Source organism: Desulfovibrio mangrovi (assembly GCF_026230175.1).
Taxonomy (GTDB): Bacteria; Desulfobacterota; Desulfovibrionia; order Desulfovibrionales; family Desulfovibrionaceae; genus Halodesulfovibrio; species Halodesulfovibrio mangrovi.
The window spans coordinates 1,951,112-2,008,782 of record NZ_CP104208.1; the positions used below are offsets into that span (position 1 = coordinate 1,951,112).

Annotated in this window: 47 protein-coding genes and 1 tRNA gene (2 of these 48 running past the window's edge); 31 read left to right on the forward strand and 17 right to left on the reverse strand. The window is 58.6% G+C overall.

The window, feature by feature from the left end; all coding sequences use genetic code 11:
- On the forward strand, nucleotides 1–70 hold the 3' end of the coding sequence (locus N1030_RS09055; protein WP_265828981.1) for a biotin transporter BioY. The gene continues 476 nt to the left of window position 1, outside the view; the window shows 70 of its 546 coding nt (coding positions 477–546); its start codon lies beyond the left edge, outside the window; the stop codon is at nucleotides 68–70.
- Nucleotides 67–801 carry an energy-coupling factor ABC transporter ATP-binding protein gene (locus tag N1030_RS09060; RefSeq protein WP_265828982.1) on the forward strand — a complete coding sequence of 245 codons (735 nt, stop codon included), beginning with the start codon at nucleotides 67–69 and terminating at the stop codon, nucleotides 799–801. Before N1030_RS09055 ends, N1030_RS09060 begins: the two co-directional genes overlap by 4 nt.
- Nucleotides 802–882: 81 nt before the next feature.
- On the opposite strand, the gene N1030_RS09065 is transcribed toward N1030_RS09060, so the two are convergent.
- The 4 genes from N1030_RS09065 to N1030_RS09080 form a co-directional block, all read right to left on the reverse strand.
- Complete coding sequence (locus N1030_RS09065) at nucleotides 883–2,067, reverse strand: iron-containing alcohol dehydrogenase (protein ID WP_265828984.1); 1,185 nt, start codon at nucleotides 2,065–2,067, stop codon at nucleotides 883–885.
- A gap of 133 nt (nucleotides 2,068–2,200) precedes the next feature.
- Nucleotides 2,201–3,592, reverse strand: coding sequence for an aminopeptidase (locus N1030_RS09070; RefSeq protein ID WP_265828985.1), 1,392 nt, complete (start codon nucleotides 3,590–3,592; stop codon nucleotides 2,201–2,203).
- 92 nt (nucleotides 3,593–3,684) lie between these two features.
- A complete protein-coding gene (selA, locus tag N1030_RS09075) occupies nucleotides 3,685–5,121 on the reverse strand; it encodes an L-seryl-tRNA(Sec) selenium transferase (RefSeq protein WP_265828987.1) in 1,437 nt (478 codons plus the stop codon).
- 47 nt (nucleotides 5,122–5,168) lie between these two features.
- A complete protein-coding gene (locus N1030_RS09080) occupies nucleotides 5,169–6,437 on the reverse strand; it encodes a bifunctional folylpolyglutamate synthase/dihydrofolate synthase (RefSeq protein WP_265828989.1) in 1,269 nt (422 codons plus the stop codon).
- Nucleotides 6,438–6,708: 271 nt separating this feature from the next.
- On the opposite strand from N1030_RS09080, the gene N1030_RS09085 reads away from it, so the two are divergent.
- Together N1030_RS09085 and N1030_RS09090 are read left to right on the forward strand one after the other, a co-directional pair.
- A tRNA-Arg gene (locus N1030_RS09085) sits at nucleotides 6,709–6,785 on the forward strand.
- Nucleotides 6,786–6,939: 154 nt separating this feature from the next.
- Nucleotides 6,940–7,887, forward strand: a complete 948-nt coding sequence (locus N1030_RS09090) for an AEC family transporter (protein WP_265828990.1) — start codon at nucleotides 6,940–6,942, stop codon at nucleotides 7,885–7,887.
- Nucleotides 7,888–7,971: 84 nt separating this feature from the next.
- Here N1030_RS09090 and N1030_RS09095 read toward each other — a convergent pair whose 3' ends face one another.
- The 3 genes from N1030_RS09095 to N1030_RS09105 form a co-directional block, all read right to left on the reverse strand.
- Nucleotides 7,972–9,753 carry a methyl-accepting chemotaxis protein gene (locus N1030_RS09095; RefSeq protein WP_265828991.1) on the reverse strand — a complete coding sequence of 594 codons (1,782 nt, stop codon included), beginning with the start codon at nucleotides 9,751–9,753 and terminating at the stop codon, nucleotides 7,972–7,974.
- Between the two features lie 54 nt (nucleotides 9,754–9,807).
- Nucleotides 9,808–10,254, reverse strand: a complete 447-nt coding sequence (locus N1030_RS09100; protein WP_265828992.1) for a cache domain-containing protein — start codon at nucleotides 10,252–10,254, stop codon at nucleotides 9,808–9,810.
- A gap of 156 nt (nucleotides 10,255–10,410) precedes the next feature.
- Nucleotides 10,411–12,888 (reverse strand): glycogen/starch/alpha-glucan phosphorylase, encoded by a 2,478-nt coding sequence (locus N1030_RS09105; RefSeq protein WP_338033333.1) that lies wholly within the window; start codon nucleotides 12,886–12,888, stop codon nucleotides 10,411–10,413.
- Nucleotides 12,889–13,341: 453 nt separating this feature from the next.
- On the opposite strand from N1030_RS09105, the gene N1030_RS17670 reads away from it, so the two are divergent.
- The 6 genes from N1030_RS17670 (at nucleotide 13,342) to N1030_RS09135 (ending at nucleotide 21,722) form a co-directional block, all read left to right on the forward strand.
- Nucleotides 13,342–15,657 (forward strand): DEAD/DEAH box helicase, encoded by a 2,316-nt coding sequence (locus tag N1030_RS17670; protein WP_338033334.1) that lies wholly within the window; start codon nucleotides 13,342–13,344, stop codon nucleotides 15,655–15,657.
- A 108-nt stretch (nucleotides 15,658–15,765) separates the two neighbouring features.
- Nucleotides 15,766–16,455 carry an Mpv17/PMP22 family protein gene (locus tag N1030_RS09115; RefSeq protein WP_265828993.1) on the forward strand — a complete coding sequence of 230 codons (690 nt, stop codon included), beginning with the start codon at nucleotides 15,766–15,768 and terminating at the stop codon, nucleotides 16,453–16,455.
- Nucleotides 16,456–16,678: 223 nt separating this feature from the next.
- Nucleotides 16,679–17,908 carry an amidohydrolase family protein gene (locus N1030_RS09120; RefSeq protein WP_265828995.1) on the forward strand — a complete coding sequence of 410 codons (1,230 nt, stop codon included), beginning with the start codon at nucleotides 16,679–16,681 and terminating at the stop codon, nucleotides 17,906–17,908.
- Between the two features lie 32 nt (nucleotides 17,909–17,940).
- Nucleotides 17,941–18,897, forward strand: a complete 957-nt coding sequence (locus N1030_RS09125) for an aspartate carbamoyltransferase catalytic subunit (RefSeq protein WP_265828996.1) — start codon at nucleotides 17,941–17,943, stop codon at nucleotides 18,895–18,897.
- Complete coding sequence (locus N1030_RS09130) at nucleotides 18,894–20,156, forward strand: dihydroorotase (RefSeq protein ID WP_265828998.1); 1,263 nt, start codon at nucleotides 18,894–18,896, stop codon at nucleotides 20,154–20,156. Before N1030_RS09125 ends, N1030_RS09130 begins: the two co-directional genes overlap by 4 nt.
- A 252-nt stretch (nucleotides 20,157–20,408) precedes the next feature.
- A complete protein-coding gene (locus N1030_RS09135; RefSeq protein WP_265828999.1) occupies nucleotides 20,409–21,722 on the forward strand; it encodes an HD domain-containing protein in 1,314 nt (437 codons plus the stop codon).
- A gap of 73 nt (nucleotides 21,723–21,795) precedes the next feature.
- On the opposite strand, the gene N1030_RS09140 is transcribed toward N1030_RS09135, so the two are convergent.
- A complete protein-coding gene (locus tag N1030_RS09140) occupies nucleotides 21,796–22,125 on the reverse strand; it encodes a YegP family protein (RefSeq protein WP_265829000.1) in 330 nt (109 codons plus the stop codon).
- 168 nt (nucleotides 22,126–22,293) lie between these two features.
- On the opposite strand from N1030_RS09140, the gene N1030_RS09145 reads away from it, so the two are divergent.
- From N1030_RS09145 to argC, 7 genes are all read left to right on the forward strand, one after another.
- On the forward strand, nucleotides 22,294–23,271 hold the full coding sequence (locus tag N1030_RS09145; RefSeq protein ID WP_265829001.1) for a glycosyltransferase: 978 nt from the start codon (nucleotides 22,294–22,296) through the stop codon (nucleotides 23,269–23,271).
- A gap of 194 nt (nucleotides 23,272–23,465) precedes the next feature.
- A complete protein-coding gene (rlmN, locus tag N1030_RS09150) occupies nucleotides 23,466–24,530 on the forward strand; it encodes a dual-specificity RNA methyltransferase RlmN (RefSeq protein WP_265825138.1) in 1,065 nt (354 codons plus the stop codon).
- A gap of 683 nt (nucleotides 24,531–25,213) precedes the next feature.
- Nucleotides 25,214–27,976, forward strand: a complete 2,763-nt coding sequence (polA, locus tag N1030_RS09155; RefSeq protein ID WP_265825140.1) for a DNA polymerase I — start codon at nucleotides 25,214–25,216, stop codon at nucleotides 27,974–27,976.
- A gap of 262 nt (nucleotides 27,977–28,238) precedes the next feature.
- Nucleotides 28,239–29,435 carry a class I SAM-dependent rRNA methyltransferase gene (locus N1030_RS09160; RefSeq protein WP_265825142.1) on the forward strand — a complete coding sequence of 399 codons (1,197 nt, stop codon included), beginning with the start codon at nucleotides 28,239–28,241 and terminating at the stop codon, nucleotides 29,433–29,435.
- 361 nt (nucleotides 29,436–29,796) lie between these two features.
- Nucleotides 29,797–30,963, forward strand: a complete 1,167-nt coding sequence (locus N1030_RS09165; protein WP_265825144.1) for a pyridoxal-phosphate-dependent aminotransferase family protein — start codon at nucleotides 29,797–29,799, stop codon at nucleotides 30,961–30,963.
- A 32-nt stretch (nucleotides 30,964–30,995) separates the two neighbouring features.
- On the forward strand, nucleotides 30,996–31,301 hold the full coding sequence (locus N1030_RS09170; protein WP_265825145.1) for a DUF1844 domain-containing protein: 306 nt from the start codon (nucleotides 30,996–30,998) through the stop codon (nucleotides 31,299–31,301).
- 6 nt (nucleotides 31,302–31,307) lie between these two features.
- On the forward strand, nucleotides 31,308–32,360 hold the full coding sequence (gene argC / locus N1030_RS09175; protein WP_265825146.1) for an N-acetyl-gamma-glutamyl-phosphate reductase: 1,053 nt from the start codon (nucleotides 31,308–31,310) through the stop codon (nucleotides 32,358–32,360).
- A 90-nt stretch (nucleotides 32,361–32,450) separates the two neighbouring features.
- On the opposite strand, the gene N1030_RS09180 is transcribed toward argC, so the two are convergent.
- The 5 genes from N1030_RS09180 to N1030_RS09200 all read right to left on the reverse strand — a co-directional run bounded on the left by N1030_RS09180 (nucleotide 32,451) and on the right by N1030_RS09200 (nucleotide 37,016).
- The gene (locus N1030_RS09180) at nucleotides 32,451–33,830 is read right to left on the reverse strand and encodes an FAD-binding oxidoreductase (protein ID WP_265825147.1); all 1,380 of its coding nucleotides are present in this window, start codon (nucleotides 33,828–33,830) and stop codon (nucleotides 32,451–32,453) included.
- Nucleotides 33,831–33,955: 125 nt separating this feature from the next.
- On the reverse strand, nucleotides 33,956–34,624 hold the full coding sequence (locus tag N1030_RS09185; protein WP_265829047.1) for an amino acid ABC transporter permease: 669 nt from the start codon (nucleotides 34,622–34,624) through the stop codon (nucleotides 33,956–33,958).
- Nucleotides 34,624–35,415, reverse strand: coding sequence for an amino acid ABC transporter ATP-binding protein (locus N1030_RS09190; protein WP_265825148.1), 792 nt, complete (start codon nucleotides 35,413–35,415; stop codon nucleotides 34,624–34,626). The genes N1030_RS09185 and N1030_RS09190 overlap by 1 nt, the downstream gene beginning before the upstream one ends.
- 11 nt (nucleotides 35,416–35,426) lie before the next feature.
- Nucleotides 35,427–36,095, reverse strand: a complete 669-nt coding sequence (locus N1030_RS09195) for an amino acid ABC transporter permease (RefSeq protein ID WP_265825149.1) — start codon at nucleotides 36,093–36,095, stop codon at nucleotides 35,427–35,429.
- 162 nt (nucleotides 36,096–36,257) lie between these two features.
- Nucleotides 36,258–37,016 carry an ABC transporter substrate-binding protein gene (locus tag N1030_RS09200; protein ID WP_265825150.1) on the reverse strand — a complete coding sequence of 253 codons (759 nt, stop codon included), beginning with the start codon at nucleotides 37,014–37,016 and terminating at the stop codon, nucleotides 36,258–36,260.
- Nucleotides 37,017–37,447: 431 nt separating this feature from the next.
- Here N1030_RS09200 and N1030_RS09205 point away from each other — a divergent pair, with 431 nt between their 5' ends.
- On the forward strand, nucleotides 37,448–38,020 hold the full coding sequence (locus N1030_RS09205) for a flavin reductase family protein (RefSeq protein ID WP_265825151.1): 573 nt from the start codon (nucleotides 37,448–37,450) through the stop codon (nucleotides 38,018–38,020).
- A 121-nt stretch (nucleotides 38,021–38,141) separates the two neighbouring features.
- The gene (locus tag N1030_RS09210) at nucleotides 38,142–38,969 is read left to right on the forward strand and encodes a mechanosensitive ion channel family protein (RefSeq protein WP_265825152.1); all 828 of its coding nucleotides are present in this window, start codon (nucleotides 38,142–38,144) and stop codon (nucleotides 38,967–38,969) included.
- 58 nt (nucleotides 38,970–39,027) lie between these two features.
- On the opposite strand, the gene N1030_RS09215 is transcribed toward N1030_RS09210, so the two are convergent.
- Nucleotides 39,028–40,023: an ABC transporter substrate-binding protein gene (locus tag N1030_RS09215; protein WP_265825153.1), complete on the reverse strand. Its 996-nt coding sequence runs from the start codon at nucleotides 40,021–40,023 to the stop codon at nucleotides 39,028–39,030.
- Nucleotides 40,024–40,192: 169 nt separating this feature from the next.
- Here N1030_RS09215 and N1030_RS09220 point away from each other — a divergent pair, with 169 nt between their 5' ends.
- A complete protein-coding gene (locus N1030_RS09220; protein ID WP_265825155.1) occupies nucleotides 40,193–42,466 on the forward strand; it encodes a response regulator in 2,274 nt (757 codons plus the stop codon).
- Nucleotides 42,467–42,533: 67 nt separating this feature from the next.
- Here N1030_RS09220 and N1030_RS09225 read toward each other — a convergent pair whose 3' ends face one another.
- Complete coding sequence (locus N1030_RS09225) at nucleotides 42,534–44,552, reverse strand: transporter substrate-binding domain-containing protein (protein ID WP_265825156.1); 2,019 nt, start codon at nucleotides 44,550–44,552, stop codon at nucleotides 42,534–42,536.
- A gap of 365 nt (nucleotides 44,553–44,917) precedes the next feature.
- Here N1030_RS09225 and N1030_RS09230 point away from each other — a divergent pair, with 365 nt between their 5' ends.
- The 6 genes from N1030_RS09230 to N1030_RS09255 all read left to right on the forward strand — a co-directional run bounded on the left by N1030_RS09230 (nucleotide 44,918) and on the right by N1030_RS09255 (nucleotide 50,920).
- Nucleotides 44,918–45,382 carry a hypothetical protein gene (locus tag N1030_RS09230; protein ID WP_265825157.1) on the forward strand — a complete coding sequence of 155 codons (465 nt, stop codon included), beginning with the start codon at nucleotides 44,918–44,920 and terminating at the stop codon, nucleotides 45,380–45,382.
- Between the two features lie 131 nt (nucleotides 45,383–45,513).
- The gene (locus N1030_RS09235) at nucleotides 45,514–47,181 is read left to right on the forward strand and encodes an ATP-binding protein (RefSeq protein WP_265825158.1); all 1,668 of its coding nucleotides are present in this window, start codon (nucleotides 45,514–45,516) and stop codon (nucleotides 47,179–47,181) included.
- The gene (locus N1030_RS09240; RefSeq protein WP_265825159.1) at nucleotides 47,174–47,884 is read left to right on the forward strand and encodes a response regulator; all 711 of its coding nucleotides are present in this window, start codon (nucleotides 47,174–47,176) and stop codon (nucleotides 47,882–47,884) included. Before N1030_RS09235 ends, N1030_RS09240 begins: the two co-directional genes overlap by 8 nt.
- A gap of 180 nt (nucleotides 47,885–48,064) precedes the next feature.
- Nucleotides 48,065–49,042, forward strand: a complete 978-nt coding sequence (locus N1030_RS09245; protein WP_265825160.1) for a TRAP transporter substrate-binding protein — start codon at nucleotides 48,065–48,067, stop codon at nucleotides 49,040–49,042.
- A gap of 57 nt (nucleotides 49,043–49,099) precedes the next feature.
- Nucleotides 49,100–49,636 (forward strand): TRAP transporter small permease, encoded by a 537-nt coding sequence (locus tag N1030_RS09250; protein ID WP_265825162.1) that lies wholly within the window; start codon nucleotides 49,100–49,102, stop codon nucleotides 49,634–49,636.
- Nucleotides 49,637–49,645: 9 nt separating this feature from the next.
- Nucleotides 49,646–50,920 (forward strand): TRAP transporter large permease, encoded by a 1,275-nt coding sequence (locus N1030_RS09255; RefSeq protein ID WP_265825163.1) that lies wholly within the window; start codon nucleotides 49,646–49,648, stop codon nucleotides 50,918–50,920.
- A 72-nt stretch (nucleotides 50,921–50,992) separates the two neighbouring features.
- Here the strand turns inward: N1030_RS09255 and N1030_RS09260 are convergent, their stop codons facing one another.
- Both N1030_RS09260 and N1030_RS09265 read right to left on the reverse strand, forming a co-directional pair.
- Nucleotides 50,993–52,681, reverse strand: coding sequence for an Lcl domain-containing protein (locus N1030_RS09260; RefSeq protein WP_265825165.1), 1,689 nt, complete (start codon nucleotides 52,679–52,681; stop codon nucleotides 50,993–50,995).
- 153 nt (nucleotides 52,682–52,834) lie between these two features.
- Nucleotides 52,835–53,572 carry a substrate-binding periplasmic protein gene (locus tag N1030_RS09265; protein WP_265825167.1) on the reverse strand — a complete coding sequence of 246 codons (738 nt, stop codon included), beginning with the start codon at nucleotides 53,570–53,572 and terminating at the stop codon, nucleotides 52,835–52,837.
- 498 nt (nucleotides 53,573–54,070) lie between these two features.
- On the opposite strand from N1030_RS09265, the gene N1030_RS09270 reads away from it, so the two are divergent.
- The 5 genes from N1030_RS09270 to N1030_RS09290 all read left to right on the forward strand — a co-directional run.
- Entirely contained in the window at nucleotides 54,071–54,463 is a 393-nt protein-coding gene (locus tag N1030_RS09270; RefSeq protein WP_265825168.1) for a YbjN domain-containing protein, read from the forward strand.
- 14 nt (nucleotides 54,464–54,477) lie between these two features.
- On the forward strand, nucleotides 54,478–55,179 hold the full coding sequence (locus tag N1030_RS09275) for a PspA/IM30 family protein (RefSeq protein ID WP_265825169.1): 702 nt from the start codon (nucleotides 54,478–54,480) through the stop codon (nucleotides 55,177–55,179).
- A gap of 107 nt (nucleotides 55,180–55,286) precedes the next feature.
- Nucleotides 55,287–55,859 (forward strand): DUF4178 domain-containing protein, encoded by a 573-nt coding sequence (locus N1030_RS09280; protein WP_265825170.1) that lies wholly within the window; start codon nucleotides 55,287–55,289, stop codon nucleotides 55,857–55,859.
- A gap of 157 nt (nucleotides 55,860–56,016) precedes the next feature.
- The gene (locus N1030_RS09285; RefSeq protein WP_265825171.1) at nucleotides 56,017–56,517 is read left to right on the forward strand and encodes a GNAT family N-acetyltransferase; all 501 of its coding nucleotides are present in this window, start codon (nucleotides 56,017–56,019) and stop codon (nucleotides 56,515–56,517) included.
- A gap of 239 nt (nucleotides 56,518–56,756) precedes the next feature.
- A protein-coding gene (locus N1030_RS09290) for an iron-containing alcohol dehydrogenase (RefSeq protein WP_265825173.1) crosses the window boundary here: on the forward strand, nucleotides 56,757–57,671 show its 5' portion. It continues 288 nt past the right edge of the window; only the first 915 of its 1,203 coding nucleotides appear in the window; it begins with the start codon at nucleotides 56,757–56,759; its stop codon lies beyond the right edge, outside the window.

A 57,671-nucleotide genomic window follows, 5' to 3' on the forward strand; every position in this document is an offset into this window, starting at 1 on the left:
CCTGATCAAGGTTGTCGCCGCCGTTTTCGCATACCGCTACCTCAAAAGCCGGAGACTCCTGCCGTCGTGATCGAACTGAATTCGCTGACCTTTACGTATCCGGGCACATCTTCCCCCGCCTTGCGGAACATTTCCTTCAGCATAGAGGAAGGCACCCTTCTCTGCCTCTGCGGCGTGAACGGCAGCGGCAAATCAACCCTGTTCTCGTTGCTGGCAGGCCTTCATGCGCCAAGCTCAGGCACACTGACGGTGGCCGGAATCAGCTCTCCGGGCAAGGAAGAGAAACTGCGCGGCCTTTCCGCCCTTGTGCTGCAGGATGCAGATCTGCAGATCATCGGCTCAACCGTTGCAGAAGACATGCTGCTCGCCTTTCCGCACGGCCTTGCCGGCGCAGAGGAAACGGCAAAGGACATGGCAGCACGGTTCGGGCTCGCCGCACACTGGAATTCTCCCGTGCACACCCTGTCTTACGGACAGAAGCGCAAGCTCTGTCTGGCCGTGGCCCTGCTGAGCTCCCCGGCCCTGCTGTTGCTTGACGAGCCCTTCTCCGGACTGGACTATCCCGCCATACGCGAGATGCGCAGCATTCTCATGCGCAACAAGGAACAGAAGCTCACGCAGATCATTTCCGTTCACGACCTTGAACCCGTCATCGATCTTGCCGACAGCATGGTAGTGCTGCACATGGGAGAACAGGTTCTTTCCGGCCCCCCTGAGACAGTGCTTGCCAACATTTCGGAATACGGCGTACGCCCGCCCTGTTCATGGCAACGCAGCAAAGGCATTACCGCCTGGGAATAGCGACGATACGCCCACGCCCATGACAACAAAAGCCCCGCAACCTTCCGGCTGCGGGGCTTTTCCCTTCCATTCAACATGAATCTAGCGGTATGCCGCTTCGAAGATTTCCGTCACCACGCGCAGATTCATCTGGGTGGGAGTGAGATTAAAGAGCCCACCCATGGTTTCCTGGGCGTTGGCGGCCAACGTGGGCATCTCGTCCCTGTGCACGCCGTAGTCGGAAAATTTAAGATCGTCCAACCCGATATCCTTGATCAGTTTTTCCAGCGCCCCCACAAAGGCAAAGGGCTGTTCATTGGCCGGAAGTGAATCCACATCCACGCCCATGAAGTAGGCAAGGTCAATCATACGGTCAGGTACATAGCGGGTAAGGTACCTGAAATACGGCACCGAGAGCATCACCAGCCCTGCCCCGTGCGGAATTTCGGGATAATAGGCAGACAGGGCGTGTTCCATGGAGTGATGCGAAATGCAGGAGGAAAGCGATTCACAGACCCCGGCGGCCGTGGAAGCCCACGACAGCATGGTGCGCGCTTCAATGCTGTCTCCGTTCTGCACCACCTGCGGCAGGAACGAGGAAATCAGGCTCACCGCCTGCTGCGCCAGCAGGTCGCTGGTAGGCTGGCGGGCGTGGGAAAGATAGGCTTCAACCGCGTGGAAGAAGGCGTCCATCCCGGTCATTGCCGTAACGCGGGGCGGAACGCTCAGGGTCAGCTTGGGGTCGACGATGGAAAGCACCGGATACGTGGAGTCGTTCCCCCAACCGATTTTCTCGTTGGTCTGTTCGCGGGTAATAACGATCCAGGGATCCGCCTCGGTACCTGTGCCCGCAGTAGTGGGAATGGCCACGATGGGCAGGGCAGGCTTGGCGGGCACCTGTCGCCCTCCGGTTCCGCTGGGCATGTAGTCCCAGTAGCTGCCGCTATTGGTTACCATAAGGGCGATGGCCTTTGCGGCATCTATGGAACTGCCGCCGCCAAGCCCGATCACGAAATCACAGCCTTCGGTACGGGCAAGGGCAGCGCCTTCGGCCACATGCTCAAGCACGGGGTTGGCCTGAATCCTGTCGAACACCACGGATTCCGCACCGTTCTGCGCCAGCAGGGTCTGCACCAGTTGCATGTAGCCGTGCGCCACCATGGAGCCGCCAGCACTTATGACGAGCAAAGCCTTCTTGCCCGGCAGATAAGGCGTCGTGCCAAGCTCCTTGAGCTTGCCGGGGCCGAAGATGATGCGCGTAGGCATATGAAACAGAAAATTAATCATGTGCGTGTCTCCTTATTCTGCACTGAACGTACGCCGGAGCGCACCGAAGGTGAATGATAGGTCGGTGTAGCACCATTATTATATACGCCCCTGAAACGAAAACGGCGGTTCCCGGGAACCGCCGTACAATTCGTTATGCCTGCATGAAAGCCGTATATGCCTTGACCGTGGCGTACAGGTCCGCCTTGCTGGAGAGCTCGAAGGGGCTGTGCATGGCAAGGATGGGGGGACCGAAATCGATGATGTCCATGCCGTAAGCGGCAAGGTACATGGCAACGGTTCCGCCGCCGCCGAGATCCACGCGGCCCAGTTCGGCCATCTGCCACGGCACGCCCGCAGTGTTCAGCACGCCGCGCAGCCAGCCCACGTATTCGGGATGGGCGTCGTTGGCTTCATACTTACCACGGTGGCCCGTGAACTTACAGAAGCAGGGACCATAGCCGATGGTGGCGGAATTGAGCTTCTCGTGCAGATCCTGATAGTCAGGATCCAGCGCGCCATGCACGTCGGCGGAAACGGCCTTGGTGTTCAGCATCACATCGCTGAAACGGGCTGCGGGAGCCCATGCCTGAATCAGGTCTTCCACACAATATTCAAAGAAGCGCGACTTGGCGCCGGTGGAACCTTCGGAGCCGATCTCTTCCTTGTCCCAAAGCAGCACGGTCTGGGTAAATTCGGGCGTATCACCGGTCAGCAGGGCTTCCAACGCCGCAAAACAGCAGATGCGGTCGTCCTGCCCATAGCCGCCGATGATGGCACCATCAAGGCCCACCAGTCGGGCCGGACCGGCAGGAACGGCCTGCAGTTCGGCGGAATACAGGTCTTCTTCGCGGATATCGTACTTGGCGTTCAGCAGTTCCAGAACGCGGCGCTTGATCTTTTCTTTGGGTGCATCCTTGGATTCGCCCTCTTCGCCGTTCTCCACCTCGACGGGACGGTGGCCGAGAATGATGTTCATCTTCTCCGCTTCAAAGGCTTCGGAAAGCACCTGCTTGGCCTGATTCTGGGCCAGATGGGGCAGCAGGTCGGCAATGGCGAACACGGGATCGCCCGGGTCCTCACCGATATTCACCTTCTTCACCTCGCCATCCTGCCGCACGATGACGCCGTGCAGTGCGAGGGGACGGGAAAACCACTGATGCTTGCGGATGCCGCCGTAATAATGGGTCTTGGCCTGTCCCACGCCGCAGGCTTCGTACAGCGGACGCTGCTTAAGGTCCACTCGGGGGGTATCTGCATGGGCTCCCACCAGACGCAGGCCCTGCGACAGGGACCGCTTGCCCTTGCGGGCGATGAAGATGGTCTTGCCCTTGAACACGCGGTACACGAGATCATGACCGAAGTTGGTGGTATATCCCGCGGTGCGCAGGCGTTCCACCACATAGTCTATGGTTTCACGCTCGGTCTTGCAGGTGGAAAGAAAATCAATGTATCGGCCTGCCAGTTCGTCCATGGCGGCAAGGCTGGCCTCGTCACCGTAGATCTCCCAGCAGCTCTTGGGAGAAAGCTCAAGATTGTCGGTCATTATCCAGTCTCCATCCGGCATTGGCGCGTGCCCTGCCGGAATTTGCTTGTATTGTGCTGTTGCCGGAGCACCACGTCCGGCGAAATTTCCGGCTAGTTGCCAGAGTCCGGCAGTGCCTGCCGCAGAGCGTCGCAGACCAATGCAAACTCGGCATCGGTGAGGGTACGCGGATCAAGGCAGAAGGCGTCGCCTTCCAGACGGCCCACAAGGGGCGGGTTTGTATCGAGCAGACGCTGCTTCAGTCCCGTGGCAGTTCCCTTTGCAGGCGCAATGCGCACCAACGTGGTGGGCAGATCACGCTCAGGGAAGGAACCGCCGCCCACGCGGGAAGCTCCTTCCTGCAGCGCCACTGCGCACAGGTCGCCCAGCTCGCGCCGCACCTTGGCGGCCAGCTTGCGGGCCCGCGCCTTCAGTTCGTCCGCCTTGGCGGTGATCATGGCAAGGGTGGGAATCTCGCGGCGGGCCTTTTCCGGGTCCGCGTAGAGACGCAGGGTGGCCTCCAGCGCAGCCAGCGTCATCTTGTCAATGCGCAGCGCACGGTTCATGGGGTTCTTCTTGATGCGGTCAATACACGCCTTGCGACCCACGATGATGCCTGCCTGCGGACCGCCCAGCACCTTGTCGCCGGAGAATGTCACCACGTCCGGTCCTGCGGCCACCACCTGCTGCACGGTGGGCTCATCGCCCATGCCCATGCCGGTGAAATCATGGAAACTGCCGCTGCCGAGATCTTCCAGCACGGGCAGGCCACGCTGTTTACCCAGCGCCACCATCTCCTCCAGCGTCACTTCCTTGTGGAAGCCCACAATGCGGTAGTTGGAAGTATGCACACGCAGCAGCGCCGCGGTCTCTTCGGTAATGGCATTCTCATAATCGCGCAGATGGGTACGGTTGGTGGCTCCCACTTCACGCAGGCGCGCACCGCTCTTTTCCATGACCTCGGGAATGCGGAAACTGCCGCCGATTTCCACCAGCTGCCCGCGGGAAACGATGACCTCGCGTCCCTTGCACAGGGTGTCGAGCACCAGCATGACCGCTGCGGCATTATTGTTGACCACAAGGCCCGCTTCAGCTCCCGTCACCTGACAGAGAATGCGCTCAACGTGGCTGTAGCGGCTGCCGCGTTCACCGGTTTCCAGATCGAATTCAAGGTTGGAATAGTGGGCGCAAGCTTCGCACACCGCCTCCACCGCCGTATCCGCCAGCAGGGAACGCCCAAGGTTGGTATGCACCACCACGCCCGTGCCGTTCAGCACCCGCCTGAAATGGGGGCGCGACTTGGCCCGCACATAGGCTGCCATACGCGGCAGCAGTGCTTCCAGCGAGAGCTGTTCGGGGCTTTCATACACGCCGCCGCGAATCTCCTCGCGGCAGACATCCAGAAACCCGTTCACATGATCACGCAGAATGGCGCGGGGCACGAGTGCGAGAGACTCCCCTCCCTTGTCTGCCGAGGGATTGAGGGGGAGATTGGCAAGGGCATCCAGCGCCCTGTCAACCGAGGGCAATGCGCGGTACAGCTGAGACACGGTGAGGCTCCTTTGGTGTCCGTTGGTTTACGGCAAGGCCTTGGCGGTTAATCCCGCTCCAGACACTTGGGGCGGAGTGTAAAGAACTCGCCCAGTAAATACAAGGAACCACAGAGCAGAACCACCTTATCTTGTGCAACTTTTTTGGAAAGCCGCAATGCCTCGCCCAGAGAAACGCAGATTCTGGCACGCTCGCCAATGATTTCCGCAAGCGCTTCCGGTTCCATGGCGCGTTCATTATCCGCAATGGGCGGCAGGAAAACCGGCCCTTCACTCAAGGCCAGCAGCTGCGGGATAATGTCGTCCAGCGGCTTGTCCTTCATGCAGCCGAAGATGACCGCTGCAGGATGGATATCAAGCACCTTGAGGGACTCCTTCAGCGCCGCGAACGCGTGGCCGTTATGCGCCCCGTCCAGAATAAGCGCGGGATGGTCCGCCTGCGCCTCCACCTCCTGCATGCGTCCTGCGATCCATGCGTCGGCAAAGCCCAGTTCCTTCACATCGTCCCAGTCCATGATGGGCGGAGGAGCCCAGCCGTACTTGTCCACCAGCAGTTTGAAGGCGCCAAGCGCAAGACAGGCGTTATCCTTCTGATGCGGCCCCATGAGTCCGATACGGGGATTCTCCGGCATGGTGATGAGTTCCGCCGCCATATGCAGAGTCGTGCCCTGCTGGGCAGCCACATCGCTCAGCACGGCCAGTGCGGCGTCTTCCTGCACGTTGGTGACCACAGGCACCCCCTTGCGGATGGCTCCGGCCTTGTCGCGGGCAATGTCTTCAAGACGGTTGCCCAACACGTGCTGGTGATCATACGCGATGGGCGCATACACGGTGATATCCGTCTCCAGCGCGTTGGTGGCGTCGTACAGGCCGCCGAGACCGGCCTCCATCACGGCAATATCCACCTCATAGTCGTAGAAGGCGAGCACGGCGAGTACCGTAAGAAATTCAAAATAGGTTAGCGTGTCCCCGCCCGCATCCATGATGTCATTGGCAAGGTCGCACCATTCCTCTTCATCCAGCATATGCCCGTTTATGCGGACCCGCTCGCGCGGCGTGGTGAAGTGCGGCGAGGTGTAAAGACCCGAGTTCAGACCCGTGGACTGCGCCAGCGAAGTAAGGAAGGCAGCCGTGCTGCCTTTGCCGTTGGTGCCCAGCACGTGCGCCACGGCATAGGGCGGACGGCGCAGTTCCAACTCATCCAGCACCTTGGTGATGCGGTCGAGGCTGAGGTCCATATGAAAAAGGCCCAGCTTATCAAGATAGGCCTCAAACGCGTCGTATGTGGGAAAATGATTACGTTCTGTTTCGCTCATGGGTTTGGCGTTAGGGCATGCGGCGGGCGGCGTCAAGAAGCTTTTACGCCAGCGCGGCCATTGGGGCCGTAGGGCTTTGCAACCATCCCCGCTCACCAGCTCCGTACAGCACCGGATATGCGGCGACTGCCGCCGAAATGCGTCCGCACTACCGTCGAATGTGATTTAGCTCGTTTTTCTGCAACCTATGGCTTGACCCCACCCGCAGACCTCGTATAAAAGACTTAGCCTCCCGTACGGGAGAAGGGGTTCATGCCCCGCCATACAATACGCGCCTGTAGCTCAGTCGGATAGAGCATCTGCCTTCTAAGCAGACGGTCGAGGGTTCGAATCCTTCCGGGCGCGCCATGAAAACAAAAGGTCAGGAGTATTCCTGACCTTTTCTGTTTTCCTGCCCGAAATAACTGGCGCGGCGCACAACAAAATCAAAGCACGGCAACACTTTACATCCCACAGCAACACTCCTACAGTGCGGTTTCCTGTCACTGTCGGAGGTGTCGGCATGAACGTGCTTGCGGCCATAGCGCCCATTTTCGCGCTAATTGTCACGGGGTTCTTCCTCAAGCGGATCAGCTTTCCATCGGAAGGTTTCTGGCCGCAGGCAGAACGGCTCACATATTACGTCCTCTTCCCTGCCCTGCTGCTGGACAAACTGGCGAACATCCACCTCGGTGACCAGCCGGTGTGGAGCATGGCCCTTGCCATGGGGCTCGGGGTCTGCATCATGGCGGGCGGCCTGCTTATATTACGCAGCAGGGTACAGACGGACGGACCGGCCTTCACCTCCATCTTTCAAGGGGCCATGCGCCCCAACACCTATGTGGGGCTTTCCGCCGCAAGCGGACTGTTCGGCGATGCGGGCGTATCCCTTTCCGCCGTGGCGCTGATGACGCTCATTCCGCTGGTCAACGTGCTGTGCGTGACCACGCTGGTGCGGCACGGCCGCAACGGGCAGAACGGACACACCTCTGCCAAGCCGGAAAAACAGGCGGGCGGGCTCTTGTTCACCCTGCGCCAGCTAGCCACCAACCCGCTCATTCTCGGCTGCATTGCGGGCTTTGCCCTGAACGGTCTGGAGCTTCAGTTGCCATCCTCAATCGGTGAAGCACTGCGCATACTCGGCAGCGCGTCGCTCCCCATGGGCCTGCTCTCCGTCGGCGCGGGGCTCTCTTTTGCCGCATTGGTCAAGGGCAGCAGGGACGTGCTTGTCAGCTCCGCCTGCAAACTGCTCATCCTGCCTGCCATAACAGGCATACTCTGCCTGCTGCTGGGCATTTCCGGCACAGCGCTGGCCATTTGCCTGATCTTCACAGCCATTCCGGTTTCCGTGTCTTCATACATTCTCGCCCGGGTTCTGGGCGGCGACCATGAACGCATGGCAGCCATCATCACCGCACAAACGCTGCTTTCGGCGCTGACCATGCCGGTGGTGCTCATGCTGGTGATCTGACCAGCACCACATGAATAACGCCGGATAGCCACAGGCCATCCAGCGTTTTGATTGTACAATGCGATAATCGTATCAGGCTATGCTCTACCCAGAGTCACCCTTGCACCGTTCAAGCTCGGCAATGATCTCCTGCAGCTGCTCGGCGAGCGCCGCCACCACATGGATGGCCTCTGATGAACGGGAAATCATGTCGGACGTTTCTGTTGAGAGCCGGTACACATCAGCCGTGGAGCGGTTGATCTCCTCCGCCGATGCCGATTGCTCTTCCGCAGCCGTGGCAATGGAACGCACCTGGTCCGCCGTGGAGTTGATGAGCTCCACAATATGGGCCAACGCATCTTCCGCCTGCCGCGCAAGCACCGCATTCTTGCCCACAGCTTCCGAAGCGCCCTTCATGGAGGCGATGCTTTCGCGCGTGCCCTCCTGAATGCTGCGGATGGCGTCGCCCACTTCCTTGGTGGCATTCATGGTCTTTTCCGCCAGCTTGCGCACTTCATCGGCCACGACGGCAAAGCCACGCCCTGCTTCACCGGCACGCGCAGCCTCAATGGCCGCATTCAGGGCCAGCAGGTTGGTCTGATCCGCGATATCGTTGATCACCTCCATGATCCTGCCAATAGCATCTGCCCTGTGCCCCAGTTCCGCCAGCCCTTCGGACATTTCCTGAGCCTGCGTCTGCACGCTCGCAGTCACCGCCATAACCTGCCCGACGATGCCTGCTCCTTCCATGGCCTTTTCCCGCGCCGCATCTGAACCTTCTGCGGCCTGCGACGCACTCTTGGTCACTTCCAGCACGGTGGCACTCATCTCTTCCATGGATGTGGAAGTTTCCTGCACACGCCCGCGCTGGATATCCGAACTGTTCGAAATTTCCGAAGCCTGTGTGGCCAACTCTTCCGCCGCCGAAGCCAGTTCCGAGGAAATGCTCACGGCCTTCTCCGACACTCCGGACATAACGACAAGCAATCCCTGCACACGCTCCTTTTCCGCCATAGCGCTATCCATGGCCTGCTGCGCCTTGCGAGCCTGTTCAGCTGCCTCCTTACTGCGCTCATCCGCCTCGGCCATCTTGTCTTTCAAATTGCCCACCATGGCTTCGATGGAAGCTCGCAGGTCCGCCATCTCGGCGCTGAAATCTCCTTCGGGTCGCGCATCCAATGTACCTCCGGCTACCTTGCCTGCGTAGTCAATAATCCTTCGGGCTGGCGAGGTGATGGAGCGGGCAATAAGCAGGTTCAGCACCAACCCAACCGTAATGGCAATACAGAACAGGATACCGATGATGAAACGGGCGGAATCCATGGCGACGTGAGCCGCCTCTTCCACTTCCATAGTGCTTTTTTCCTCAAGATCCACCAGCGTTGCAACCTGCTCCTTCAAGGTAGTAAAGGCACGGTCGGCAGACTGCATCATCATGCTGGCCGTTGTGGCGTCAATGGTCGCCATATCAAGCCCCTGCACAAGTTCATCGGCGTACAAGATAACGGATTCGCTGATTGCCACCAGCGCTTCATGCTCGTCGGCAAGGGTCTCATCCTCGCTCATGGCCGCCAGTTCCTTGCGGGTTGATTCCAGCCGATCAACGATATCTTTGACCTGACTTTCCATGCGGTCTTCGGAGAATCCGGAAGAGGCCCACGCAATAATCTGGTAGGACTGGGAATGGATGCTTGCGAGATCATAATTGATGCTCAGCACCTTGCGTTGCACTTCCGTACGGACATCCAGCGTATCCAGCATCTCGCCAAGACTGGTGAAACGCTCAAACGTGATCAGGCCGATGACAAGGAGCAGCAGCAAGACACTGAGCGTGCTTATGGTCAGCTTCCGATTGATGGTGAGAGCATTGCCAAGGGATTGCGCCATGACATCCTCCTCAAAGGATAGCGGACCGGCGACAGACCGCCGGCCCGTCCCTAACTATTTGTAGGCACCGCTGCCGAAGAGAAGCCCGTCCTTCATCATGATCCAGGAAACCTTGTCGCGAATCTTCTTCTGCGTGGGATGGGTCCACTTGTATTCAACCCAACCGCCCGAATCTGGCACCTTGTAGAAATCGCGCATGAACTCCTTGCCGTCGGCATCCTTCATCTTCAGCATGTTCTTGCCCACAAGCTTTGGATTGGCGCCATGCGCCAGCGTGTTGCCTTCCATGTCGAAGACGAACACATAGATGTCTTCCTTTATCAACGAACCTGACGGGTTGTTCACTTCAGCCAGCAGCGCTTCCTTGCCATTGGCCTGATATAACGCAACGGCCTTTTCAACCATGGCCTTTGCATCGTCAGGAGTACCTTCCGCCATGGCCGTGGTGACCATTCCCAGCAGCATTGCCAGCGCCAGCATGGCTAACAGAACCTTCTTCATGTTAACTCCTCTCTCATATTTGACGTTACATGGTGCAAAGGATTCTTTGCATTGTATGACAGTAAGCGATGCAATCTGGGGTGACAGTTATATTCTGTTATCACAGCAAAAAGGCCGCCCCAAGGACGGCCTGTGTCACATATGTATGGTGGAAGCTTACACGCCGGAAACGCCCCATATATCCTTGGCGTACTCATCCACGGCGCGGTCACTGGAGAAGAAGCCCATCCTGGACGTATTCAGCATGGACATGCGTGCCCATGCCGTGGTGTCCATGAATGCGTTAGCCACATCCTGCTGCCGGTAGGCATAGGACCTGAAGTCCGCGAGCACCATGTAACGATCGCCGTGATTCAACAAGCTCTCCACGATATCACGGAAGAGGTGCGGTTCCGCTGGCGAGAAGAAGCCGCCCGCGATCATGTCCAGCACTTCGCGCAGTTCCGAATCGCGCTCATAGAAACTGCGGGGGTTGTATCCCTGCGCCCGCATCTCGTTGACCTCATGAGAAAGCAGCCCGAACAGGAACAGGTTGTCGCTGCCCACATGTTCCATGATCTCAATATTCGCCCCATCATGCGTACCGATGGTGATCGCACCGTTCAGGGCGAACTTCATATTGCCGGTGCCGGAAGCTTCCATGCCCGCCGTGGATATCTGCTCCGAAAGGTCCGTTGCGGGGATGATGCGCTCCGCAAGCGTAACGCAGTAGTTCTGCAGGAACACCACCTTGAGCAGGTCGCCCACTCTGGGGTCAGTGTTTATGGTGTATGCCACTGCATTGATAAGCTGGATGATGTGCTTGGCCATATAGTAGCCGGGCGCAGCCTTGCCACCGAAGATGAAGGTGCGGGGCACGGACATGGACGCCGGATTGCTGCGGATGCGGTTATACAGGGCAATGACGTGCAGCACGTTCAGAAGCTGCCGCTTGTATTCATGGAAGCGCTTGACGTGCACATCGAAGAGGCTCTCCGGCATGACGGTAATACCGTTCTTTTCACGGATATACTCGGCAAGCTTGTGCTTGTTGCGCAGGCGCACTTCCATCCACGCGCGGTGGAACCCTTCGCTGCCCGCATACGGCTCCAGCTTCTTGAGCTGGGCAAGGTCCGTGAGCCATTCGGGACCGATATGCTCGGTGATGAGCCACGCGAGCGTCGGGTTGCACTGACGCAGCCAACGGCGGGGCGTGACGCCATTCGTTTTATTATTGAAGCGCTCGGGGAATATCTTGTAGAAATCGTGGAACACGCTTTCCTTGAGAATCTCCGAGTGGTGGGCTGAAACGCCGTTCACGCTGAAGCTGCCGACAATGGCCAGATGGCTCATGCGCACCCAGCGACTTTCGCCTTCATAGATAAGGGAAACGCGGCCGAGAATATTCGGGTCGTTGGGGAACTGACGACGCACGTCGTGCAGGAAGCGCCGGTTGATCTCGTGAATGATCTGCAGATGACGCGGCAGGAGCTTGCGGAAGAGTTCTTCCGGCCACACTTCCAGCGCCTCGGGCAGTACGGTATGGTTGGTATAGGCGAAGGTACGCACGCAGATGTACCACGCCTCTTCCCAGGTCAGCAGCTCCTCGTCCACCAGAATACGCATCAGTTCGGGGATTGCCACGGCGGGATGCGTTTCATTGAGATGAATGACATTCTTGCGCGGCAGTTGGTCCCATGGACTGCCCTTCTTGCGGAAGCGACGCACGATGTCCTGAATGGTCGCCGAAACAAGAAAGAACTGCTGTTTGAGCCGAAGTTCCTTGCCCTCCGGTGCCTCGTCGTTGGGATAGAGCACCATGGAAATGTTCTCGTCGCGAATTTTCTCTTCCACAGCGCCGATGTAATCGCCCGTATTGAAGAAGGAGAACTCGAATTCCCGGCTGGACCTGGCCGCCCAAAGACGCATGTTCAATACGTAATCATTCCGGCATCCGGGAATGAACATGTCGCAGGCCATGGCCATGACCGTGGTGGCATTTTCCAGAGAATGCCGCAGTCGGCCCTGTTCATCCACCCATTCGCGCACCTGTCCGTAAAAACGAACGGGATGCACGTAATGCGAGCGCTCGAACTCCCAATGCGTTCCGCCGCGCAGCCAGTTATCCGCCCGCTCCACCTGCTTGCCGTCCTTGATAAGCTGATAGAAAATGCCGTAGGCATAGCGGATGCCGTAGCCGTATGCAGGCAAACGTAGCGTCGCCATGGAATCGAGATAGCAGGAAGCCAGCCTGCCGAGGCCGCCGTTGCCAAGGCCCGGTTCGTATTCTTCTTCAGCCACGTCTTCAAGGCTGTATCCGATATCCGACAGCGCTTCCCGCGCTTCGTTCTCAAGTCCGAGAGCTATGAGATTCTCCCGCAGGAACGGGCCGGGAAGAAACTCAAGCGAAAGATAATACACACGCTTGGAGCTGCGGGCATAAATCTCCCGCTGGCTGGCTATCCATTTTTCCACAAGCCTGTCCCGCAGGGACATGGCAAGGGCACGGAACACGGTCTGCTTATCGGGATTCTCCGTGTCGCGGCCCAGACTGTAGAGCACATGACGCAGAACATCCTGCTTCAGTGTTTCCGCCGGTCTGGTGGCAGGAGACGGGCCGGCACCTTTATTATCGGAATTATTGAGTTTCATCATGTTCCTCCGCGGAAGAATGGAAATGGGCCTTACAGGACACCATACACGGCCCGAGGCGAAAGGGGACATGATAACCTGAAAAAAACAGGGCTGATGAACACGTTACGAAACAATGCCCTCCCCACGAAAAAGAATTTTACATTGAGTGAATAAATAACTTTACATTGTCCGGGATTCGCGTAGAGGTATCCGTCTCGCGTGACCGGACTTGAGCCATTTCCCTCCATCGCCCGCCGCATTGCCGCAAAGGACAATACGTAACGAGTCGGGGCGATACTGTTTCGCAACCCATCCGAACCATTAAGACTCCCGTCCAGAGCACAACAAGTCACCACCCGGACCGCCCCGTGGCCCCTGCCCCATCAGAGAATCGGGCACGCCCTGCGGCCGGACGCGCAACCGACAGTCACGCACGGTTGCCCCACTCCTTCCAACATATTTTCAGGAATCCACGTGAGTTTCGAATCCTTTTCTTTCGACCGGCGCATAGTCTCCGGCATCGCTGCGTGCGGGTATGAAACCCCCACCCCCATTCAGGCGGAGACCATTCCCGCCATCCTTCGCGGTCAGGACGTTCTGGGCCTTGCCCAGACCGGCACCGGCAAGACCGCCGCATTCGCCCTGCCCATTCTGCAGCACCTGATCAACTTTGACGCAAACCGTCGCGGTCCCGTGCGCGTGCTGGTGCTCGCCCCCACCCGCGAGCTTGCCCTGCAGATTCAGGAAACCTTCATTGCCCTCGGCAAGCAGACCGGCTACCGTTGCGCCGCCGTATTCGGCGGTGTAGGCATTGTACCCCAGATCAAGGCTATGCGTTCCTCTTCCATGGCCGTGGCTTGCCCCGGTCGCCTGCTCGACCTTGCCAAGCGCGGCGAATGCGACCTCTCGCAGGTGGACATTCTCGTGCTCGACGAAGCAGACCGCATGTTCGACATGGGCTTCCTGCCCGACCTGCGCCGCATTCTCAGCCTGCTGCCCGCCAACCGCCAGAACCTGCTCTTCTCCGCCACCATGCCTAGCGAGATCCGCTCGCTGGCCGAAGAACTGCTGCGCGACCCCGTAACCGTACAGGTGGATCACACCGTACCCAAGGCGTCTATCGAGCATGTGGCCTACAACGTGCCCTCGCGCCAGAAGACCGGTCTGCTGCAGGCGCTGCTCAAGGAGACCGACCACGAGAGCGTGCTCATCTTCACCCGCACCAAGCACCGCGCCAAGAACGTGGCCCGTTTTCTGGGTGAAAAGGGATGGGAAGCAACCGCCCTGCAGGGCAACCTTTCCCAGAACCGCCGTCAGGAGGCGCTGGACGGGTTCCGCGCCGGCAAATACAAGATCATGGTCGCCACGGACATCGCTGCCCGCGGCATCGACTGCTCCAGCATTTCCCACGTTATCAACTACGACGTGCCGGACACCGCCGAGACCTACACCCACCGCATCGGTCGAACCGGCCGCGCGGAACGCACCGGCATGGCCATGACCCTCATTTCCGGTGAAGACAATTCTCTGATGCGCTCCATTGAGCGTACCCTCGGCAACGCCATTCCCCGCACCAAGCTGGAAGGCTTTGTGTGCGATCAGGAAGAAGACGGCGATTTCGGCCGTCCCAACGACCGCTTCCCCAAGCGCGGCGGCAACCGTTCCGGCGGTGCTCCCCGCTCCGGCAAGCCCTTCAAGCGCTTCGAGGAATCCTCTGAAGGTGCGCGCGGCAGCCGTCAGGGCTTCCGTTCCGCCCGCCCGAGCGACCACGAAGACTGCCGCTGGGACAACGATTTCCGCGCAGACCGCGCCCCCAAGTCCGGCGACCGCGATTTCGGCCGCAGCATGGACCGCCAGCGCGGCGGCATGCGCTCCCCTTATGCCGACCAGCTGAGCGGCGACGCTCCCCGTTTCGGCCGTGCAGCGAAGTCTCCCTTTGCCGGCAAGTCCGACAGAGCTGACCGCTTCGGCAAGTCTGACGACAAGCCCTTCCGCAAGGAAGGCTTCGGCGGCAGAAAGGCTGAGGGCGACCGCAGGGACAGCTTCGGCAGGGACAGCTTCGGCAAGGACGGCTTCGCTAAGCGCAGCTTCGGCAACGACGGTTTTGAAAAGAAGAGCTTCGGCAAGCCCGAAGGCGCTTCCCGCCGCTTCGATAACGACGACCGCCGCCCCGCAGGCAAGCCCCGCTTTGAGCGCGACGACCGTTTCCGTTCCGAAGATCGCAGCGACCGCTTTAACCGCGAAGGCCGTTTCGAGCGCAACGAGCGCAATGACCGCGATGCACGCCCCGCCTTCAAGGCACGTGGCGAGCAGGCAGAACGCGCAGGCCGTTTCGGCAACACCGAACGCACCGGCCGTAGCGAAGAACGCAGCGGCTGGCAGAATCGCGATGACCGCCGTGGCGGCAACCGCTTTGAACGCAGCGACCGCGACTTCGGCCAGTCCGAACGCAAGGGCGGCTTCGACCGCAAGCCCCAGGGCCGTTCCGACCGCTTCGGCGACGACCGTTCCGCCCGTTTTGGCGATGACCGCTTCGCCCGCAAGAATGACGACCGTTCCGGCCGCCAGTCCGACAACCGTTTCGGCAACAAGACTGATGACCGTTCCGCCCGCAAGTCGGACAACCGCTTCGGCCGTGACGCTGACAATAAGTTCGGCGACAAGCGCACCCGTTCCGGCTCCGGCTTCGGCGACGACCGTCGCGACGGCAACCGCGAAGACCGCAACGGACGCTCCGCACGTCCCTTCGGCGCACGCAAGGGCGGACGTCCCGCTCACGGCAAGCGCTAACTGCAGGATTTACAAACAGGTTTCCCTGTGACACAAATCACCCCTTCAGGGCCCACGCCCTGAAGGGGTTTCTTTTTTCCGAAAAACCGCAAGCCACTGGAACCAGACATGAAAACCAGCGACATCCTGCTCATCGCCATATCTCTCGCCACAATCAGCCTGTTCGCCTTTGTTCCGGCAGCCATGGAAGCCTACGTCTCCATCAATGCCGCACACGGTTTTCTTGCCAGCTTCATCAAATTCGCCATCCTTGCCACGCTCGGCGAATGCATCGCCCTGCGCATCACCAAGGGCATCTATCTGCGCCCCGGCTTCGGACTCGCCCCGCGCATGCTCGTCTGGGGCATATTCGGCCTCATCATCAAGGCCGCCTTTGTCATCTTCGCCACGGGCGCACCCAATCTGGTGGCTGCATTCGGGCTCAGCGAAGGCGTCAGCCTGCGCTCCGCCCTGTTCACGGATCGCATGCTCGCCGCCTTCTGCGTGAGCACCACGATGAACTGCATCTTCGCGCCCGTCATGATGGTGGCTCACCGCGTCACGGACGAACACATCATCCGCAAGGGCGGCACCATCGGCGGCCTCTTCTCGCGCATGGACATCGCCGGCATCCTTGCCGACATGAACTGGAAGATCATCTGGGGCTTCGTGTTCCGCAAGACCATCCCCTTGTTCTGGATTCCCGCGCACACCATCACCTTCCTGCTGCCCCCCGACTTCCGCATCCTCTTCGCGGCCCTGCTCAGTGTGGCCCTCGGCATCATCCTTGCCATAGCCAGCCTGCGCGGCCAGCAGTAATTAGTGCATGAATTTTCCAAGAGCGATTCGCTATGACCAAAGGGGCAACCGCCCCTTTGGAATCCCGCTTAGTCGCGCCTGAAACATTCGGGGCATGAATGCCCTCCCTCCACTGCGGGATTAATGCTGAGCATGCAATCAGTCCTTTACAAAGCGGTCTGTTTGTGTGACGTAACTGTGTGGGCGTGTGCCCGATGATCCAGCATCCAAACAGCACCCGATAATGCTCACAGCCGTCCGCGCATTGCGCGTCCTGACCATGGCCGACCAGCGGCCCGCCTCCCGCCACGGCGAGGAGACGCTGCCCGTTTCCGGCGCGGCACACGGCTCCCGTTCCCCAATTCCCTGCATTCATGACGGCGTCATCGTCGCCGAAAACGGCATCATTATCGACGTGCTGCCCTACGCGGACTTTGCCGCGACCTACGATTTCACGCCGCAGGATCTCGGCAACCTCACCATCCTGCCGGGGCTCATCAACTGCCACTGCCATTTGGAACTCTCGCACCTCGGCGGCATTGCCGTTCAGAGACAGGGGTTCCCCGCATGGATAGGTTCTCTGCTCCCCCGTCTGGGTGAGGCTGTTACCGAAACAGCTCTGGACGCCGCCCTCTCCGAAATGGCCGCAACGGACACCGTGCATGTGGCCGACGTGAACGGTCGCGCCCCCCTGCCTGCCTATGAAGCGGCCATGCACCACGAGGTGGGCATCGACCTGCAGCTGGAAGTGTTCGGCTATGCCTTCCCCGAAGGCTTCACCGCCGCAGACCTGTGGGAATTCTTCCTTTCCGGTGCCGCTTCCGGCCTGCCCGACGACGTACGAAAGCGAAACACCGTTCTCGCGGGGCATGCGCTGTATTCCACCCATCCCTCCGCATTGGTATTTGCAAAGCATTGGTGCCGCTCCCGTGAGCGGCATTTTTCTGTCCATCTGGCAGAACAGGCGGATGAAGAAGAAATGCTGCTGCGCGGCACCGGCCGTCTGCGCGAAATGCTGAACCAGCGGGTGCTGCCCAAGGACTACACCGCCCCCGGCATGCGCCCCGTGGCCTACGCCGCCGAGCTGGGCCTGCTGGATGATTCCACCCTTGCCGTGCACTGCGTGCATTGCAACGACGCGGACATTGCCCTGCTGCACGAAAGCGGCACCAACGTGTGCCTGTGCCCGCGCTCCAACGAGTACATCGGCGTGGGTACGGCCCCCGTACACAAATTTCTGGAAGCGGGCCTGAACCTGTGCCTCGGCACGGACAGCCTCGCCTCCAACCATGACCTCAATCTCTGGAACGAGGCCCGCAAGCTGCGGGATGACCACGACGTTTCCACGCAGGCCCTGCTGCGCATGCTCACCGTTAACGGTGCTCATGCACTCGGGCTGACAAAAACGCTGGGAACGCTGGAACCCGGCAAGCATTTCCGGTATGCTGTGCTGCCGGAGGATTTACTTTTGTAAACCGTTTTGACCCACGATGTAGAGTGCGCAACATGCAAGAAAACCAACGCTTCACATGGCCCCACAAGGACCTCTTGGACGTGTCCCAACTGACGGTGGAAGAGGCCAACCATCTTCTCGACACCGCCGAACAGTTCCACGAAATCAACCAGCGGCCCGTGAAGAAGGTGCCGACCCTCAAAGGCAAGAGCGTAATCCTCTTCTTTGCCGAGGCCAGCACGCGCACCAAGACCTCGTTCGACGTGGCGGGCAAGCGCCTTTCCGCAGACACCTTCGCGCTGACCAAGAGCGGCTCCAGCCTCACCAAGGGCGAAAGCCTCAAGGACACCGCCCTCACCCTGCAGGCCATGAATCCGGATGTCATCGTCATCCGCCACTGGTCCAGCGGTGCCGCGCAGTATCTGGCCGAACGGCTGGATTGCGCCATCGTCAACGCCGGTGACGGCTGGCATGCCCACCCCACGCAGGCCCTTCTGGACGCCTTTTCCCTGCGCCAGCACTGGGGGCGCGACTTCAGCGGCAAGACCCTGCTCATTCTGGGCGACATCCTGCACAGCCGCGTGGCCCGCTCCAACGTCATCCTGCTGAACAAGCTGGGCGCGAAAGTGCGCGTGTGCGCGCCCCGCACCCTGCAGCCCGCAGGCCTGAACGACTGGCCCGTGACCGTCTATACCAACCTGAATGAAGCCGTGCAGGGCGTGGACGCCGTCATGTGCCTGCGCCTGCAGCTGGAGCGCCAGCAGGCAGGCCTGCTGCCCGATCTTTCCGAATACGCCACCACCTACTGCCTTACGGCCCGCCATCTCGCCATGGCCGCCCCCGGCGCACTGGTGATGCACCCCGGCCCCATGAACCGCGGGCTTGAAATCGCCTCCGACATCGCCGACTGCGCGGAAAGCCTTGTGCTCACGCAGGTGGCCTCCGGCGTGGCCGTGCGCATGGCCATTCTCTATCTCCACGCAACCCGCAAAGACGGAGGCTCCAAATGAGCAGCATCCTGATCATACAGAACGCAGAATACCTCGGCGAAACCGTGGACATCGTCGTGCGCGACGGCAAGATCGATTCCGTCGGCCCCAAGGCAGACGCCACTGAAGGTGCTGAAGTCTTCGACGCCGCAGGCCTCAAGGTCTTCCCCAGCTTCATCGACTGCCACGTGCACCTGCGCGAGCCCGGCTTCGAATACAAGGAAGACATCAACTCCGGCCTGCGCTGCGCCGCGCACGGCGGATTCGGCGCGGTCATGGCCATGGCCAACACCAAGCCCGTGAACGATACCGCCGCCGTGACCAAGACCATGCTCGCCAAGGCCAAGGCCACGTGGCCACACGGCCCGCGCCTCTACCCTGTGGGGGCCGCCACCGTTGGGCTGGAAGGCAAGGAGCTTGCCCCCATGGCGGAACTCGCCGCCGCAGGCTGCGCCGCCATCTCCAACGACGGCAGGCCCGTGGGCGGTGCAGAGATGTTCCGTCGCTGCATGGAATACGCCCACACCTACGGGCTCATCGTCATCGACCACTGCGAAGACCCCACCCTCGCCAAGGAAACGCACATGAACGAAGGGGCCACCAGCGGCCGCATCGGCGTGAAGGGACAGAGCGTGGTGGCGGAATCCATGCAGGCGGCCCGCGACATTCTGCTTTCCGAATACCTCGATATTCCCGTGCATCTGGCGCACATCAGCTGCAAGCAGTCCGTGGAGCTCATCCGCTGGGCCAAGCAGCGCGGCGTGCGCGTGACTGCGGAAACCTGCCCGCACTACCTGCTCATTGACGACCGCGAGCTGGAAAACTATTCGCCCATGGCCAAGGTGAACCCGCCCCTGCGCACCCCTGCGGATGTGGAAGCCATGCGCGAAGCTCTGAAGGACGGCACCATCGACATTCTGGTCACCGACCACGCCCCGCACGCCGAGCACGAAAAGGAGTGCACGCTGGACGAAGCCCCCAACGGCATCTCCGGCATGGACTCCGCCGTGGCGCTCACATGGACACTGGTGACGGACGGCCTCATCTCCGAAGCCGACTTCATCAAGCGCTGGTGCCACGAGCCCGCGCGCATCTTCAACCTGCCCGCCAACAACTTCGAAAAGGGGGCCCCTGCAGACTTCTTCCTCTTCGATCCGGAAGAACGCTGGGTGCTCACGCCCGAGGCAATGCAGTCCAAGGGCAAGAACACGCCCTTCCTCGGCCGCATGCTCAAAGGGCGCGTCAAAGCCCACTGGCTTGGCGGCGTGAAAGTAGTGTAATACGAACTGAACGAGCGGCACCTCTACGGTGCCGCTCTGCTTTGCGGAAGGATAATAGTACGTTTCCGCACCCGTAGCAGGGTGTCGCAAACAGAAGCAAAACAGCGTATAATACCGGAACAAACCGCAACTGCCCGTTCAAACAGCTATGAATCACTTGACATTGTCCGCTTCCCCTGTGAAGCAGATGCGGTATTGAACAGCACTTTCATGCCCGTCGGCAGTAACGGGCATGCCATATTAGGAGGATGAATGAGTCAGCCTTTCAAGGATGCCATCGGTATCTGCAAAACCATCATGCGTAACGGGTATGACGCCTATGTGGTGAACACCCTGCTGCAGAAGGAACTGCACAACGAAGACCGCGAAGCGGAAATTGATATCGCCTGCGAACCCACCGTTGAAGAACTCACCCGTCTCTTCCCCGGTCTGCAGTCCTCCCCCATTCAGGGCGCACTGGGCCTGCTGAAGGAAGGCGACGTCACCTTCCACTTCTATCCGGCCGACACCGAAGACGCATCACACCCCGAGGCGACCCTGGCACGCATCACCCCGCGTCTGCTCAAGCGTCTGGAAGAATCCGGCACGCTGCCCGCGCACCTTGCCTGCCCGTACATTCCCCGCACCTACGAAACCTACGACGGCTTCGTAAGCTTCAACGTGGGCGAAATCCGCATGGAAGGCATTCCGGATGAAACCCTGCGTCGCAACTACCTGCTGGGCATCCGTGCGCTGCGCTTTGCCGCCAACTTCGACCTGCCGCTGGAAAAGAATACGTGGATGGCCATTCTGAAGGGCGCTTCCCGCATTCTGGATTACGTGCCCGTGACCGAGATCATGGACGAATGGCGCAAGGTAGAAGCGGAAAACATGTGGAAGTTCGTGCAGCTTCTGTTCGATTCCATGATCCTGCACGGCCTGCTGCCGGAAATCGCCGCCCTTTCCCGCGTCATCCAGATCAAGAACGAAGAAGGCGAAGAGGAAACCGTGCTTGAGCACACCATCGGCGTGATGCACAAGTATCCGGAAGAGTTCACCTACGACTGGCTGGGCACCTTTGCCGTGCTGTTCCATGACGTGGGCAAGCTCTACACCGCAGAACACGACGGCGAACGCTGGACCTTCTACCAGCATCACCGCGTGGGCGCGAAGGTAACCAGAAAGCTGCTTTCCCGCCTTTCCGTTCCTCAGCAGGATATCGACCTCATCTGCCACCTCGTACGGCAGCATCTGCGTTTCCACTCCATGCTGACGGACAAGGGCATCCGCCGTTTCAAGGCGCTGGACGAATACCCCCGCCTGATCGAACTGGCCCGCGCAGACCTGAAGGCCCGCGGCGTTGCGCTTACCTCCTTCAACCACAATATGAAGTATCTGGAACGCGCAGACACCCCCGAGCAAATGACCGAACCCTTCCTGAACGGTAACGACATCATGGAAGCCACCGGCCTGAAGCCCGGCCCGCACGTGGGTATCATTCGCGATGACCTTCTCAAGGCCCAGATCGCCGGTCAGGTGAACTCGGTTGAGGAAGCCGTGGCGTATGTGAAGGCGTATAAGTTGTAGATTGCGGCTAACGCCATAGAGAAAAATAAAAGGCCCGAACGCTTTCGCGTTCGGGCCTTTTTCACACCCCTTACTAAGAAAAATCACGAATATCTTTCGTCGGACCGTTGGTCATAACAGATGCAATACCCGTTTCCCTTGCCTGATTACTCGAGTACATCTCGCTAGTGCCAATCACCTCATGGTTCTTGGCTCTGAGAACGAAATAGGGTTCACCATTCGCAGACTCTTTTCTTTCAAATCGATCCCTATCTGTGCTGTTGGTTTGGACAGATTGAATGCCATTCTGAACGTTATGCTTCTGCGTATACATCTCGCTCGTAAGTATCACCTTTGCATTAGACGCCATTAAGTTGAAATAAAACTGACCGTCAACAGCACGTAGAATCTCGAACCAACCCATGTCTAACCCTCCCTAGCTAAAAATTAATAATGCGTACATATAAAACTATATACAATACAAAGTCAACGAGACTGAACAAACTCAACACAAGAGATTGACCATCATTCCAATTTTTCTCATAACGAAATAACGAAGTTACGCTTTTTTCACTCTAGCCCTTTAATCCCCATGCCAATCCTCAACATAACCATCCCGGTCTTCAACCGGCCCGAGTTGACGCGGCGGACCATTGAGGCGGTGCGGAAGAACACCAAGCACCCGTACACGCTTACTGCCGTGGATAACGGCAGCGAGGCGGAAACGCAGGACTTGTTGCGGGAAATGAAGGAACGCGGGCAGCTGGATTATCTGTTCCGGCTGGAAAAGAATTACGGAGTAGCCGTGGCGGCCAATGTAGGCTGGCGACTCATACAAGCCCCCATCTACATGAAGCTGGACAACGATGTGGTCATCCACAATCCCAAGTGGCTGGACATCGTGCTGCTGCACATGAAAAAAGCACCGCGCGATGCAGTCTGGGGCGCGGACCTGAACCACCAGCTACAGAACAAGTGCCACGTGCCCAAGCGTGACGGGCTGATAGGCCGCGCAGCCGCGCACGTTTCAGGCGGGGCCATCCTCATCCCCAGGACCATCTCGGACATCGTGGGGTACTGGTGCGAGGACTACGGACTCTACGGCTGCGAGGACGGCGACTACGGCGAGAAACTGAAAAGCCTGAACATAGACCAATACTACTTTGACCACACCCCCTTCATGGAGCATCTCGGCCACGACAGCGAGTCCGTAAAAAAGGACTTCGGGCTGAACAAGAAAGTCACTCAGGATCTCTTCCGCAAACTCTACACCACCAACTATTTCCTCTACGCCCAAGGACACCGCGCGGCCAACACGCCGCCCCAGCTCATCCCCGCCGCCTTCGACGGCTACACGCTCGCCATGACCAGCAACGCGCATTACCGCCCCATTTGGCACTGCCTGCTGGAGTTCCACAACCACCGCACCAACCATCCCGACGACACCGCCCTGAACGTGGAGACGCTGCACAAACTCATCACCCTGCAGAACGACCTGTGGGCCAAAGCGGAAGCCGATGCGGAGCAGGCATATTCCCGCATACGCCAGCAGATAGGACAGCCAGCCTAACCGCACGGCAAGAGTAACTCTTTTACAGCCGTTCCCCGTCAGAACACGAAACGGCCACATCGCCTGCCGCGCCGCCGCTCACGGATTGCCCCTGCACACTTGCACAATCGCGCCTTTTACCGTACCAATCCGGCACAGCAGGACGGCCCTTCAGCGGCTAGCACCCACATCCTGCGATTTTTCCGGAGCATTGCATGGTCGATATTCTCAATCTTACCTTTTCCGAATTGGAAGCCTTTCTGGTGGAGCGCGGCGAAAAAGCCTTCCGCGCCAAGCAGATATGGCAGTGGCTGTGGAACAAGTACACGCGCGACTTCGACGCCATGACCAACGTTTCCAAGGCCACCCGCGCCATGCTCAAGGAGCATGCCGCCATCATCTGGCCGGAAGTGGTGACCATGCAGAAAAGCAAGGACGGCACCACCAAGTTTCTGCTGCGCCTCAGAGACGGCGCGCTGGTGGAAACCGTGCTCATCCCCGGTGCCAGCGGCAGGCTCACGCAGTGCCTGTCCTGTCAGGTGGGCTGCGCCATGGGCTGCACCTTCTGCTCCACCGGCACCATGGGCTTTGAGCGCAACATGACCATGGCCGAAATTCTCGGTCAGGTGCTGGTTGCCCGCGAATACCTGAAGGACGATGCCGCCAACCCCATTCTGCGCAACCTCGTGTTCATGGGCATGGGCGAACCGCTCTTGAACATGAAGGAACTGATGCGCAGCCTCGAAAGCCTGAACAGCGTGCTGGGCCTGCAGTTCTCCCCGCGCCGCATCACCGTTTCCACCTGCGGCATAGAAAAGGGTTTGATGGAGCTGGGCGAATCCGGCCTTGCCTATCTGGCCGTGTCGCTGCACGCCCCCACGCAGGAACTGCGCAAGCAGATCATGCCCAAGGCCGCCAACTGGCATCTGGACGACCTGATCACCGCGCTGGAAAACTACCCGCTCAAGACCCGCGAACGCATCACATACGAATACCTGCTGCTCGGCGGCGTGAACGATTCCGTGGAACATGCCCGCCAGCTCGTGAAGCTGGTTGCCCGCACCAAGGGCAAGCTGAACCTCATCGTCTACAACCCCTCGGAAGGAGACCCCTACAAGGCCCCCACCGAAGAAGCCATTCTCGCCTTCGAACAGGTGCTGTGGTCCAAGAACATCACCGCCATCATCCGCAAGTCCAAGGGCGCGGACATCAAGGCAGCCTGCGGCCAGCTCAAGGCTTCGCAGCAGGAGCAGTGCGGGAATGCTGAGGCGAACTGTTAGTATTTCAGGGAATTGAATGAAGACGAAAGCCCGGGAGATAGTGTCTCCCGGGCTTTTTTTGTTGTTTGAGGAGATTACTGGCTTGAAAGGCCTTTCACCAATTGCATGCGCTTCGCATGCTGGCGTGACAGAATGTGAGTCCCCCGTGTTTTCACTCTCGATACGCCTGTGCCGATTGGAAGCGCTTCGCTTCCACGGCAGGACAGAATCACCAGTCTCCCCCCAGCGGGGGCGAGGCAGGGGGAGTCCAGAGGGGGCCTTGCTGAGGGGCGGCACGCCCCGGCTGAGGCCCCGCTCTGGTCCCGCGGAAGTTTTAGCCGTTGGCGAATCTTCGAGCCTTACGGATAAAGACAGCAGAGCGGCGGCAACGGGGATACCAAGTCAAAACTCCATGTAGTCGGTGAAAGGTCTTTCAAGTCGGCACGGCCTCATAACGGCTTCGGCCCCGCTCTCCCCATCTCTGCTCTCTTTATCCGTAAAGTTCAAAGACTCACTTAACGGCTAAAGGTCCGGAGGCGACAACGGGAATACCAAGCCAGAACTGCATACAGTCGGTGAAAGGATCAGCTCAGCTCACCTCCCAAAGCATCCCCCCTCAACATCAACATTTACATCCCAACCACTTCCACCTACGATAGCCGATTGATCGGGCACCATGCCCCAACCCCAACCCCCAAGATACCATGTCTGTAAAAGAACGCCTCGGCCTTACCACGGAACCGCTCTACCTGATGGACGGCTCCGCATTCATATTCCGCGCCTTCTACGCCATGCAGTCCATGCAGCGCTCCGACGGTTTTCCCACCAATGCGCTGTTCATCGTCACCCGCATCCTACTGAAATTCCTCAAGGACGAGCAGCCCACCTACTTCGGGTTCATCCTCGACGGCAGGGGGAAGAACTTCCGCCACGAAACCTATCCCGAATACAAGGCCAACCGTTCCGCCACGCCGGAACCGCTTGTGCAGCAGCTTGATCCCATCAAGCAGGCGGTACAGACCCTCGGCCTGCATCTGGAAGTTTCCGAGAACTGCGAAGCGGACGACTGCATCGCCTCCCTTGCCGCCCGTTACAAGAAGGAACGCCCCGTCATCATCATCGGCGCGGACAAGGACCTGAAGCAATGTCTGGACGACAACGTATTCATGTGGGACCCCGGCGCAAAGCAGGAAAAGCTCACCACCCTCGCCGAATTCCGCGAGGAAACCGGCCTTGAGCCAGCGCAGTGGCCTGATTTTCAGGCCATCATCGGCGACTCGTCGGACAACATTCCCGGCGTGCCTGGCATCGGCCCCAAAACTGCCGAAAAGATTTTTGCGGACTACCCCTCGCTGGAGGCCATCCGCGACAACTTCGATGCGCTCGCGCCCACGTTGCAGAAGAAGTTCGCCGACCATCTGGAGAACATGTTCACCTTCCGCACGCTCACCACGCTCTCCAAGGACCAGTGCACCAGTCTGACACTGGACCATTTCCATATCGATCCCATGGACGGCGACAAGGCTGCCGCCTTCCTGCGTGAATACGAACTGCGCGCCCTGCTCAAGGAAGTGGCCGCGCTGGCCCCCGTTACCGCCAAGGTGAACACGCCCGCCTCCGACCTGTCCGCGTCCGGCAAGCCCGCAGGCGGCAGCATGCAGCTTGGCCTGTTCGATGCCCCCGCGCCCGCACAGTCAACCGCTACAGCCGGTGCCGCACCCGCTACTGCCGCACACGGTTCGCACAGCCTGAAACTGGCAGACACCACAGATGCTACCGCGCTGCCGGACTGCTCCGGCAAACGCATCGCGCTGGTACCCATCGGCGAAATGCTCAAGAAGCCCGAATGCACCATGCCCTCGCTGCTGGACATGACCAGCAACGAGACCAGACAGGAAGCATGCATCGTCAACGTGCTTGTGGAAGGCAGCGACAGGGAATACCGCTATTCCGGCTCGCTCACCTCGCTGGCAGGCTACGCAAGCAGGGCGGAAAAGGTCATCGCACCGGACGTGAAAGCCCTGCTCGCCATCAAAAGCGGGTGGCGCACCGTGGATTCCTCCCGTTGGTTCGACCTCGGCCTTGCCGCCTATCTGCTTGATCCCGAAGACCGCGACTATTCCTGGCGCAGGCTTTCCGCACGGGCCGACGAATTCGAAATTGCACAGGAGAATCCCGCCCTGCTCGCCTTCGCCCTTGCGGACGACTTCATGCGCCGCCTGCAGGGTGCCGACCTCGTCACGCTCATGAACGAGATGGAACTGCCGCTCATCCGCGTGCTGGCAGACATGGAAGAAATCGGCATCCACATTGACGGCACCGCCTTCACCGCGTTTCTCACGGAAGTGCAGCGCGAGCTGGACCGCCTGACCAAGACAATCTACGAAGCTGCCGGCGGGCAGTTCAACATCCGCTCCGCGCAGCAGCTGGGCGACCTGCTCTTCAACAAGCTGGGGCTCAAGCCCAAGGGCAAGACCAAGGGCGGGCAGGTTTCCACCTCGCAGGCCGTGCTGGAAAAGCTGGCAGGCGAACACGAGGTCATCGACCTGATTCTGGAATACCGCACGCTGGAAAAGCTGCGCTCCACCTATCTGGAACCCATGCCGCGCCTTGCGGATGCGCAGGGCCGCATCCACACCACCTTCAATCAGCTGGCCACGGCGACCGGACGCCTTTCCTCCAGCAACCCGAACCTGCAGAACATTCCCGTGCGCGGCCAGTTCGGCCCGCGCATGCGCGCATGCTTCACCGCACGCAAGGGCTGCAAGCTCGTCTCCGCAGACTACTCGCAGATTGAACTGCGTGTGCTGGCCCACTGCTCACAGGACCCCACCCTGCTCGAAGCCTTCCGCAACGATCAGGACATCCACAGCAGCACCGCCTCCGTGCTCTTCGACGCCCCCACGGCCGAGGTTACGCCCGACCAGCGCCGTAACGCCAAGACCATCAACTTCGGTCTCGTGTACGGCATGGGTCCGCAGAAGCTGGCGCAGGAACTCAAGATCTCCCTTAACGAGGCCAAGGAATTCATCGAACGCTATTTCGCCAAACTGCAACAGCTCAAGGCCTTCTATGAGCAGGTGGAAGCGGATGCCAAGGAACATGGCTACGTCACCACGCTCACAGGTCGCCGCCGCAACGTGCCGGAAATTCAGTCCGGCAACAACCAGATGCAGTCGCAGGCACGGCGTCAGGCCATCAATACCGTCATTCAGGGCAGCGCGGCGGACATCATCAAGATCGCCATGCTGCGGACCGCACAGGATGCGGAACTGAAGGCGCTCAAAGCACGGCTCGTACTGCAGGTACACGACGAACTGCTTCTGGAAGTGCCCACAGAAAACGCCGAAGCCGCCGCCAAGCGCCTCGCCGACATCATGTCCGGCGTGCACCCCGGCGGAAAGGCGCTGGACGTGCCGCTCAAGGTGGATTACGGCATCGGCGACGGCTGGCACGAAGCGCATTAAGCGCAGTCAGGCTGTTTTTTAAGCATGCCTCCGGCGGGCAGGGGAATAATCCCCTGCACCCGAATAGCAGCCTTGCCCGTTTACTATGCCAGATTACGGTTTCTCCCTGTTTGTTATCATTTCTGCCCGGGGGTAGGCTGATAGTCTGTTGTTAACGCGGACTCCGCGCCAGCACGTGAAAAGGTTTCCAAAGGGGCTGTTGTCCCTTTGGCCTGCGGAGCAATCCCTCCCCCCCAAAAAAAACATAGAAAAGACACAATATATGAAACATCTCTATCTTAAAAAAGGCGAAGAAAAACGCCTTCGCGTCGGCCACCTCTGGCTGTTCAGCAACGAAGTGGACACCAAGCGCAGCCCCCTCAAGGAATTCGAACCGGGCGAATGCGCCACCATCATGTCCAGCAAGGATGTTCCCGTGGGCAGCGCCTATGTGAACCCCGCCTCGCTCATCAGCGCCCGCGTTTACTCCACCGCAGCGGATACCCCGCTCAACGCGGACCTGCTGCGCGAGCGCCTCGGCCGTGCCATGGAACTGCGCGACGCCATGTTCGGCGTGCCCTATTACCGTCTTGCCTTTGCGGAAGGCGACTACCTGCCCGGGCTGGTGGTGGACCGCTACAACGACGTCCTCGTCGCACAGATCAGCACCGCAGGCATGGAAGCCGTGAAGGACGACATCGTCAGCGTACTTGCGGACCTGTGCAAGCCTGCAGGCATTCTGCTGCGCAACGACATGGGTAGTCGCGACCTTGAAGGCCTGCCCCGCTACACGGAAACCGCCTTCGGTACCGTGCCCGCCGAAATCGACCTGATCGAAAACGGCGTGCGTTTCACCGCCCCACTCACGGAAGGCCAGAAAACCGGATGGTTCTATGACCAGCGCACCAACCGTAGCGACTTTGCCCGCTTCTGCAAGGGCAAGCGCGTGCTGGACGCCTTCTGCTACGCCGGAAGCTTCGGCTGCAACGCGGTAAAAGCCGGAGCCAGCGCCGTGACCTTCCTTGACGCCTCCCAGACCGCCCTTGATTACGCCGCCCGCAACGCCGCGCAGAACATGCCCGAAGGCGGCTGCGAAGTGGACACTGTGCTCGGTGATGCGCTGAACACCCTGCAGGCGCTCAAGGATTCCGGACGCCGCTTCGACGTCATCTGCGTGGACCCGCCCGCCTTCATCAAACGCAAGAAGGCCTATCATGAAGGGCTGAGCGCCTATCAGCGCGTGAACCGCCTTGCCATGGAACTGGTGGAGGACGGCGGCATCGTCATGAGCTGCTCCTGTTCGCAGCACCTTTCCGCAGAAGACCTGAACCGCACCGTGCTGCACGCCGCCAACAAGGCCGGAGCACGCATCCAGACGCTCATTCAGGGGCATCAGGGACCGGACCATCCCGTGCATCCCGCCATGCCGGAAACCCACTACCTCAAGAGCTTCTGCGTGCGGGTACTGAAGAGCCGCTAACAGATCATTCGGTCCGGCGGACGAACCATCTGCATGTTGATGAGGGTTCTCCGCCGGACTATCTGCCTTTCGGGCCGGTCGGCTCCATTCTCCTCATTCTGATAAGCCTGAAGCTCTGAGCCTTATCCGTTCCCTTTGGACGACCGTTCCCTCAACTCCCCTTTCCCAGCGCCACGCGAGCGCTCCATAATTCCGAATTTACGCCTTCCAAACCCTTCTGTGGCATGAAACTCCACTAGAGTTTTTCCTTTTTTGTTTATATGGTTTGCGTCCGTAGCGCGGCGGATGGCCCTGATGGCCTTCCTGCCGGATTCACTCACAAACCTGCTCCCATACGGGAGTCGACCATACGGAGTCGGTAATGCTGAACAAACCCCGTCTCTTAACCCCCGGTCCCACGCCGCTGCCGGAACAGATTCGTCTGGCCATGGCACAGGACATGATTCACCACCGCAAGTCTGAGTTCAAGCTTGTCATGGCTGAACTGCAGGAACGCCTGCGCATGCTGTTTGGCACCGCGCAGCCTGTCATGCCTCTGGCCTGTTCCGGCACGGGCGTCATGACCGCGGCGGTGACCAACCTGTTCGCACCGGGCGAGAAAGTGATTGTCGTGGATGGCGGGAAGTTCGGCGAACGCTGGGCGAAAATCAGTCAGGGACACGGCCTTGAGGTCGTGACCATCACGGTGGAATGGGGCAACGCAGTATCCGTTGCCGAAGTAGAAGCCGCCATGAACGCCCATCCGGATGCCCGAGGCCTGCTTATCCAGAATTCCGAAACCTCCACCGGCGTGCTGCACCCCGTGCACGTGCTGGGTGCGCTAACCCGCTCCCGCAACATGCTGCTGGTGGTGGACGGCATCTCCTCTGTGGGCATTTCTCCCTGCCCCATGGACGAATGGAACATCGATTGCCTCGTCACCGGCTCCCAGAAGGGCCTCATGCTGCCCCCCGGCCTCGGGCTCATTGCCCTGAGCGAACGCGCATGGGCCAAGGCGGAAACCGTGCCGCCCGCGTGTTTCTATTTCAATCTGCTGAGCGAACGCGCCAACGTGCAGAAGAACCAGACCCTGTTCACCACGCCCGTAAGCTTGATCATCGGCCTTAACGAAAGCATGAAGATGTTCATGGAAGCAGGTCTGGAGACCGTGTACCGCAAGCAATGGGCACTGACCATGTTCGCGCGCACCTCCGTAAAGGAGATGGGGCTTGAACTGCTGGCCAAGGACCGCTTCACCTGGGGTCTCACCAGCGTGCTGCTGCCCGAAGGCATTGACGGCGCACGGCTTCTGGAAATTGCGGCAGACCGCTTCGGCGTCTACATGGCTGGCGGTCAGGACCACCTGAAGGGCCGCGCCGTCCGCATCGGCCACATGGGCTGGGTAGACTGGGCCGACCTCGCCGCCGGTCTGCACGCGCTGGCGGAAGCCTTCCGCGCCTGCGGCGGCTACATCGGCTCCCGCGATTATCTGGAGAAAGGCTTGCAAGCCTATCACGAAGCCTTACTTACGTACGACGGTACGATGTAATTCAACTTTCCCTGCGAGCAAGGAGACGTCACATGTCGGATGCACAGAACACCGGCTGCGGTTGCGGCTGCGGGTCTAATGCGCAGCACCAGATGCCCACGGTCACCTTTTCCACGTTCATCCTGTCTCTCGGTTCCTCCGCTCTCGTCCACCTTGGCGAGGTGCCGGACCCGGAAACCGGTCAGAGCACGCCCAACCTGCTCATGGCCAAGCACACCATCGACGTGCTGACCATGCTGCAGAACAAGACCCAGAACTGCCTTGACGCCGAAGAGCGCCAGCTGCTGGACGGCCTGCTCTATGAACTGCGCATGAAGTACGTGGTAAAGGGGAAATAGCGAATCATGGAAAAAATCAATGTAGGGCTGGTGGGTGTAACCGGCTACACCGGCATGGAGCTCACGCGCCTGCTTGAAGGGCATTCCCGCTTCGAGCTGGTGAGCGTCACCTCCCGTGCCGAGGCCGGAAAGAAGCTGCACACCATCTACCCCTTCCTGCAGGGCATGCCGAGCGGCGAAATCGTCATCACTGAGCCCGATCCCGAGCTTCTGGCCGCCAAGTGCGAGCTGGTCTTTCTGGCCGTACCGCACAAGACCGCCATGGAAATTGCGGCCGTGCTGCTTGAGAAGGGCCTGAAGGTTGTGGACCTTTCCGCCGACTTCCGCCTGCGCGATCAGGATATCTACGAGCACTGGTACAAGTGCCAGCACACCCAGCCCCAGTTGCTGGAGAGCGCCGTATACGGCCTGCCTGAGCTGTATGCACCCGCCATCCGCGAGGCAAAGCTCATCGCCAACCCCGGTTGCTACCCCACGTCGTCCATCCTCGGCCTCTACCCCGCGCTCATGCACGGCATGGTGGACACCAAGGGCATCATCATCGACGCCAAGTCCGGCGCGACCGGTGCAGGCCGCAAGGCCGCCGTGGGTACCCTGTTCTGTGAAGTTTCCGATAGCTTCCGTGCATACGGCCTGCCCACGCACCGCCATACGCCGGAAATCGAGCAGGAGATCAGCGCCATTGCGGGCGACGACATCACCGTGTCGTTCAACACGCATCTTCTGCCCATCAACCGCGGCATTCTCTCCACCATCTACACCACGCTGGTGAAGGACATGACCCTGGATGACGTGCACGCCATGTATGAAGAGGCATACCGCCAGCATCCGTGGGTGCGCGTGCTGCCTGCAGGTGTGCTGCCGGAAACGCGCCACGTGCGCGGCACCATGTTCTGTGACATCGGCCTTGTGGTGGACAAGCGCACCAACCGCCTGATCATTCTCAGCGCCATCGACAACCTCTGTCGTGGTGCCTCCGGTCAGGCACTGGCCAACGCCAACCTCATGTGCGGCGTTGACCTGCAGGAAGGCCTGCGCCTCGCCCCACTGATGCCGTAGCATTTGCAAGATAGTAAGAATAAAGGGTCGTGGAGGTTTGCTCCACGACCCTTTTTTGCTTGTCTTCCGCAGGTTCTGTTCAACTACCGGCTAGCAGAACACCTTGCCCGGGTTCAACACGCCGTTGGGGTCGAACACGCGGCGGATGCCGCACTGCAGCCGGATGGACTCCGGAGAGAGTTCCATGGGCAGCAGGTGCTTCTTGGCTTCGCCTATGCCGTGCTCGCCGGAAAGGGTACCACCCATTTCCAGCACCTTCTGCACGATGGCGCGGATGCCCTCATCCACCCGATGCTCTTCGCTGCGCTCGGGCGCAGTGACGATAAGGTGGATGTTCCCGTCGCCTGCATGCCCGAAGCAGAAGATATCCAAACCGAACTCGCGTTCAAAATCCGGCACCAGTTCAATGAAGGGAGCAATGCTGCCGATGGGCACGGCAATGTCCTCGGAGATAGTGATGGGCGCATGCGCGCGTATGCGGGTTGACGTCTGGCGTCGTACACTCCAGATACGCTCGCGCTCCTCCTCGGTGCCACCGGGCATGAGGCGGTTTGCGCCCTCGCGGGTGCATATGGCCTTCACCGTTTCGATCTCGCGGGTAATCTGGTCAGCCACGCCATCCAGTTCCACTATGAGCAGAGAGGCGGTTTCACCTTCCACGGTAAAGGGCAGTTCGTTGCCCACCAGCTGCAGGCACTTATGATCAAGAAACTCCATGGCCGAAGGCAGGTGGCCGGAGGTGAGAATGGCGGTCACGGCGCGCATGGCGTCCGCCATGGAGGGAAACACTGCGGCAAGCCCCACATGGGCTGCGGGCAGCGGAATAAGCTTGAGGGTAAGCTGGGTAATGATACCGAGCGTGCCTTCGGAACCGCAGAGCAGATGCGCCATGTCGTAGCCCACCACGCCCTTACGGGTCTGTACGCCGGCCTTGATGTGTGCACCAAGGGGCGTCACCGCCTCCACGCCGAGCACGTAGTCGCGGGTCACGCCGTACTTCACGCAGGCGGGCCCACCAGCGTTGGTGGCGACATTGCCGCCGATGGTGGATTCATCCATACCAGCGGGGTCCGGCGGATAGAACAGCCCTTTGGCGGCTGCCGCATCACGCAGAGCCTGAGTGATGACGCCGGGCTCCACCACGGCCACAAGGTTTTCCGTATCGATGGAAATAATGCGGTTCATGCGTTCCAGCGAGAGTACCACACCGCCGCCTAGGGCAATGCAGCCGCCGGAGGTACCCGTGCCGCCGCCGCGCGGAAACACGGGAAAACGATGCTCGTTGGCAAGCATCATCACGCACTGTACGTCTTCAGTTGATTCGGGAAAGACCACGCAGTCGGGCATGGCCTTGTAACTTGAGGAGTCGCGGTCGTAGGGTTCGCCGGGATTGCGCAGCACCTTCTCAGGGCCGAGCACGGTTTCCAGCGACTCTAACGCTGCTGCAGAAAGACGGGAAGAAGCGGACATGTATCACTCCTGTGTATGAGCGCATGGTCTTCACCACGCGCGTAAACACCGGCCTTTCCCGCCGAGGAGATGGCCGCCGGAGCGGTCGCCCCAGTATCACGGCAGGGCGGCAGGCGGATAAGCAGCTATTTTTGACGTCCGAAACCGGGAATATACAGCCTGTCCTCAAACTTCTTGAGCAGCCACGAGGCGATGGAAACGAGGAACAGGTAGTACAGCGCCAGCACCATGAACACTTCGGTGAACCGGAAGGTCTTGGCCGCTATGGCACGGGCCTCGCCGGTCACTTCCATGCAGGAAATGAGATAGGCCAGAGAGGAATACTTGATGAGATAGACTATCTCGTTGCCGCACCCGGGCAGGGCTCTGCGGAATGCCTGTGGCACCACGATCCACATCACGGTCTGCACACGGCTCATGCCGAGAGCCGCACCGGCCTTGAGCTGACCTTCACGGATGGAAAGCAGCGCACCGCGCACGTACTCGGAATGATAGGCCGCGCTGCACAGAATGAAGCAGGTAACGGATGCGCCGTAGGCCTCGAAATAGATGCCGAAGGTCGGCAGGCCAAAATAGAAGACAAAGAGCTGCACCATGAGCGGCACGCCGCGGAACAGGGCGGTATAACCGTCAAAGATGCGCCGCACGGCATTGCTGCCGAACACGCGCAGGGTGCCCACAATCACGCCGAAAATGGTGCCGAAGATGGCGGAGGGAATGATGAGCAGCGCGCTCATCCACAGGCCCTTGTTCAGGGCGGGAATGAGCTGGTTCAAAAACTGGGCGTCCACGATCACTTCTCCTCGTACAGGTCGGAGAGCTTGCTGCAGAAATCCGCGGTACGCGTGCCGGAACCGGGGGCAAGCAGCTTGGACGGCGCGCCCTGTTCGATGATCTGGCCCTGCTGCATGAAAACGATCTCATCCGCCAACGCGCGGGCAAAGTCCATCTGGTGGGTGGCCATGACCATAGTCAGGCCGGACTGGGCAAGGTCACGGATAACCGCGAGCACTTCGCCGACCAGTTCGGGATCCAGCGCGGACGTGGGCTCATCCAGCAGCAGCACATTGGGGTCCATGGCAAGGGCACGGGCAATGGCCACGCGCTGCTTCTGACCGCCGGAAAGCTCTGCGGGATAGAGGTTGATCTTGTTGCCGAGGCCCACGCGTTCCAGTTCACGAACGGCGCGGTCGTGGGCTTCCTTGCGGCCCAGCCCCTTTACCTTGCGCAGCGCTATGGAAACGTTATCCGCGGCGCGCAAGTGGTCGAACAGGTTGAAATCCTGAAAAATCATGCCAACATGCTGGCGGTATTCATACAGCTTCTTTTTCTGGGCGAGGTCCACCTGACGCCCTTCCAGCCAGATATGGCCGGAGTCGGGGTGGATAAGGCAGTTGATGCTCTGAAGGAAGGTGGATTTTCCGGCCCCCGAAGGCCCGATGAGCACCTTGAGCTCGCCCTTGTTCACGGACAGGGACACATCCTTGAGGATGGCCTTGCCGCCGAGGCTGACATTGATGTGCTCGACCCGCAGAACCGGGGTCTCGGTGGAATTGACGGATGAATGCGCGGGGGTATGGGTCATGGAAACAATCCTTACATTGTATAGCCCGGAATCCGGACCTTCTTTTCAAGAGCGAGCAGCAGCTTAACGCCCACGAGAGTGATGATGAAATAGAGAACGCCTGCGTTGATGAACAGGGCGAGATGCTCGTAGGTGCGCGAAGCAACAAAGTGGGTGCGGGTGAAAATGTCCATGGCGCCCACAACGTAGGCAAGCGCCGAGTCCTTGAGAATGATGGAGTATTCGTTGGACCACCCGGGAATGGAAAGACGCAGCGCCTGCGGCAGGATGATGGAGATGATGCCCTGCATGTCGCTCATGCCAAGCGCACGGGCCGCCTTGAGCTGCCCCTGCGGCAGGGACTGGATGGCCCCGCGGAAAATCTGCGACTGATAGGCGGCACTGGTGAGCCCCAGCACGATGGACACGGCGGAAATGGCGTTAAGGTCAAGCCCGAGCGCGTCGAAGATGCCGAAGTAGAAAAGGAACATCAGCACAAGAATGGGTACGCCACGGAAGAACCAGACGTACAGGCCGATGAGACGACGCAGAATAGGATGCCCGTAGACAAGGCCCACGGCCATGGGAATGCCCATGAGAAGCCCCAGGGCCATGGCAAAAACGACGATGGCCAGAGAGACTCCGGCACCTTCCAGAATGTAGGGCAGGGCTTCAAGAATAACGGAAAGCTGCTGTTGCATGATGGTGACCTGGAAAACCGCAGCGCACGCGGATTAAAACGGCTTTCGTACTCCGTGCTGGTATCGTTGGCGCGTGCAGGCACGCTATACAGAAAAAATGGCCGGAAAGCGACAGGAAATCTTCCTCCGCTTTCCGGCCTTACAGCCTTTGCGGCTCAGGGACTAGTGAGCGCCGTCCTTGAGGTGCTTCGCCTTCAGCTCTTCCCAGTAGGGATCAGCCATCAGCATCTTGAGACCCTTGTTGATGGTCTCGAGCAGTTCCTTGTCTTCCTTGCGAACTGCGATGCCGAAGAATTCAGGCTCACCGAACTCACCGACGATTTCAATGTCCTTGCCGTGCTTGATAGCGTCTTCAGCAGGAGCGATGTCCATGGCGGCAGTGGGTACGCGGCCATTCAGGATGTCCATGATGGCGAGAGGAGCGGAGTCATAGTACTTCAGTTCGTAGTTATTGCCATCCTTGCCGATCTGGTTCTGCAGCATGTCGGCTTCGGAGGTACCGGACTGCACGCCCAGCTTCATGCCGCCCTTGAAGGCCTTTTCAACGGAAAGGCCGGAGCCCTTCTTGGCGATAATAACCTGAGCGACCTTCCAGTAGGGATCGGAGAAGTTGACCTGCTTGGCGCGTTCTTCGGTGATGGACATGCCGGAGTATACCATGTCGATCTTCTTGGAAACCACGCTCTGCACGATGGTGGACCATTCCATGGCCTTATGCTCAACGGTGAAGCCCATCTTGTTGGCAATCCAGTCCAGAGAATCCACGTCAAAACCGGCAGGCTTGCCGTTGGCGTCGATGTAGGCAAAGGGCGGGTAGTTGGCGTCAATGCCGTTCACGTAGGCTTTCTTTGCGAATGCCACGGAACCGAAGAGCAGCACGAAGCTGATGGCAGCGACGAGCAGAGAGCTTTTTCTGAACATATCCTTCTTCCTTTCGTGAAAATATGGTGATTTCCGAATCGTGCCGGACGGTTGGCCGCAGCAATCACGAAACCGCCCGAAAACCCTACACATTCAGAAAGCGCTAGCAGAAACTGTAGCGGCACGCAAGCTTCATAAAGGACAAATTTGGCAATATCGGATGCGAACCGCCACATTACAGAAAGCCGTTTATCCAATTTCGTCCTATGGCACATAATCCCGCCCATTTCTCCTTTGTTCCGCAACAAGCTTGTGGTATGTACGGGCCACCACAACAAACGGTCCTGCCACACGGGGACCGACCGGTGCTATCCGCAACCGCATGGATGCGGGACACCCAGGACAAGAACGGTACCACACACTAGCCCGACGTTCCGACGCACGCTCAACCAACGCGCGCCCTGATGACACGTCACCGAGGAGAGCTGATCATGAAAGTATCCCTAGGCGCCAAGACCATTGCCTATCCCACTCCGCTCTTTCTGGTAGGCACCTATGATAAGGAAAACCGCCCCAATATCATGGCAGCCGCCTGGGGTGGCATCTGCTGTTCCAAGCCCCCGAGCGTGGCCGTCTCGCTTCGTTCCGCCACCTATTCCCACGCAAGCATACTTGAACGCGGGGCGTTCACCATCAACATCACCCCGCGCGGATTCGCAGCGCAGGCTGACTACGCAGGCATTTTCTCAGGCCGCGATGAAGACAAGTTCTCCTCGCTGGGGCTTACCCCCATCAAGGCAGAGTACGTGGACGCCCCCTATGTGGGTGAATTCCCTGTGGTGCTTGAATGTTCCCTCGTCCAGACCGTGGAAGTGGGACTGCACACGCAGTTCATCGGCGAAATCAAGGACGTGAAGGCGGAAAAGGATGTGCTGCGCGAAGACGGTCTGCCGGATATTCTGAAGGTTGACCCCGTCATCTTCACTCCGGTCAGCCGCGAGTACTATGCAGTGGGCGATTTTCTGGGCAAGGCCTTTTCCATCGGCAAAAAGCTGAAAGGCTAGCCGGCGCAAGCCCAGACCATGAAAAGCACCAAAGCCGTGATGCCACTGCGCACCACGGCTTTTTCGTTGATATGAAGAAAAGTTGGGGTATACTCCCTGAAAAACTACTCCGGAGTACATCATGGAAGCACTTTTCACCCAGTACAAGGATCTGGTGATCTTCTGGGCCGCAAGAAACGGCACCAACATTCTGGTGGCCCTCATCATCCTTCTGGCTGGTCACTGGCTGGCGAAACGCATCGCCCATCTGCTGCAGAAAGGCATGCAACTCAAGGCTATGGACCTGCTGCTCATCAACTTCCTCAAAGGGGTCACCTACTACGCTATCATGGCGGCCGTATTCATCGCCGTAGCAGCGCAGGTCGGCATAGACACCACATCCTTCCTCGCCATTCTCGGCTCCGTCGGCCTGGCCGTCGGTCTGGCCATGAAAGACAACCTTTCAAACTTTTCATCCGGCGTCATGCTGGTGCTGTTCCGCCCCTTCACCTTCGGCGACTTTGTCAATGTAGCGGGGGTTTCCGGTTCGGTGGTCACGATCAACCTCTTTCACACTGAACTCAAGTCTCCTGACAACCAGCGTATCATCATCCCCAACAGCCTCATCATGGGGCAGGTCATCACCAACGTCACCGGTAACGCCACCCGCCGCATAGACATGGTCTTCGGCATCGGCTACGGCGATGACATTGCCAAGGCGCGGGATGTCATCATTGCCGCTCTTGAAGCCGAATCCAAGGTGCTGAAGGACCCCGCTTACACGGTCGCCGTTTCCGAACTGGCCGACTCCAGCGTGAATTTCGTTGTCCGCCCCTGGGTCGCCACCGTCGACTACTGGGATGTCCGCTTCCGCCTTACCGAGTCCATCAAGCTGGCTCTGGAAGCCAATGGCATTTCCATCCCCTTCCCGCAGCGGGATGTTCACATCATCCAGAGCACACAGGCCTAGCCTGTTCAAGGCCCGTAAAAAAAGCCCCCGCAGGTATCGCTGCGGGGGCTTCACTTTTTCAGTCAACCCAGACGATCTTTCTGTTGGACAAGGAGTCAGCATTCAGATGCCATCGCTCCATTTCGGAACGGCTGAAAACCAGCGAGGGATCAATGGTGATGAGCTTGGTCGTTTCCTGCGTTCCGCTGAAAAAGCTCTTGGCCAGCATTGCTGCGGCATAGCCCTGATCCTCCCCGCGCAACATGAAGCCGGCAGCCGCCTTGCCCTTGCCTATACTAAAATCCCACAAGGCAAAAAGCGGTACAGGCGAGTTGGCATTCAGCCACTTGATGGCTTCGTCCTCATGCACAACATCGCTGCTGTCGCCCAATAGGGTGTGATACGTGCCGAGCAGAATGGCATCATACCCATTTTGCTTGCTCTCAAGCACAAGTTGCTTCCAATTCTTGTAGAAGGTGGCACGTACAAACTCGCACTCCACAGCATAAAGCGTAAACTCTGTCTCTCCACTCAGCTGCGTGTTGGCAATCTCAAATGACGTTGTACTGTCGTCGAACAGAATGAGCATCCGCCTGATTTCGGGGGACAGCGTAGAGAGCAGCATGACAGACCGCTTAACCAAGGGGCGCTCAAGCACCCCCAACACGTTGGGAGCATTGTGCAGCCCGTAATTTCTCGGATTGCCGTTAATCCCCAGATAAACAAGGGGGATCCGTTCCGCAACGAAGCGCCTGCCCAGCAAGGAAGCGGCGTTATCGTCCGCCAGCATGACCAGATCTGGCTTCAGTTGTTTGTAATAATCAAATGCTGCCTCCGCGCGTGCCGGAAACCGATCGCGCGGCAACCGTTTGGTATTCATCTGAAAGGAGTACAGTTCCGCAACATCGCCCAGCCCCTTTCGGATACCGCGCATAAAACTCATATCCCAAGCATAATCGGCATGATAGCTTTCCACCACGAGCACTTTCTTTTGCTCCCCGGCTTGAGACGGCGCAATACAGCTCAGCAGCAAGACAACGATCAGCAACGCCTGAGGAATACGTCCAAACACCATATGCGCCTCCGTGCAGACTGGTTCTTTATTAGACCATACCACATACCAACGGTATAGCAACACGATGATTTAGCAAACACGAGGCATATAATGGTATTATACAGGGGAAGTGCTAGAGTGGCACACAGCCTGTATTTCCATGACAATACGCTCAACAAGAGTCTGCACCATGAAACGTGCCATCATCGCCAGCCTGCTTGCCACACTCCTTTGGACTTTCCTGTCGTTCTACACCTACGACAGAGCAGTAAACGACTACTTACTCAGCCAATACAACGCAGCCCTCACGGACGCCCGAAGAGCCTATGACACCGACCTTACCTACCGGCGCTGGAATGCTAAAACCGGCGGGGTATATGCCGAGGTCTCCGACTATATCAAACCCAACCCCTACCTGAGTGATCCCAACCGAGAAATCACCACCAAGGACGGCAGGGTGTTCACGCTGGTCAACCCCGCCTACATGACACGCATGGTGCATGACATCATGAGTGAATCAGGCGGATTACAAGGACACATCACAAGCCTTGCCCCCCTGAACCCCGCCAACGCCCCCACCCCTTGGGAAGAAACCGTGCTCAAAGCCTTTACCCAAAAGCCGGAAGAGCATCACAGGCTTACGGAAGAAAATGAAAGCCGCGTCGTTCTGCAATACATGCGTCCAATGCTCACGGAAGAATTCTGCCTGAAGTGCCACGCCCACCAAGGGTACAAAATCGGAGACATCCGCGGCGGCATCAGCATCACCGTTCCCATGGCCGGTTATTACAAGGACCTCGCACAGGTCAGACAGAGAGAACTGCTCCGCAGTCTGGGGATTTTCATTACAGGACTGCTGCTCAGCAGCACCATACTCTATTCCCTGCACCGCTACGCCCGACTCAGAAACCGCAGTGAAGCAGCGCTCCGCAAAAGCGAAATGCGGTTCCGCACCCTGTTTACAAAAGCCCCGCTGCCAATGCTGCTCATAGATGAAGACGACAGGGTTCTGGAATGCAACAAGGCTGCACTGACCATGTTCGGACAGGACAGACAACGGTTTCTTTTGCAGCAACTTCAGGGCGTGCTCCAGTGCACTTCCCTGCCCGGGCAATTGAACACCCTAAAATCAGAGGGCACCCTGCAGCTTGAAGACGAATGCATCCTGCCGCCGGAGACAGCCCCCCGCCACTTGCGGATACTTGCATTCAGAATCCATGAAAGCTTGTATGTCACCATCATAGATGACCAAACAGAACGGGTTGCCGCCCAGGAACAGCTTTTTGCGGCCAAGGAAGATGCGGAAAAGGCAAACAGGGTCAAAACGGAGTTTCTGGCCATCATGAGCCATGAGATACGGACTCCGCTCAACGGTATTATCGGCATGCTGCAACTGGCCCAGGCCCAGCCCCTGACGGAAAAACTGCAAGAATACCACCGCATGGCACTGGAATGCAGCCACAATCTGCTGCGCATACTGACGGACATACTCGATATCAGCCGGATAGAGTCCGGCAACATGAAGCTTTATGAGTCGGCCTTCAACTTCAGAGAGGTGCTGGCTCCCGTATGCGCCCTGTTCGCCGAAGACGTGGAGAAAAAGCAACTGCACTTCACCGTGAATCTGGACAACTCCGTGCCGGAACAGCTCATCGGAGACAGCGGACGCCTGCGGCAGATAATCTACAATCTCATAGGCAACGCCGTTAAGTACACGGAATCGGGCAGCATAGCCGTTAACGTCTATCCCCTGCCCAATTCAGGCATACCGCCCAAGACAACCATCCACGTCGAGATCATTGATACGGGCATCGGCATACCGGACGAAAAGCTGGGGCACGTTCTTGAACCCTTCACCCAAAGCGAAAACGTATTTACAAGACGCTTCGGTGGCGCCGGACTGGGGCTTGCGATTGTCAAACGACTGGTCCAGATGATGGATGGAAGCCTGTGCCTTGTCTCGGAACAAGGTGCAGGCACAGAGGCACATTTGACCCTTCGTTTTGCAGACATGGAGCACTTCTCCGCCCCTGTTGAAGATGGACCGCCTGAAATTCCGGCAGATCCGGTTCCGCCCTGCCGGATACTTGTTGTTGAAGATGACCCCGTCAACCGCAAAACGTTGCGCTATCTGCTGGACAAGCTCGGCCATGAATCCGATGAGGCTGAAAACGGAAGGAAGGCATTGGACATGATTACCAACAACCACTTTGAGCTGGTACTCATGGACATCCAGATGCCTGAAATGAACGGGCTGGAAGCCACCAGACTCATCCGGTCTTTGCCTCAAAAGGAAAAACGGCGTATTCCCGTTATTGCCATTACAGCACACGCCATGAGGGGAGACAGGGACACCTTTCTGCAAGAAGGCATGGACGACTATCTTGCAAAACCCATCGACATGCAGGCGCTTGACCAATGTATCCGCAAGGCCCTTCGCCGGCACGTCAAGGAAAATGGATAGAACGGCGTGTCGTCTGCCTGCTCTGCGGCAAATACAACCGTGAACAGCGATATGGGGGAAAACCCGACTAACCTTCCATCAATGTCCCTGCCGGACCGCATTCATCCATGGTTTCATGCTTAAGTGGAAGGCGGACATGAAAGATCGTGCCGCCGCCCGGGGCAGACTCCACCCTGATCTCCCCGTTGTGGTTGCGGGTGACGATCATGAACACCACGGAAAGCCCAAGGCCGGTGCCCTCTCCGGGAGCCTTGGTCGTGAAAAAGGGCTCGAAAATGCGTCTTTTTGTCTCGGTATCCATACCAGGACCGTTATCGGCCACATCCACGAATATATATCCCTCTTCCTCCCTGATCGTAATCGTTATTCTGCCCGGCTGCTCGCGCCCTGTCTGAGAGGCAATGGCCTGAGCGGCATTGTGGATGAGATTGAAAAGCACCTGCACGATTTCCGTCTCGGAACACTCCAGCGGGGAAAGATCCGGCGCAAAGTCCCTGACCAGTGCAATGCTCTTGAAGTCATATTTCCGTTTGGGATCGTATTCGGCGCTGGCCAGACTTATTGCCCGCTCCACCAGAACGGGCATGGAGTTGAGGGCAAAATGAGATTCGCTCTTGCGGCTGAAGTTGAGCATGTTGGCCACAATGGCCGCTGCCCGCTGCCCGCATTCCTGAATGCCTTCCAGCATATAGTCCACTTTGCGTAGCCGGAAATATTCACGGATGCACTCAATGCTGCATCCGGCCTTCTCCGCCGCTTCCCTGTTGGCCGCCATATCCGGTGAGACACGCCGGAAAATGTTCTGTATGCCCTGAAGAATCCCTCCGAGGGGATTATTGATCTCATGCGCCATGCCTGCGGCAAGCCCGCCCACGGACAGCAGCTTTTCCGACTGGACAAGCAGATCGGCGGTACGGTTGCGTTCAGTCACATCGGCCATGATGACCAGCATATCGGCTCCGAGCCGTCGGTAACGGAACTCGACATCACGAACAACCCCGCTTTTGGTGGTCACCAGCCATTCCCGGTTGTTGCCCGCCTGCAGCAGGTCGTTGCTGTTGTCGGTGAGCATGCTTTTCCATGCGCCTTTCACCCTGTTCCGATAGATCTTGTCCGGATAAGCCAGTTGCCACCATGCTTCCACATCGGGAATATCTTCAATTGTATACCCCGCCATCCGGCTGAATTCGGAATTGAGGTACAGCACCTTGCCGGAAGCAGAAACAAGGGCCATTCCCAGCGGACAACTTTCCACCAATGTCTTGAAATGCTCCCTGCTCTCCAAAAGCGCCTCGGTACGCTCCCTCACGGCCTTGCGCAGGCTCCATGTCCAAAGCAGGAAAAAGGCCAGCAACAGCAACAGCGGAACAAAGAAAAACAGAAAAATACGCAAAAGCTTCTGCTTGAAGCTGCGCCGCTCATACACTCCGAACCACTTGTCATGGATTTTCGCGTACTCACCGGAGCTCTTGATCAGCAGCAGTCCCTCGTCAAGGGCGGCTTGCAGAGCCTCATCCCCCTCCTTCACCACAAAACAGTATCGTCTTGGCTCCAGGGGAGGCCCCACGAATATCACATTCTCGTATTTGCCACCCTGCATGATGTAGAGAGCCTGCAGGCTTGAAAGCAGTGCAGCATCATGTTTGCCGCTTGCCAGAAGCGCAAGCCCGTCTTCCTGCGATTCAACAGGCACCAGAGCAGTTTTCTTCAGGGTTCGCCGTGCGAAATCGTGCATGATGTCCCCGTTCTGCACGATGACAGACTTGCCTTCGAGGTCATCCAGGGAGTTGATGTCCGAATCATCACGAACGAAAATGGCATGGTTCACTATGATATGCGGGGTACTGAAATCCACCAGCTTGTCCCGCTCCGGGGAGTAGTACATGCCGGTCAGAATATCTATCTCTCCACGCTCTATCTGTCCCCGCACTTCGCTCCACGGGCCAAGGTCAATCCGGATGTTCAGGTTCTTCACCCGCGCGACGGCGCGCATGACATCCACATTGAAACCGGCGGGAACGCCGCCTTCCAGAAATTCGTATGGAGGATAATTATAGTCTCCCCGAACACGCAGGAGATGCTCCATGGCTGCAGACACCTGTGGCGCAGGCCACAGGCAGCCAAGCGTGACAAGAAGAAGGATGCATGTCCACCTTGATACAGCCCGCATGGTATCCCCCAAAATAACAGAAAAATGCCGCCGGATTCCCCTACCTTTTACCCACTCCGGCCCATAGAGAAGCTCTACCCATACATTACGCGACTTCCTGAGAATAGGAAAGGAGATGCAGTCTGTAATAAAAAGTGATCATGCATGCGCCTTTTCGAAAACAGACGGCAGGCGCCCCGTCATACCTGCACCGGCTTGACACAACACCGGCAATTGGGTAGGTCAAACTTCCTTTCCAATGGTGGTTTCACCATGTATTTTGTAAGCACCACTCCAAACCAATGCAGCACACCATCATCGACCCGAACACAGCCGGCTATCTTGCCATAGTCGTTCTGTTCCTGCTGACCATCAGCTTCTTTTTTTCCCAACGCCTGTTGCGCTCCCGCGCCGCCGTCATGCCGGAAGCCTGCCTGAAAAAGAACATACCAGCCGCACCGGACGGGCTCTGCGCTACCACACTGCGGATAGCCAACTACAGCCACAAACCCATTCAGATCCGTAACATCCATATGGAATGCGGCACGTTTGCGGGCAATGAAATCCGTAACCTCATGGGCCAGATACAAAGCTACCAGAAAGGGACCGACATCATACGCCATTTCCCCGTGATCATTGAACCGGAAACCCAGAACGAAGACCCCATCGTCTTCCACGCACAAGTCGGCATCCCCGCAACAGCAGTATTGGTAGGAAGCAACGGCATATACGACGTTCACATCAGACAGGCAGAGGCAACCTACTAGCCCCCCTCCGGCAACGCCCGCCCAACAATGCCCGTGCTCCACGCATGAAGCATGCCCCCCTGCCTTGCCAAGGCGCTTCCATCCTGCCTATAGTTCGGCAATAGTCCGCCGGACCGGCAGGGAGAACCGCATTGTCACTGCGCCGCCTGATACACTGGATCAAACCCCGCACCATCCGTTCGCACCTCATCCACATGGTGCTCGTGCTGCTGTTGCTGCAGATTGCCGTAAGCTGGCTGGTCATCACCGGACCGGTTACGGACATGCTCAAGAACGAAATCGGTGAAAGCGCGCTGCATGCGGCCAAGACCATCGCCCAGATGCCCACAGTGCGCAGGGCGCTGTTGGCCCGCGACCCCCACGGCACCATTCAGGAACTCGCCGAATCCATTCGCATCAGTATCGGTGCATCCTATGTCGTGGTGGGGGACCGCAATGGCATACGCTATTCACACCCGGTCAGAGAGCGCATAGGCCAACTCTTCGTTGGCGGTGACACGGGCCCCGCTCTCATTGAAGGAAAATCCTACATATCGGAGGCCGTCGGCTCGCTCGGGCCATCGCTGCGCGGCATGACGCCCATCTTCGACTACAATGACGACATCATCGGCTTTGTCGCCGTTGGATACCTTTCGACCAAGGTTCAGGACGCCATTCCTCCCCATCTCAACAAACCGTTCACACTCATAGCCGCCATGGCGGCCGTTGGCATTCTGAGCGCCCTTTTCATCGCCCAGCATCTCAAGAACATCACACTGGGGCTTGAACCGACGGAAATCACCAACCTGTACCTTGAACGCGGTGCCATTCTGGAAGCCATCAGAGAAGGCGTTGTGGCCGTGGACCCGGAAGGCAAGATACGGCTGGCGAACAAGGCCGCAGTTCTGTATGCGGGGCTTGATCCGGAAGCCGTGCGCAAGGACCGCAACATTGACACCGTGCTTCCCGGTGCCGGCCTGAAGCGAGCCCTCGCCTCGGGTGAGGCGGAGCACGATCAGGAACGCCGCATCAACGACAAGGACATGATATTCAACATCGTGCCCGTCTTCCGGCAGGGCACCCTGCACGGCGTGGTGGCCAGCTTCCGTCCCAAGGATGAGCTGGACCGTCTTGCCACCGAGCTTTCCAGAGTGCAGGAGTATTCCGAACTCCTGCGCGTGCAGACGCACGAATATTCCAACAAGCTGCACACCATTGCAGGACTCATTCAGATTGAGGCCTACAGCGAGGCACTGGAACTGGTCACCCGCGAATCCCATGGTTACGACGATGTCATCCGGTTCCTCAACGAAGCGGTGCCCCATCCGGTCATTGCCGCCATTCTGCTGGGCAAGTTCAACCGCGCACAGGAACTCAAGCTGGATTTTGCCATAGACAGACAAAGTACACTGGCTGACGTGCCTGCACACATTGATCAAGTGAAGATCGTGACCATTCTGGGCAACCTGCTGGACAACGCCTTTGAGGCCGTGCTGGACCGCGAACTGCACAGACGGCGGGTTGAACTCTCCTTCACCGACCTTGGCAACGACATTGTCTTCGAGATAGAAGACTCCGGCCCCGGCATTCCCGTGGAGCGGACACAGGCCGTGTTTGAAAAAGGGGTGTCCTCCAAGGGCAAGGACCGCAGGGGGGTAGGGCTCTACCTTGTGCGGCAGCAACTTGACGAACTGGGTGGTGACGTGCTGATTTCCGACAGCAACCTGGGGGGCGCACTGTTCACCGTAACGGTACCCAAGAGACCTCCCGGCCGGAATCCGGAGGGAACCAGCGACAACAGCGGAGAGAAGGATGAGTAAAGTACGTGTCCTGATCGTGGAAGACGACGTGCGCATTGCAGACCTGCACCGGCGTTTCACCATGCGCGTGGAGGACTGCGAGGTGGTAGGGGTGGCGCACAATCTCGACGATGCGCGCCTCATGATCGAAACGCTGGAACCCCATCTGGTGCTGCTCGACCTCTATTTTCCGGAAGGCTCCGGAACGGATCTGCTGCGCGAAATCCGCTCGGAAGGACGCGAGACGGATGTCATCCTCATCACGGCAGCCCGCGAGGTCGGCCCACTGAAGGAAGCCGTCCGGGGCGGCGTGTTCGACTACCTCATCAAACCAGTGTCGGCCGACCGCTTTCACGACTGTCTGGTCAAGTTCTGCAACTACCGCAAGCGCATCTCCTGTGGCGACAGCATAGAGCAGCAAGACGTTGACAGCATGCTGCACCCCGCCAGCGCCAATGCCCCTGTAGCCCAATCGGCCGACCTGCCCAAGGGCATAGACCTGCTCACTCTGGGCAAAATCAAGGCCGCCATGGAAAACGCCCCCACGGAAACGGGGCTGAGTGCCGAGGAGGTAGGGGCAAATGTGGGCGTAAGCCGGTCAACCGCAAGGCGTTACCTAGAGTATATGACCTCGGCCGGAGCCATATATGCCGACCAGGTATACGGCTCCATCGGCAGACCCGAACGCCGCTACTTCCGCTCTACGGCCCCCGCAGCCGAGTAAACATCCCCCGGCTCCCTGTCGTGAACAAAATGAACAAAACTCACAAAATGAATTATTCTTCCTTTATCCTCTAAAAAATACTGGCGGTATCATTTCTAGTAGCATTCCTTCAGTACAGACAGAATCACAGGCTTGGTGCGCCGTGGGGTTCTGAAACCAACTGTGTAACTTGGAGGAGTTATGATTCGATTCGCCAAAGTACTTGCCGTTGCCCTGCTCGTTGTCAGCTTTGCCGTTCCCGCCTTTGCGGGTAAGGTAGTGCTCAAACTCGGCCATATCGCCGAACCCGTGCATCCCTATGGTCAGGGCGCTGACCACTTCGCCAAACTCGTTGCCGAAAAATCCGGCGGAGAAATGGAAGTGCGCGTATTCCCCAGCTCCCAGCTGGGCGGCCAGAAGGACCTGATCGAAGGTCTTATCTACGGCACCGTTGACATGGCTCTGGTGGGCACCGCAGTGCTCGGCCAGTTCCAGCCCCAGATTTCCATCTTCGACCTTCCCTTCCTGTTCAAGGACCGTGCACATGCCTACAAGTCCCTCGACACCGTAGGTATGGAACTGGGCGGCGCTCTTGAGTCCAAGGGCATCAAGCTGCTCGGCTACATGGAAAACGGCATCCGCCACATGACCAACAACGTTCACCCCATCAAGACCCCCGAAGACATGAAGGGCCTGAAGATCCGCGTTATGACCAACAAGATATACGTGGAAACCATGAAGTCCCTCGGTGCTTCCCCCACCCCCATGGCCTTCGGCGAACTGTACTCCGCCATGCAGCAGGGTACCGTTGACGGTCAGGAAAACCCCAGCGCCCACATTTTCACCAAGCGCTTCTTTGAAGTGCAGAAGTACGCCTCCCTCACCGCTCACGCATATTCCCCCGAACCCATGGTTATCTCCATGGTTGCATGGGCACGCCTCACCCCTGCCCAGCAGGACATCCTGAAGTCCGCAGCAGCCGAATCCATCGCTTGGCAGCGTGAACTCTCCGCCAACGAAGATGCTGCTTACTGGGACAAGATCAAGGAAACCGGCCAGATCGAAGTCATCGACGTTGACCGTGACAAGTTCGCCGAAGCCACCCGCTCCGTTTACAAGGAATTCGCGGACGTAGTCGGCCAGGACAACATCGACAAGATCGAAGCCCTCAAGAACTAATTGATGATGCGGCCCGGCCGGTGACGGGCGGGCCGATTTTCCTTCGCGAGGCGTAGTATGGAAAAATTGCTCAAGTCTTTGAACAAGGTGTTGTTCTGGATATCCGTCTCATCCATGGCGGTCATGCTGGTACTCATCTTTATGCAGGTCATTACCCGTTACATTTTCAACCACACCTTCGAATGGTCCGAAGAACTGGCCCGATTCCTCTTTGTATGGGTCGTATTCCTCGGCTCCGCCCTCATCATGGGCGAAGGTGGCCACCTTGCCGTGCAGTTGCTGCCCCGCAAGTTCGAAGGTACCGCTGTAGGCCATGTCATGAACCTGTTCATCAATGCATGCAGTTATGCCTTTATTCTGCTGCTTCTGGTGCAGGGATCTAAAATGACGTCCGTCATGACCTTCCAGACCGCTCCCGGCCTCGGCATTTCCATGAGCTGGGTCTATGCGATCATCCCCGTAAGTGCCTGTCTGATGATGCTCTACCTGATCAGGGACACCATAACGATCTTCAAGAAGATCCGTGGTGCGGGAAATTCGCAGGAAGCCGATGCCCTGACCGTGTCTGAACCCGCAAGCAAGAACGACAAGTAGGGGGAAATCATGGAAGGCGTATTGCTCGGCTCTTTTCTGCTGATGACCTTTCTGGGCGTGCCCGTAGCCTTTGCGCTGGGCCTGTCCGTATCATTAATCCTTTTTCTGTTCCTGGACATGCCGCAGGTATTGATCACCCAGAATATCTATTCCGGTGTTGATTCTTTCTCCTTCATGGCTGTTCCCTTCTTCATGCTGGCAGGCTCGTTCATGTCCGCCGGTGGCGTGACAAGACGTCTGGTCAACTTTGCGCAGGCCATGGTGGGCTCATTCACCGGTGGACTTGCGCAGGCTGTTGCCGTTTCCGGCATGTTCTTCGCTGCCATTTCCGGCTCTTCCGCCGCCACCACTGCGGCCATCGGTTCCACCATGGTTAACGAAATGGAGCAGAAGGGCTACCGGCGCGAACTGGCCACCGGCATCGTTGCCGCTGGCGGTACCGTGGGCATTGTTATTCCTCCCTCCATCACGCTGGTGGTATACGGCGTCATCGCGGGCAGTTCCATCGGCGACCTGTTCGTGGGCGGCGTTGTCCCCGGCCTCCTCATGGGAATAAGCATGTGCGTGGTAAGCTGGTGGATCGCCAAGAAGGAAGGCATTCCCGCAGAAGGCTCCTTCTCCTTCGCCAAGCTCATCAAGGCATTCCGCGATTCGTTCTGGGCGCTGATGACACCCGTCATCATCATCGGCGGCATCTACGGCGGCATATTCACCCCCACCGAAGCAGCCGCCGTTGCAGCCATGTACGGCATCTTCGTGGGTATGTTCATCTACAAGGAACTCAAGCTCAAGGACTTCCCCAAGATCATCTTCGATGCCGTCATGGGCACCACGATCATCATGTTCATCGTGGGTGCAGCCAACGTATTCGGCTGGATGCTCACCAACCTTGAAATACCCCATCACATCGGTGCGTACGTGGTGTCTCTCACCTCATCGCCCATCCTGTTCCTCATGATGATGAACGTGCTGCTGCTTGTCATCGGCACCATGATCAACGCATCCGCTGCGGTGGTCATTCTCACCCCCATCTTCCTGCCCGTTGCCCTTCAGCTGGGTATCGACCCGCTGTTCTTCGGCGTGCTGATGGTGGTGAACCTTGCCATCGGGTGCATCACTCCCCCTGTGGGACTGGACCTCTTCGTGGCCAGCGCCATCTGCAAGGTGCCGCTGGAACGGGTCATGCGAGCATCTCTGCCTTACCTGTATGCATTGCTCGCGGTGCTGGTCCTCCTGACCATGTGCCCCACACTCATCACCTTCCTGCCCGGCCTGATGCAATAGCAGGTTGCCCCCCGTCACGACTTAGAGAACCGAAAGGGGACCGGATACTACTCCGGTCCCCTTTTCATTGCATCACTGCATTCGGCCTGATGAACCGCCTTCCGGCTCCCCTTCCGGCACGCAGGCCAGCTCGCCTTGCAGCCAACGGCACAGCCCCTCCACCATGCCATGCGGAGTGGAAAGGGAGCAGACATCATGCTCGGAGTGTCCTGAGCATGCCGTAACTGCCCGCCGCGGCGGAGCTGGATGACCGCCCTGCAAAGCCCCTCCATGCCCCGGAGCGTACGGAGATCCGGGATGTATTTCTGACGGAGGCGAGGTACGCCCGAAGGAATGCTGTCTTACGCTTCCTTCATCGCCGACAGTGCCGCCCTGCTCGGGCATACGCCGCGCCCCATTCGAACGACCTTCAGGCCGGAGCGCGCCACCTGAGCCACCGGAATAAGCATCTGGCGATGCGGCGGCATCCCGCCCCTTCCACATGCCGCTCCATGGCGGCAAATCCATCTTGTCCGCGTCCTTGCCACCGCCCTGAACCGACACGGCAGCCCCGCCACGCACGCAGCGGACAAAGTTGTAGATACGCCTGTCGTCTCCCTGCGGGCCGAAGCCCGTGGGGTACTGCTTCGGACTGCCTGTCTTGGGATCGCTGCGCTGCGCGCCTGCCCCATGTACGTCCATCCAGGACTTGCCCGGCATATTCCTGTTGCGGAAATAGCCCACTGCCCTGCCGAAAGCCACGTATACAGCATCTGTCCCTGCGCCCGACATCGCATGCGGCCCATCAAGATGGGTTGTGGAGGTCCAGAAGTAGGATTCGGTGACGGTGGTTTCAAGCAGGGGTGACAAGGCAGGACCGCCCCATGACTCAGGGCTGCGCGAATAGTCAACGATGCTCTGCAGTTCCTTGGCGTCGGGCAGCCGCCAATCGTCATACCCCGCCAGCGACAGGTTCTCGCAATACGCCAATGCATGCGGCCAATCATATTCCTCGCCGCTGTCCCTGCGCTGCCACATGAGTCCCGTGGCTCTGTCCGTGACGGTCGATGCCCCGTCCGCCTTGAAGTCGTTCTTGCCGTAATCAGGATTACCGCGCACGTAGCGGATATAGCGTTTGTTGCGGGGATTGTTCTCCCCCCTGCCCTTGGGGTAGCCCTTGATGCGACCGTCCGCGAAGTTAACGCCGAAAACGGCCTCCTCACCTCCCATGACGGTTCCAGTGTATTCGGTCGCCGACCAGTCCTGACAATCAATGGTGCGCTCACCGGTGGAAACATTACCGTAGGCAAAATCGAAGTAACGGGTGTCCACAAAGGGAATGGAAGCCGTACCGGAAGGCATGGCCCTGCCGCGGAAGTCGATGAGGGAATAGAGTTCCTTGATGGTGGGAGCCCGCCAATCCGAATGCCCACCCGTGCGGCAATCACGGGCCCCATTCATGGCATCGTTCCAATACATCTTGTCGCCACGGGCCTTCACCCACATGAGCCCCGTGACAAGGTCGGAGACTGTGCCGTCCTTGTTATCCCGGTAGGCTGCAGCATGGCCCGCATACTGGGCATCCTGCCCGCGATAAAGCCTGCCCGCCGCAGGGCAGGGGATGACGCGCTTATCGTCATAGCAAATCTGCTGTCCCGTCTCCACGACAGGATAGCTGACCGACGTTCCCGCCATGGCGGCCAAGACACAGGCCTGCACTAAACACGCTGCCAGCCACAGCGCTTTCCACAGACAATTCCTTCGCATCATTAAAAACACCATGCGGGCCTCCAGATATGCCATCAAAAACAAGCAAGAACATACATGAAAGCGCGTTTCAAGTCCCCAAAAACAACACCGCGCCTTCTGGAAGGCGCGGTGCGAAGTTTACACAATCATGCGTCTGTTCGGGTAACAAAGGAATGACATGCGCCCTCAGGGAAGCACCACATGCAATGCCTCTTCCCCCAGATAGCTCTGCACAATCGCATCATATGAGCTCTGCCCCTTGGCAGGCTTTTTCTTCATCTCATCCAGCGCATGTTGCAGACGCGCCACCACGGCATCATCGGTCGCCTTGTTCACGGCAAAATACAAAGGTACTTCCCGTATCACATGGATCATCTCGTACTCTTCCAAGGCATACCCAAGTTCCCGCATGAAGTAGGGAGCCACAGTGTCCACATGGGTAATCAGGTCCACCCGCTCTGCCTGCAACATGCGGAATTGCTGATTGTTGTCGGTAAGAAGCGTGAGCTTCTCCTTGGGGAAGCCCTCTGCCTGCAGCAAGGAGGCGGGGGCACTATTATTGATGGCTCCAATGGAATAGTTACGGATTTCATCCTTGTCACGAATACGGATGTGGCGGGACTTCTTTGCAATGAGTCCCATCCTTATGGTGCTGAGGGGACCTATCCATTTGAAAAGCGGCTCCCTGTCCGCTGTCCTGACGACCCCGATGAGCAGATGATCGGGGATCAATTCCGTTTCCTTCAGTGCCCGCGCCCAGGGAGGATTCCGGACAAGCTCGGGGTGAAACGCCATATCGCAACGGCGCATCATCTCGGTCAGTACCTCCACCGAGATGCCCACAATGCGTTTATTCGCATCCTCAAAGTGGTAGGGCGGCAAATCACCAGCAAATACGACAAACCCGGCACGGGCTGCAGACACATGCAGCACACAGCAACAACAGATAACAAATGATACAAACCAGACTGCAAATCTCATAACCGGCCTGACAATACCCCTTCATCATGATGATCATATCCACGGCGCCAGCAGTTCACAGGAAGCACATTCCCGCTGCTCGCGTTCCCCCGCAATGATCCAATATGAAAAACGCAAGGGCACGGTATAGGGAAAGAACCATGTTGTCACCTCGGCAACCTCACGGATCTTCTCAATAAAAATGGAGAAAATGGAGCAAACCGGCAAAAAGGGAGCACAGCCCTTAACTCTTGCGTTCCGCTTTATCCCGATAAACACATTATCCGCAAATTTCCCCAAACCAGCTTGTCAGCAGACAAATTGATGTTTATCCCTTGTCCTTATGCGGCTGGCACGGCCTTCCCCCTCCTCATCATGCGGCAACGCACGGAAGCTCGGCTCGGCCCTCCCCTGTGAAACAAACGCCCTGAATGGACACCCAACAGGACCAAGGAGCTACCGATGTCCAAGTTTGAATTGGTGAAACATTACCTGCATGAAATGGAACTGCCCATTCTCTCGGAAGACACCGCCGAAGAGCTGGTCGTTGTTTCCGACCCCGAAAACGGCATTGTGAACCTCGTCATCGACTGCGAAGATCCCATTCTGGTTATTGAGCAGCTCATCATGAACGTTCCCGCTCAGATCGGCGACCTTTACAAGCGCCTGCTGCAGATGAACCGCAACCTCGTGCACGGCGCCTTCGTTCTCAATGACGACGCCACGCTGCTGCTCTTCAGAGACACCCTGCAACTCGAGAATCTCGACCGCAACGAGCTGGAAGGCTCCGTGCAGGCCCTGAGCCTTGCCATGGCGGAATACGGCCCCGAATTGCTCGGTTACGCTCAACAGTAGGGAGGAAGTCACCCATGTCTATTTTCCAGAGAATATTCAAGTTTGCTCAGGCCGAAAGCCACGCCGTGCTCGACAAGATCGAAGACCCCATCAAGCTCACCGAGCAGGGCATCCGCGATCTCAAGAACGACCTGCAGGCGGCCATGTCCAGCCTTGCCGACGTGAAGAGCATGGCCATTAATACCCGCAAGCAGGCCGAAGCAGCCAAGAGCCGCGCCGCTGAATACGAAAAGAAGGCCATGCTGCTGCTCCAGAAGGCCCAGTTCGAAGACATGAACATGGCCGAAGCCGAACGCCTTGCCACCATGGCACTGGAAGAAAAGGGCCGTCAGGACGAGGAGTTCACCCGCCTGAACGCCGAGGCCGAGCAGCATGAAAAGATGTCTGCCCAGCTGCAGAGCAACGTGAACAAGATCAAGTCCACCATCACCAAGTACGAAAATGAGCTGCGCACCCTCAAGGCCCGCGCCAAGACTGCGCAGGCCACCCGCAAGGTGAACGAGCAGATCGCCAAGGTAGACACCTCGGGCACTGTCGCCATGCTGGAGCGCATGAAGGAAAAGGTGGCTGCGGACGAGTCGCTGGCCGCCGCCTATGCCGACCTTGCAGCCGACAACAACAGCCTTGAGAACGAAATCGACGCCGCCCTCGGCAGCACGGCCAAGACCGACGCGCAGGACAAGCTTGCCGCGCTCAAGGCCAAGATGGGCATGTAGCCCCGATTTCCGCGACAGACGATACAAGACGATTTCGGGCGTACCGTGCTCCGGCAGGTACGCCCGTTTTTCAGAGTTCCACACACAACGTAACAGCAAGGTGCCCCATGGGACTTTTCGATAGATTCAAGAACAAGGCGCAGCACGACGCGCAGGTGGATTCCATCACCAATCTCACCCTCACCTCCATGCGCCCCGGCTTTCTGGTCGACTATGATCTCAAGACCTGGGAAGTGAAGGCCGCCAACCGCTACGAGTGGGGCAGCATGATCTCGCTGGAATGGCAGCTGGTTTCCGCTGATGACACCATCTATCTTGAGTGCGAGACCGATGACGAAACTGAATGGAGCATTTCCCGCCCCATCAGTTTCCGCAGCCTCGGCGAATCCGTGCGCAGGGCCATTATGGAAACCGGCGACGGCCCCGACCAGGTCTCGTGGCAGGGACAGACCTATTATCTGGAAGAAACCGCAGGCGGACACTTCTTCGCCAACGGACAAGTGACCGGCAAGGCTGCCCAGAGCGATGAGGGTGCCCCCTTGCTGCAGTGGGGCTATGAGACCGAGGACGGCAGCTCCTACCTCACCATCGAACAGTGGGGCGATACCGACTTTCAGGCATTTGCGGGCGGGCCCGCCCATGAGTACCAGTTCTCGAACATTCTGCCTCCGGCACGCTGATCGCCACAAGGCTACAAACGGGAAGGGATGCCTTCCCGTTTTTTTTTGTCTGTCCGCCCAAAACGCTCTGCCCTCTTTTACAATCTTCCAGTTGTCACACAACTCCAGCGTCGCGTACAAGGTCAGCAACTACTGATAGTGCACAGGAGCATTGCACATGACACTGACACACCGCCCTGTCGAACCTGCGGACCTTCCCCTCATCTGCACATTCCCGCAAAGCGCGCAGGAACTCTGTTACATGTTCCCCATTGGCACCTACCCTCTGACCGTTGAACAACTTGAAGAGGCCATTGCCCGCCGGTCTGATGCCACCGTGGCCCTGCTGCAAGGAAAGGTCGTCGCCTTTGCCAACTTCTACGAATGGGAAACAGGCGGCAGATGCAGCATAGGCAACGTGGTGGTTGCTCCCGAAGCACGAGGCAGGGGTGTTGGCCGTTTCATGGTCACAACCATGATAGAAACAGCCTTTACCCGCCACAATGCAAGCGAGGTGAGCCTATTCTGCTTCAACCACAACACTGCAGGGCTTCTGCTCTATCCTTCCATGGGCTTTCGTCCTGTTGCCATTGAGGAGCGGACAAACTGGGATGGCCAGCGCATTGCCAGCATTCGGATGCGGCTGTTGCGGGAAGCCTACGAGGCCACGACCAAATAGGGTCCACGAATCTACTACGCCGGTCTTACTGCACGCGGCAGCCAGCAGAGACACGCTCGCCGTCTGCCATATTCCCGCGCCACACCGCTTATGTACGCAAAACCGAGCAATCTGCCTCTCCGGCGCATTCATCACGCTTCCGCACTGGCATTGTGCGCCGTTCGGGCTTATGGTCACCCTGTACTCACCCGGAACTACTCGAATCATCAGGCGACAGTCTGACACCCGCAGGACCAGCCATGGACAACTTCACCTTCTGTGCCCCCACTAAAATTCTGTTCGGCCGCAACACCATTCCGGCCATTGCCCCGCAGATAACTGCCCACGGCGTACAACGCCTGCTTGTGGTGTTCGGAGGCGGTTCCGTCCGCCGCAACGGGGTGTATGATTCAATCACCAACGCCCTGCGCGAAGCTGGCATAGCGTGGGAAGAATTCTGGGGCGTGAAGCCCAACCCTTCGCTTGAGCAGGTGAACGCAGGCATCGTCAGAGCACGGGCATTCGAAGCCCAGGGGGTACTTGCTGTGGGCGGAGGCAGTGTCATCGACTGCGGCAAGGCCATTGCCGCCGGTGTGTTTCTGGACGACTACTGGGCCTTTGTAGAGACACGCAAACCCGTGGAACAAGCCCTGCCGGTCTTTGCGGTGCTTACACTCTCCGGCACCAGCTCGGAGATGAACGAGAAGGCGGTCATCACCAACGAACCGGAAGCCAAGAAATGGTCCATAAGCGGCCTGTGCCTCGCCCCCAAAGTCTCGGTCATTGATCCGCAGGTGCAGGCGGAACTGCCATGGAAGCTCACGGCAACGGGCGGCATAGACGCCATGACGCATGTGATGGAAAACTATTTCAGGGGCAGACCCGCCAACCCGGAGTCCGGATTCTTCCGCGAAGAAACACAGCTGCAGATCAACGAGGCGCTGCTGCGCAGCATCGTAGCCTCACTGAACGAACTGCAGGCGAATCCCGCCTCTCACGACGCACGGGCCAACCTCGCGTGGGCTGCCTGCTGGGGACTCAACGGCATGACCGTGGCCGGTCTTTCCGGCGGCGACTGGACCTCCCATGCGCTGGAACACGCATTAAGCGGTCTATTCCCGCACATTCCTCACGGCGAAGGGCTGGCAGTACTCTTTCCCTCATGGATGGAGGAG

Excerpts from the sequence above, each read along its gene's own strand:
- N1030_RS09065 (WP_265828984.1), bottom strand. The coding sequence starts at position 2,067 with ATGATTAATTTTCTGTTTCATATGCCTACGCGCATCATCTTCGGCCCC.
- N1030_RS09070 (WP_265828985.1), bottom strand. The coding sequence starts at position 3,592 with ATGACCGACAATCTTGAGCTTTCTCCCAAGAGCTGCTGGGAGATCTAC.
- N1030_RS09080 (WP_265828989.1), bottom strand. The coding sequence starts at position 6,437 with ATGAGCGAAACAGAACGTAATCATTTTCCCACATACGACGCGTTTGAG.
- N1030_RS09090 (WP_265828990.1), top strand. The coding sequence starts at position 6,940 with ATGAACGTGCTTGCGGCCATAGCGCCCATTTTCGCGCTAATTGTCACG.
- N1030_RS09095 (WP_265828991.1), bottom strand. The coding sequence starts at position 9,753 with ATGGCGCAATCCCTTGGCAATGCTCTCACCATCAATCGGAAGCTGACC.
- N1030_RS09100 (WP_265828992.1), bottom strand. The coding sequence starts at position 10,254 with ATGAAGAAGGTTCTGTTAGCCATGCTGGCGCTGGCAATGCTGCTGGGA.
- N1030_RS09105 (WP_338033333.1), bottom strand. The coding sequence starts at position 12,888 with ATGATGAAACTCAATAATTCCGATAATAAAGGTGCCGGCCCGTCTCCT.
- N1030_RS09115 (WP_265828993.1), top strand. The coding sequence starts at position 15,766 with ATGAAAACCAGCGACATCCTGCTCATCGCCATATCTCTCGCCACAATC.
- N1030_RS09120 (WP_265828995.1), top strand. The coding sequence starts at position 16,679 with ATGCTCACAGCCGTCCGCGCATTGCGCGTCCTGACCATGGCCGACCAG.
- N1030_RS09125 (WP_265828996.1), top strand. The coding sequence starts at position 17,941 with ATGCAAGAAAACCAACGCTTCACATGGCCCCACAAGGACCTCTTGGAC.
- N1030_RS09130 (WP_265828998.1), top strand. The coding sequence starts at position 18,894 with ATGAGCAGCATCCTGATCATACAGAACGCAGAATACCTCGGCGAAACC.
- N1030_RS09135 (WP_265828999.1), top strand. The coding sequence starts at position 20,409 with ATGAGTCAGCCTTTCAAGGATGCCATCGGTATCTGCAAAACCATCATG.
- N1030_RS09140 (WP_265829000.1), bottom strand. The coding sequence starts at position 22,125 with ATGGGTTGGTTCGAGATTCTACGTGCTGTTGACGGTCAGTTTTATTTC.
- N1030_RS09145 (WP_265829001.1), top strand. The coding sequence starts at position 22,294 with ATGCCAATCCTCAACATAACCATCCCGGTCTTCAACCGGCCCGAGTTG.
- rlmN (WP_265825138.1), top strand. The coding sequence starts at position 23,466 with ATGGTCGATATTCTCAATCTTACCTTTTCCGAATTGGAAGCCTTTCTG.
- polA (WP_265825140.1), top strand. The coding sequence starts at position 25,214 with ATGTCTGTAAAAGAACGCCTCGGCCTTACCACGGAACCGCTCTACCTG.
- N1030_RS09160 (WP_265825142.1), top strand. The coding sequence starts at position 28,239 with ATGAAACATCTCTATCTTAAAAAAGGCGAAGAAAAACGCCTTCGCGTC.
- N1030_RS09165 (WP_265825144.1), top strand. The coding sequence starts at position 29,797 with ATGCTGAACAAACCCCGTCTCTTAACCCCCGGTCCCACGCCGCTGCCG.
- N1030_RS09170 (WP_265825145.1), top strand. The coding sequence starts at position 30,996 with ATGTCGGATGCACAGAACACCGGCTGCGGTTGCGGCTGCGGGTCTAAT.
- argC (WP_265825146.1), top strand. The coding sequence starts at position 31,308 with ATGGAAAAAATCAATGTAGGGCTGGTGGGTGTAACCGGCTACACCGGC.
- N1030_RS09180 (WP_265825147.1), bottom strand. The coding sequence starts at position 33,830 with ATGTCCGCTTCTTCCCGTCTTTCTGCAGCAGCGTTAGAGTCGCTGGAA.
- N1030_RS09190 (WP_265825148.1), bottom strand. The coding sequence starts at position 35,415 with ATGACCCATACCCCCGCGCATTCATCCGTCAATTCCACCGAGACCCCG.
- N1030_RS09195 (WP_265825149.1), bottom strand. The coding sequence starts at position 36,095 with ATGCAACAGCAGCTTTCCGTTATTCTTGAAGCCCTGCCCTACATTCTG.
- N1030_RS09200 (WP_265825150.1), bottom strand. The coding sequence starts at position 37,016 with ATGTTCAGAAAAAGCTCTCTGCTCGTCGCTGCCATCAGCTTCGTGCTG.
- N1030_RS09205 (WP_265825151.1), top strand. The coding sequence starts at position 37,448 with ATGAAAGTATCCCTAGGCGCCAAGACCATTGCCTATCCCACTCCGCTC.
- N1030_RS09210 (WP_265825152.1), top strand. The coding sequence starts at position 38,142 with ATGGAAGCACTTTTCACCCAGTACAAGGATCTGGTGATCTTCTGGGCC.
- N1030_RS09215 (WP_265825153.1), bottom strand. The coding sequence starts at position 40,023 with ATGGTGTTTGGACGTATTCCTCAGGCGTTGCTGATCGTTGTCTTGCTG.
- N1030_RS09220 (WP_265825155.1), top strand. The coding sequence starts at position 40,193 with ATGAAACGTGCCATCATCGCCAGCCTGCTTGCCACACTCCTTTGGACT.
- N1030_RS09225 (WP_265825156.1), bottom strand. The coding sequence starts at position 44,552 with ATGGAGCATCTCCTGCGTGTTCGGGGAGACTATAATTATCCTCCATAC.
- N1030_RS09230 (WP_265825157.1), top strand. The coding sequence starts at position 44,918 with ATGCAGCACACCATCATCGACCCGAACACAGCCGGCTATCTTGCCATA.
- N1030_RS09240 (WP_265825159.1), top strand. The coding sequence starts at position 47,174 with ATGAGTAAAGTACGTGTCCTGATCGTGGAAGACGACGTGCGCATTGCA.
- N1030_RS09245 (WP_265825160.1), top strand. The coding sequence starts at position 48,065 with ATGATTCGATTCGCCAAAGTACTTGCCGTTGCCCTGCTCGTTGTCAGC.
- N1030_RS09250 (WP_265825162.1), top strand. The coding sequence starts at position 49,100 with ATGGAAAAATTGCTCAAGTCTTTGAACAAGGTGTTGTTCTGGATATCC.
- N1030_RS09255 (WP_265825163.1), top strand. The coding sequence starts at position 49,646 with ATGGAAGGCGTATTGCTCGGCTCTTTTCTGCTGATGACCTTTCTGGGC.
- N1030_RS09260 (WP_265825165.1), bottom strand. The coding sequence starts at position 52,681 with ATGGTGTTTTTAATGATGCGAAGGAATTGTCTGTGGAAAGCGCTGTGG.
- N1030_RS09270 (WP_265825168.1), top strand. The coding sequence starts at position 54,071 with ATGTCCAAGTTTGAATTGGTGAAACATTACCTGCATGAAATGGAACTG.
- N1030_RS09275 (WP_265825169.1), top strand. The coding sequence starts at position 54,478 with ATGTCTATTTTCCAGAGAATATTCAAGTTTGCTCAGGCCGAAAGCCAC.
- N1030_RS09280 (WP_265825170.1), top strand. The coding sequence starts at position 55,287 with ATGGGACTTTTCGATAGATTCAAGAACAAGGCGCAGCACGACGCGCAG.
- N1030_RS09285 (WP_265825171.1), top strand. The coding sequence starts at position 56,017 with ATGACACTGACACACCGCCCTGTCGAACCTGCGGACCTTCCCCTCATC.